This is a genomic window from Salegentibacter sp. 24, from assembly GCF_004362395.1.
GTDB lineage: Bacteria > Bacteroidota > Bacteroidia > Flavobacteriales > Flavobacteriaceae > Salegentibacter.
In genome coordinates this window covers 1-57,671 of record NZ_SNWE01000014.1, presented here as the reverse complement: position 1 = coordinate 57,671, position 57,671 = coordinate 1, and the positions used below count along the sequence as shown (strand labels likewise).

Below are 57,671 nucleotides of genomic sequence, written 5' to 3'. Positions count from 1 at the left end.
TCGATCAGTTCAAAATCAAAATGGAAATCCTGTTCACTATCCACTCCTGAATGATAGTATAACATTTCAGAAACGAACTGGATGAAATTTAAAAGCGGAACGTCAACAAGATTTGATTTTTCCATCGTTCCATCCAATTCTGTAGGCTTTGTGAAATCCCACATCATATCACACCAGATACCATCAATTTTATCTGAAAATTCTTTTATTAGAGCTGGGTGCTTCTCTCTGAAACAATTTTGGAATTTTGCTTTGAAGTTTTCGAAATCAGAGAGAACTTTCCCTCGTGCATTCATTTTTATATAAAGACTATCCGAAAGCCCGTAAGTTTCTATATTTAATTGATAGAAGGAAATCAATTCTTCATTTGCATCGATAAGCTTTTCAAAAGTTATTTTAGAAGCAAAAAATTCTCGATGTATTTCATCTAACATGACCAACATAGACTGTATAGTAGGGTCATGATTCCATGCTAAAAAGTACCAATGTTGATCTTTTATTATTTTGCTTAAATTTAAACTTTGTTTATCCTCGCTAAGTAAGAAAGCAGCCTCCAGAGTTTCAAAGGTTTTTCTATCGGTTAAATGGCTGCAAAAATCTTTAGAACTAGTTCTAGTTTGATAGGTGAATTTTTTGAAGACATGTGATTCACTTGCCCAATTGCGATCTCTGATAGATAAATAAAAATTTAAGAGATATAGAGTTGTAAGCCTTTGCTGTCCATCAAGCGGTATAAATTTACTGTTTTCCAGACTGCCGTAAATAAAATCTAATTCTATTTTCTGTGAAATTTCCCCATTCAAATAAGCCTCCGTTTTTTTTCTAATATCTTTTAAGAATGTTTTTCTTAAATTAGAAACTACTTTATTCTCCCTTCCCTGAGCATAATCTCTCTGAATCATAGGTATCTCAATACCTTTTGGATTCGCCTGATTGTTTAAAAGAGTCCAAAGGGTTTGTTTATTTTTCATTTAAAAGTTCTTTTTGAGGCAAATAAATACTTAGAGTTTTTTTAATGTTTTCAGTGTAGGCTTTTCTATCTTCCTCCGTCCAGTAAATAAGATTTTTGGGATAAGGAGTAAAATATTTCAAGAAAACATTACGAGTACCTATTGGTATATAATGTCCCATTTGTTCTCTTTTTAAAATTTTATTTCTTTTTACATCAAAAACGGAATTATTTAGAGAGGAATTAGAATCTGAATCTAAGAGAGCTAAATTGCTCAGATCATGTATTTCTGTTTCAAAGTCACCGTCAATAGTAAAAATATTGATGATCGCCTGGAAAATATCTCCGAACTTTAGATCTACATATTCATTATCCTTACCTTCTATTTTTTCTAAAAGCTCATCTATTTCTTCAATTAAAACACTATAATTATCTGAATCAAGACGCTGTAAAGCCTTTTTATGGTTTTTTAGCCATTGTTGATAGTCAGACTTCTTAATCTCCTCTGAATTTTGGGCGTGGATATGTTCTAGACTCCAATTTACGTTAGGGTCTTTAAGTTTTAAAAATGGAAATCTTATATTGGAATCTTGAATATTTAAGGTGCTGATAACGTTAAATAGAATTAAAATACGTGTGATTTTATCGTTTTGAGTTTTGCTACCATACTTTAATTCTTCCAAATTACAATCATGAATGGATTCTCTGATTTTTCTTTTGAGAAATTTATCAAAATCTGTTTTGTTAGAAGACCTATACACATCATAGATTTCAGAAACAGGCATCCAGCTGTGGATCAGATAACCAATTAGGTGATAATATGTTGGATCAGAATGCCATTCTTTTAAAGTTAAAAAACATTCTTTTATGTCCTGCCAGTAATTATCAACCACTGTTTTACCGGATTTAGCTAATTTTTCAACTTCATCTTTATTATTTTTAAGAACCTTGAGTCCATCGTAATAATATCTAAATGTAAAATAGTTATCCTGGTCATTTTGTTTTATTGCTCTCGAAGATAATTCCAGTAAATAATCAATCCGAGTTGATATAGAAAAGTCATCATTTATAAAACTCCAGAAATCGTTATCTTGTAATTTATATTCCATTCTATCCCATTCACCGGCTATTTCTAGCTGTTTGTGATAAACACTTGATGCAATCTCTGAATCATTTATAATGTCTAAATTCTCGCTACTTAGAAAAAGAGCCTTAGTTAATTCCGAGTTTGTAAGTGGAATTTTCCCCACATTAAGTCGGGTGAAAACGTCAATTGGATTCGTTTTGTCGTTGATCTGATACCAGATGACCTCAACCTTTTCCATAAGAAAAATAAAAAGTTTGGAGGTAAATTTTGCTTTTTTATGCTCTTCAAATTTATCCTTAAACCAATTCTCAATTGTTACATAAGCCTTGCTGATGTGGAAGAGGTCTATATTGGAAAAATTTAGTTCATTCTGAAGTTCATTTAAAATAAGGGTGCTCCCTTTTTTTGTTTCATATTCTATCGCAAAAGGTTCAAAATCTGGATCATTTTTTTTCAAAAATTTCGACAGAATAAAAATGGTAGTAAGTCTCTGCTGCCCATCAATGACTTCCCACCTTTCTTTTGAGTTTAACTTTACCACGATAGGCTGCAAACAGTAATTTTTTGTCCCATGGGTTTGCATAAAATCAAACAAATCATCAAGTAAATCAACCACCTGCTTATCATTCCATCTATATCCCCTTTGATATGATGGTATGCAAAATTTGTAGTGTGGCCCCATTATGTCTTCCAAAACTTTTGGACAAATATCATTTTCAATGATAACTTCTTCCGTTGGAATGGTTTGTCTGATACTACTGATTGCTTCCATTGATTGTGGTTTATTTTTAAAATTTAATTCGTTGCTTAGATATTAATTGATTGACAACTTCCAAATCCCTCTCTCTATCCCTCACAATCCTCTTCCTGCCATCGTATTCAAATTGATTATAATCTATTTCAATTAGGTGGATTCCGTTTTTGGGTAAGAGATCTCTCCTTCGCTGATCATAAATCTTACGTTGCTCACCTCTATGAACGCCACTCACGGTAATTTTATGAGGTTTGTCAAAATGAGAAACAGCTTCAGAGTGCTGACGTTCCCTGTATTCTATGGCCAGGTTTAATTTTTCATAAAATGCATCTACCGGTAATCTTCGACCGGAGTCTCCTTTTAGAAAATCAAACTTATGTTGCCGGGACGCTTTTTGTCCCAGAATTTCATCGCAAAGATCAATTACATAAGATTCATCACTGTTCTGCTTTGCAGGTTTTGAAGACTTGGTTTTGGGAATTTTCGCTGGTTTTGAAAACGACTGGCCATCTAAGCTCTTTGACGAGCGCACAAAAAACCAATTGGTATTCGTATCACCTCTTTCTGCAAAGGCAAAGGGAATGGCATTTAATTCATTATTCTTATCAAGATCTCGTAGCAATTTTCTAATAGGAAGCCCATTTCGGTGGTCTTTGGGAAAAATACCATGCTTTATAAATTCCGGCATAAGGTCTTTGGCAGGAACCTTTGTTTTCCGTGGTTTCTTTTTAAAGTAACCTCTTAACACATTATTCAGTTCAAAAATCTTTTGATCCAATTTCATTATTCTAAATTAAATAATCTATCGTTAGCATCCATATAGAAAGCGGTTCGCCCGTATTTGCTTATTTCATCCTTCCAGGCTTCCCTGATGATTGAATGATTTTCAAACCAGCTATCCATCCCTTTCTTCCAACTAACCCAAATAAGAGGGTTTATTCGACCTTTCTTATACCAGTAAAATTCTTCGGCGCATAAGTTGAAATAATCATTCAGTTTATACCTTAATAGGTCACATTCCTCATGTTCTTGCAAATACTCTAAACTTTCAAATTCAACTACCAACTCCAGCCATTCATTAAGCTTATCATAACGCTTATTAAATTCGGTAAAGAGTTCTTTTTCAAGTCTGTCATTAGAAAGATTGATTTGAGTCTGATTATATTTCCTAGTAGAAAACCAAACAAGTAAACCCAGTGCAACCGGTGCAATAATTTTCGAAATATCAATCCATAAACTTAGACTTTCATACCACATACCTACACCAACCTCGTTTTCCCGGTTAACAATTCCTGCACCATCCCCTGCTTAACCTGCTCATATTTTGCTTTTTTTGAATCCAAAGCTTCTATTTCTTTGTCCATATCATATAGGATGGTGGCAATAGCCTCCTGTTCTTCTTTTGTTGGAGGATAGGGCAATTCAGCTTTTTTAAATTCGTCCATACCAACTAAATTCTTCATAGCTCCTCCTTGGGTATCATCAATTACTTTATTTTGAATTTTAGGAGAAGTAAATTGATGAAAGAAAAAATCAAGATTATTATAATTTGCATCTAACCGAATAATCAACAACGCTTGATTGATAATTCCTTCAGGAAAATCAGAAGGAATTTTGAACATTTTTCCAATTGTTCCCGAACAACTTAAAATAAAATCATTAGCTTCTACTTTGAACCTTCTTAACTCTTTGTATTTATTATCATCAACATAATAGTCACCAAGCGTAATAGATTTATATATTGCATTTTTCTGTTCATAAACTTTATATCCATTATTTACAAAACATTCTTTTTTTAAAGCACCTCCAAAAGGACCTCTGATTAGACCGTCCTTTTTTACAATTGAGGAAATTGGCCTTTCTTCCCACTCTCCACTAAACCCCGGCAAACGTTTTCCCCCTTTGGAGGGCGGAGTCAACAACTGATGCATCACGCCTTGTTTGATGGCTTTCTTCTTGGTGATGAGTTTTTCCAGACCGGCGATCAACGTATCGGTATCGCTTAAAGCGGTGGCGATGGCTTTTTGCTCTTCAAGAGTTGGTGGAGCAGGAAAATCAAAAAAGATAAAGTCTTTTTGATATAAATGGTTAATAGTAGAACCTGCAGATAATTTTGAAAGAAAACTATGAAAAACGGAGGACCTTAATACATAATAAAAATAGTTAGGATCATAAGCATCACCTTTCGGTCTGATTACAAAAACTCCACTATTTAAAGTAGTCAGTTTCGGTACTCTATCAATGTAAGCAACTTTTCCAATAGTCCCATCTTTGGTAACTAATACATCTCCCTTCCTTAATTGGATGTACTTATCTTGATCATATCTTTCTTTTTCTACATATACACAATTATTCCAATCAATAAAACCGTTTTCGAAATCAGTACCTGTTACTAAGAAGTAATCTCCGGAATTTAAATATTCGGCCGTCGTTAATCCTTGCCAGCCAATTCTTGCTTTTAATGTTGAGCTTGATCCAAGATTTAATACAGACCAGTCCTTTGGGATTAAACCAATTGCGGTATTTTTAAATCCGGTTTTGTCTTTCTCCATTAATTCCATACCAGTCCCATCTTTTCAAAGTGAGCAGTAACTTTGGTTTCAAATTCTTCCACTTCTGTATCCAGTTCTTCTAAAGTGTTTCCATAGCGATCTGCCAGTTCTTTGATCCTGCCGGTAAGGCTTTGAGAGATGGCGTCGATTTCGATTTGAATGGTATATTGTAATGTAGCCAGCCACTTTTTATTGAGCACCAAGTCCTGTACTTCGGCTTCCTTGAGTTTCGGATATTGTTTTAAAGCCAGGTCATCTAACTGCTGCTCCTGTTCCTTAACTTCTTTTTTCAGGGCTTTAATGGCATCGTCATTGTCGAGCCAGGTATGGATCACTTTTACTTCAGGAATAAACTCTTGTTTTGAACCTTTTTTGATCCATTCATCTACCAGGATTTTAATAAATAAAGCTTCTTTTTTATGCTTCCTTACGGCTACTCCAAGAGCCTTGTATTTTTCTTCCCACTCAAACAACTGTTTGTATTCGTTTTCGTATTCATTCAACTGCTTAAGTCTTTTTGAAACTGCGGTTTTAGTAATTGCACCCTTCGCATTTGCCAGAGCTTCAAATACCGGCTTTTGTTCTAATGCTATTTTCGCTTCGGTATGTTTTTCAATATCGTTTTCAGCTTGTTTTAGCAGTTTGTATTTATCCGGAAAATGGGCTTCTGCTGCCAGGCTTAAAAATTCGGCAAGGGCATTTTCAGCTTCTTTTTTGTTACTTACCTCATTAAAAGCTCCGTCTTCTCCAGAATGTTCTTCCTGAAGAGATTTTTGTTCAGCTTCCAGTGACTCCAGTTGTGCCTCAAGTTCCTGTAATTTTGCTTTTTCTTTAGCTAAATAATTATCTACGATAAACCTTTTAGGAAGCAGGTCACAGGTCCAGCCTTTATCGACTTCCTTACCTTTCTTATTTTTTTCCAGAATGCGTTTTACTTTAGCCTGCCAACCGTCTTCAATAATGATATAAACATCATCCTTCATTGTTTCCTTCCAATAATCCATTAGGTGTTGGTAAATATCGTATGGATCTACCAATGGCTTGTCATAATAAGCCGAAAACAGTTCTTCTGAAATATGATGAATAAGTTCCTTTGGTGCAGTCTCTTTATTAATAGAAGTAAGTTCTGGATAAACCTTTTCTTTCCAGCCACTAAACACTTTATCTATTTTTTCTGAATAGGCAGTAAATTCGGAATGGATAAAAATGCGTTCTTTTATTTCTGAAGCCGGTAGCTTTAAACGACTATAGTCTTCACGAAGCGGTTCAAAAAGTTCATTTTTTAAGGAAGGATAAACCTTCCAGTATTTCTGAAGTTTTTTAATATCCCGATTCGGGATTCCTCCATTTAGATGCGCATCCAGGTCCTGAATATCTTCTTCTTCCTGGGTGTCTATATAACGGGGAATGTTTAGGTTGAATTCATTAGCTTCAATTTCTTCAAAAGGCACTAACCTGGAAAATTTATCCAGCGGCTTTTGAAAGTTGAAAATGTCTACAATTTTATGTAGGTCCTGCTCCCGCAACCTGTTTTTGTTCCCGTCTTTTATAAAACCTTTGCTGGCATCTATCATAAAGATCCCCTTCCGGTCTTCGGTTTGCTCTTTATCTATTACAATAATACAGGCAGGAATCCCTGTACCATAAAACAAGTTAGCCGGTAAACCAATAACGCCTTTAATTATTTTTCTTTCAATCAGGTTTTGTCTTATAGCTCCTTCTGCATTTCCACGGAATAAAACCCCGTGCGGCAAAATAGTTGCTCCTTTCCCGGTGCTTTTTAAGGAAGCAATAATATGAAGCAGAAAAGCATAATCACCATTCTTGTCTGGCGGAATCCCGTAGCCATCAAATCTTCTAAATTCATCACTGGAGGATGTAATACCATTACTCCAGTTTTTAATTGAAAACGGTGGATTGGCAACTACATAATCGAAACGTTTTAAAGAACCATCTTTCTCTTTAAATTGAGGGTCTGAAATGGTGTTTTTTCCTTTTATGGCCGCTTCTGGGTTTCCGTGTAGCCACATATTCATAATTGCTAATCCTTTGGTAGCAATATCTTTTTCCTGACCGTAAATGGTTAAACCATTGGGAGCTTCATCGGCTACTTTTAAAAGTAAACTTCCCGATCCGCACGTTGGATCATATACTGTATAGGAGGGAGTTTCAGCTTTATCAACATCAATGATTTTAGCTAATATTCTTGAAACTTCAGAAGGAGTGTAAAATTGGCCTTTGCTTTTACCTGATTCTGTAGCGAAATGACGCATTAAATATTCATAGGCATCTCCCAGAATATCGTCATCTTCAGCACGGTTATTTTTAAAATTCAGGGAATCGTTTTGAAAGATCTCGACAAGATTGGAAATTCGGTCGACCATTTCCTTACCGCTGCCCAGCTTGTCTTCATCATTAAAATCAACAAGTTCCATAGAACCTTCAAGACCATTTGCTGCGAACAGGGGTTTTAGAATTTTTTTATTGATCTGGTCACCGATATCAGATTTACCTTTAAGGGCAACCATATCTTTAAAAGTAGCGCCTTCCGGTACCTGGATTAGGCTATTTTTGTTATGCCCGTATTTATCGGAAACGTATTTTACAAAAAGTAGGGTAAGAACATAATCTTTATATTGGGAGGCATCCATACCTCCACGTAATTCATCACAACTTGCCCAAAGGGAGCTGTATAATTCAGATTTTTTAATTGCCATTTATAGTAAGTGGGTTATTTGGGTGTTATAATTCCGCGGGGTAGGGACTGCGGAGTTGTTTGTAAATCTAAATATTTTCTTAAAGCTTTGAAAATATTTTTAGGGAATATAAAAATAAGTGTTAGACATAAAAATCACTCGTAATTTGAAATACTGCTTTGCAGCTCTTTCTTGATCCGAGTCTGTAAAGCTTTAGGTTCTACTACTTTAATTTGGTCGCCATAAGAGAGTATTTCCATTCGAAAATCGTAGGTAGGACGAATAAAATAACTAAACCTGATCTCATCATCGTTATTCAAAATCAACTTCTGGCTATGATGTAGTGGAAGTGATTCTACATACCTGCCTTCCCTGGTTGTAAACGATAGGATAACTTTAACCGGATCTTCATCTGTGCCGTTTATTATTCCGAAGCTATCTTTGAATTCTTCGTATGCCTGGTATTCAATTGGCTTAAACTTGTCTTTGGTAATTTCCAAGTTTTTAATTCGATCGAGGGAAAAGTTTTTAATAATATCGTCCTTGGTATCTTCTGCAATTAGGTACCAACGGTTTCGAGCTTCTTTAAGTGCAATGGGTTTAACCTTGCGATTACTAATTGAAGTATCCCAAAACTTATAATATTCAAAGTTTACTTCTAAAAAATTCTGACTGGCGTGTAATAATCCCGCTAAATGATGAGTTCCAAGAGGTTTTCGCTCTTCAAAAATAAGCTGGTTACCAAAACTTTTTGAAAGCCTAATCGCATTTAATAGTTCAAAGTTCTCCCGTATTCTTTGAGAATGTGTTTCTTCAACATCATCAACAATATGATATTTATTATTGCTCCGGTTACAACTGATTTCGATATTATGAATGGATTCGATATCTTTAATATCTCGCTGAAAGGTACGCTGAGAACTCAGTAAATTTTCTTCAACAGCATCTGGATCATTAGCCATTTCATCTTGAACTTCCTCATAACTCATAGGACGTAACCTTAACAGGGAGATGATCTTATAATGGCGTTTTATAGTTTGACGTACAGACATAATTTAGTTTTGAATTATAGTAATTGGTAGCCCCCAGATAATGGAATCAATAACATAGTTTCTTGAAAAAGTCTTCTACTTGTGAAGAAAAAACATCTATAGGAATTCGATGACCTAATTCCGGTAACACTTTAATTTTCAATTCTGATTTTCCTAGATTTTTGCCTAAAAAGTTCAGAGTTTCGGCTGCATTCACAACGTCGTCACTTCCTCCCAGTAAAATCTGTTTCGGAGAAAGTCCGTGAGTAAATTTATGGCTGAATTCTATTTTTCGGTATTTAGCCAAAGGCGGATTAAACAATAATGCCGGTCTGCCGATAATTTCTGAAATGGCATAAGCATTTAACGCACCCATACTACTTCCCATAATCACATTCAATTCTGTATTTGAAAATTGCTTTAGGATATGATCGGGCTGAAAATGTTTTTCTGAATAATTTATATCAGGTGCGAAAACCTGGCCGTATTTTTCCAGTACTTCTCGTTTTTCATCACTTAATTTACTATTGAGTCCGTGTAGGTAAATTATATTCATATTACTTTGTTTTTTCTTTGTTGGTTAGATCGGTTCGGTAAGATTTACCATCTTTCCCCCAATTCCAGATATCCGAAATTTCTTTTTTCTGCGGAAACTCTTCTTCTGAAATGGCTAATCTTTCTTTTACGATTCTTCTTAATCTGCGATTGGCTTTTTGCTTTTCAGTTTTTTCCGATGAAGCCTTACAATTGGGAAGAATTGGTGTGTTTCGTTTAGATCTACTCATTTCTATAATTTAATAGGGGGATGCAGGCTATTATTAATTTTTTAAAGTTTGAATTTTCTTACTGAAACTCCATTCCACTTCTCCGAGATCGATCTTGTTGATATAATTCATCTCCAGGTAGGTATAAATATTGGGTACTCCCACGTGAAGGATGATTTCGAAACCTCCAAAAATTTCTTCTTCAAGCATTGTTCTACCACCATATTTTATCTCCTGTTGAATATGCTCATACTGTTCATCAGAAAGTGTTATTTCTAATTTTCTCATCGTTCTTATTTTATATTGCAATAATAAACTTAGTAAGCGACAAATTATGTCGTTTAAAGTAAATTATCTTTTTTGTAAATTTCACAGAGTGTTTTCAAAAGAGATAGATTCAGTATTAAAAAGACTCATCCTCCAATTCTTTTTCAGTGATTCCATTAATACTCGCCAGGTTATTCATAGAATTTTCCAGTTCATCAAATAAAGCTAATAAAGTATTGAGGTTAATATCATTGGTTCCCCGGAATTGATCGAGATCAAAATTGTACGTATCGCCGGGCTGAAAAACTGTATTTACTTCAGCAAATTCCCCGGTCATTCCAACATTGATGATTCTTTCCTGGAACTTCTGATGGGTTTTTAATAGAACGCGATAGCTTAAGATTATTTTTTCACGATATGCATACATCTTTTTGAGTTTAAAAGCCAAATTTAATTAGAGGTTGCTTCAACAAGTGACGCGAAAAGATGAACTATGGATCAGTAATTACCCCAAACCTACTTTTTTGCAAGTAAATTTCGTTACGGGTTTCCGTAATCCAGAGGAATTTGCAGGAAGTATGGAATTATATTTTGGCTGAATAAAGAGTTTTGAAATTTTAAAGTTCCCATTTTAATGAGCCATAAAACATATTTTTATAGCTCATTTTTTAGATGTATATTGAGCTATAATTTTTATTTTATAGCTCATGACCTGGAATTGGCAACTTGAAAACTGGCCTAATTTTGAATTCACTTCGGAAGTTCTATTTCCGTATGAAAAAGCATTTTTACAAAAAGCGGGTATGTTGTATGGTAGTATGAAGCATATTAGCGATGAAGGTCAGGATGAATTAAAGGTGATGCTACTTAGTGATGAAGCTTTTCAAACGTCTAAAATTGAAGGTGAGTTTCTAGATAGAGACTCATTACAATCATCAATTCGAAGGCATTTTGGTCTTCAGACCAGTAAAAAAAGAATATCCCCGGCAGAACATGGCATCTCGGAAATGATGATTGATTTGTACAAAAATTATTCATCTCCTTTAACTCACGAACAATTATTTTCATGGCATGAAATGTTGATGAATGGTCGCCGTGATCTACAGAATATCGGTAGTTATAGAACGCATTCAGATCCAATGCAAATAGTATCAGGTTCAATGGGTCGACCTATAATTCATTTTGAAGCCCCACCTTCCTCAGGGGTGAAAAAAGAAATGGATAAGTATATTTCGTGGTTTAATAATACGGGTAGTGAACTTCCCGGTCCATTGGTTAAATCTGGTATGGCGCATTTATACTTTGAAAGTATCCATCCTTTTGAAGACGGAAATGGGAGAGTTGGTCGTGCGATATCGGAGAAAGTATTGTCGCAATATCTTGAACGTCCCACTTTAATTGCTCTTTCCCATATTATAGAAAACAATAAAAAGCTTTATTATAAATCCCTACATCTAAATAGTAAGCAAATTGAAATTACCAATTGGCTGGAATATTTTTGTGAAACGATACTAGATGCTCAAGATTATACACAAAGAATGATTGATTTTCTAATTGGTAAAACAAAGTTTTTTCTAGAATTTGAGGAAAAGTTTAATGATCGCCAAAGGAAAGTGGTGAATCGAATTTTTCGAGAAGGTATAGAAGGTTTTCAGGGAGGTTTGAGTGCGGATAACTATATAAAAATAACGGGGACAACAGCTTCGACCGCTACCAGGGATTTAAAAAAAATGGTCGATTTAGGAGCATTTAAAAAAACTGGTGAAAGAAAAAGTACAAGATATCATCTGAAAATGTAAGTTTTTAAAGTTAGTTTTAAATCGCTAGGGCGAAAAATATTTTGAATATTTCACTAATTTGAGATTTTCTTTAATATTGAGTAAAAACCTTAAACTATATTTCTGATCTTAATGAAAATTTGAATTTAAACTCTCATTAAATTTATAAAGGCTCCCCATAATTTTTATTCTTACTGGTATGCAAGTTGTCCCTTTTATGGTACGGTGAATTAGACCTTAAATCTTTTTTTATTTCATCAGCTTTCAGCATCCAATTTTGAGCACAGGCCTGCCAATTTGTGATTGGATTTTTACCATTTAATTTCCAGCCTATGGATTCGTAATAATTATAAAATTTTTTAGCCTCCCGGGAACTTCTATTTTTTTCTTTGAAGTGGTCAATAACCACTTGTTCATTTTTTGGACAAGTATTTATAAAAGAGTTTATTATATGTTTACTCTTATGTTTATTATAAGATACCAATTTTTGAACAGGTACCTGTTCAGAAACTGGATAAGTCCTGTCCATTTTTTGATCAGGGTGTATATCAAATCTGGACATCTCCACAAGTGATCCCATTTGGGGACTAGTGGAGGGATGGTATTTAAGATATCCCCAGTTTGTTAGCTCCCGAAGTAATTTGTGGTAGGTCGTCTAGGAACGTATTTTGGCTAGGGCCATCACCTTTTTACTGTTAAGTATAATTGTTTTAGGAAAACGCTTTTGGTTCCATAATTCAAAAAATGCCAGGTATAAACTGCGGTGTGAGGACGAGATCTTGTCATCCTCAGCGAATTTCCGCAATACCCGGTTTAGGTGGCTAATGTAATTGACTTCGCTCATGTCCGTAAGTTTTCAGGTTTGTATATTACTCTTGCTTCTTCATATCCTTTGGAAAATTCAATTCCAGATCTTTCTCTGGAAAAGAAATATTTGATAGCATAACAGGTGATTTTAATAACCGATAGAACTTGATTTAATTCCAGTTTCGATGATTCTTTTTAATTGTTTATAGGCGAAGCCTACTTTACTAGTAGGCAGGTTTAATATGGGTAATTGCAAGCCCGCTTTTCGGATCATTTTAAAGGCAATCTTTTTCTCATTGATTCCCAGGCTTCTTAAGCCTAAAAAATATTGTTTTGGATCTTTACTCAGCATCTTTTTGGCAGCATAGCTTTCCACATAATTTCGGTTGTACTGGAACATCCTGTCAAAGGTTTTTTCTGAATTCTGAAAAAAGCGATCTCGCTCAAAACCCCGCTTGACCATTTTGCCATGCATTTCCACTTCAGAAGCTTTGTATTTACTACCCGGGGAAAGGCTATAAGTGTTAGAAGCATCTTTCCGGCTAACAATGATATGAATATGGCTTTGTAATCCTTCTTTTTTCATTCCCGGTTCTACCACCTGTCCGCGAATTTTATAAGGCGCATCCCTCACCAGCTTCTGAATCTCCTTTTCAAGTTTTCTGGTGTTTCCGGGAATTTCCCCACGTTCTACCTTCCGAAGTTCATTTTTAAGATGGGCGATCTGCTTGCTATAGGCTTTGTTTTCCCTTACCGCTACATCGTTACTCTTATACGTTCGCTCATATTCAATTTTGGCGTAATATTTAATGTCGTCAACATTGATCGGTCTGCCGTTTATCTCCCTGTTAAAGGAACCGGCATACTCCTTCATCGCGTCACGGACAAAAGCCTTTAGCTTTTCAGGATTGTTTCGAATGTGTTTTAATTCGTACTGGCTAGGGCTCATAGTGATTGAGTAATATTTGGGCTCTTTGGCTTTTAATTTCGCCGTATTCTCATCGATTCCTTTAATTACTTCGTAAGGTCGTATGTTATCATCATACTGATTAAAAAAATATTCCTTTTCCATCGGGCTTTTACCTTCATTTTCTTTTTCCAGGTAGCTCACAAAATCCCCTGCACTTTTGGAAAAAGCGGCACCAGTTTTCTGAGGAGAGATGCTGATATACATTAGTTCTTTTGTTTAATAGCTATTTTATAATGCGCAAACTCCGACCGGGGAATATTGAGCTTTAGATAATCTGGGCCAAAGGCGCTGCTCTTTATTTCCACATTTTGAATGAGGTACTCCAGATCTCTTTTGTTAGTTTTCAATAAATCCTGAAGCCTGGAGATTTCCAATTCCAATTGTGCCAGGCTTTTTTTATCAGTAACAAGAACCTTTTCTTTTTTGGCCACTTGAAGTTTTGGGCCTGAGCGGCCTTCCATTAGTAACTCCAGCATTAATAAACTTGGTTTAGTCTGGGTCTTCTCAATATTTTTAAGGATTGCAATTACGGCATCGATCCTTTTTTTAATTAGTTGTTCCAGGCTCACTTTTGAAGGCACTAAAGTTTCAAAAGGAGAGAGGTTATTTTGTTCAAAAAAGTCCAGGATCAAGTCTAAAGTTTCAGACTGGTTACTATTGTTTTTCTTTGAAAACTCCCGGAACCGCTTTGCCGTACTTGCTTTTAATTGTAGTCTTGATTTCGCCATAATGGATACTATTTTACTATTTACTGGCTACCGCCATCTTTATTTTACGGGCCTTTCCAGAGGGGTATATCCAGTAGGGTGGATATTTTATAAAATTTTAATTTTAGAAACCCTTATAAACACAGGGCTTAGCTAAAAAAGAAATCGAAAGACACCGCTTTGCGTGTCACCCTCTTGCTCTTCGATTTCGTCCCGCAGGCGGGACAAAATTTTCATACAAGTTGGTTTGCACCAACTGCTTTTTTAAAAAAGGAATCAAGAAAAATCCTATTCCTTTTCGAACCATTTTATTATTCAGCGAACCTCAAAACCGTAGAACTCCTTTAATGATATTTACCATAAAGTCAACACTTTAAAATACTATTTCCACAGCTTCATTGAAAATGAAATTTTCATTTGATTTGGTGCCGATTGATCTAAATTGATTTAAAAACCTCCAAATATCTCAAATCAGGATTTTTGAGACGGCAGATTTTTAATTACGGAGGCTAAAAACCATTTAAAATTTCCACGTTTAATTTTAAAAAAAAATCATATCCAATTTTAGAAAACTTACTCCACTCATTGAATTAATTTTTAAATGATCTACTTATTATATCTAGAACATTTTCCTTTTTTTAAATATCAACCCCAGACTTGATCTAAGCTTTTTAAGGTTTTGAGCTGAGTCCACCTCCTTCTTGTGGATTTACTTCCTTAGAGCAGGCACATTAGCCTTTCTTGATGCTTTTGCTTACAATATTCTTGTCTTATTAAAGCGTATAAGAAGAGTAGGGAAATTCGGAACGGCTTTATGCCACAGTCCTGATAAGAATGTTTTTAAGTTTTAAAAAGGGAGGGTTGTGGGAATGAAGTTTATGGAAGTACCAGTAACAACCACTATAATCTTTGGAAGATGAACAATGACTTCCCGGTAAGCCCAGCGGACTTCATCGAAAAATTTCGAACTGGAGTGGAGCGATCCGATTTTTCATCGGGTTAGTGAAATGGAAGTCGCAATTTCTTCGGTGGTGTCCAAGACCTTTAAGAGAAGCGCTTTTCCCGAAATGAAGCTTTTGCGAAATATAGTGAGAAGGGCTGAACGGGTGTTACCCTTATTACCGCAAATTGTATATGTACTTTACAGTGCCTGAAATTTTTAAAAAGATCAACTCTTAATTTCTCATGAAACCCATGGATTTCTGAGATTCTGATGAATTGCTATTCGTGGTATAGTTAAAGATTTCGGCTAAAGTCATAGGACCTGGATTATTTAATTCTATACCTTGGTTAAGAAGAAGCCGGGAAGTCTTTTCTTCCGGTAACTCTTTAAATTCATAGGAAAGTTTTAGCCGACCTTTTCGGATTAATGCCGAATCTATATTTTTCAACTCTGTATTGAATGTTGCGATAATCTGGATTCCCAGGCTTTCACCCAAGATTCCATCGGTTAAATTTAAAATCATCGAAAGGTTAGAATTCTTTTCATGATTTCTGGAGACAACCAACCCCTCTGCGTCCTCTATCACTATTATACAATTTTTATTATCCAGTAAAAGTCTTGTTATTTCAACATTATCAAGATTCCCAGCCATTTTTGGTGATATAAATATTGTCTTTTTCTTAATTGTTTTTATCAGGTAACGTAAATACGTACTTTTTCCTGTACCTGGTTTTCCGTAGAATAGAAAAAGTCCACTTTCATTTTTCCTCTTAAGTTGATTTTTCACCTCCTGATGAACAGCCAAAAAATCATCACAATAATTTTCCTGAAAATTAATTATGGGTTTTTTAAATTTTATATTTTTCGTACTAAGATATCCGCTACCTTCTGAAACAATAACGGCAATTTCTGGTTTCTTTTTTTTCTCCTTATAACAACTTAAAATTATTTTTTTTAATTCAATAACTAGATCTTCTTCGGACCCAGAGTATAATAAGTTAATATCTCCAAATTCCCAATGAATTATTACATTATCCCGAAGAATAAGATATTGGGATTTTAGCGTTTCCTTTCCATTTCTTGAAATAGACTTTTCAAAAAAATCCTTGAGAATTTTATCTGAATATTGCTTTTTGAAAAGTTCAAGAAAGATATCTGGATTTACGTCTTCAAACTTCAGACTTTTAGGAATGTCCTGGAAATAATAGAAAAATGTTTTGTCTGGTCTAATACCTTTAGCACCGGGATGAAAAATATCAGGAATTTCGGCTTCTAATTTTTTACTACTCACTTTTTCCGGAACGTTTTTATAGGATGTAGAATTCTTCATATTAATTTGGTTTTAGCGACATGCGGACATTACTAAAAATAGTTTTAGCCTAAACTATCCTGATTTTATCAATTAATCCCGATTTTCAGACTGAAAATGGGATGAATAAAAGGTAAATAAAATTTAACAAATGATGGAATTCAAGTAGATTATAAGAACTTTCCCGCATATCAGGTTTAATTTTCTTTTACGGATGTAACCGCAAGAATTTTTCAGGTATAGTTATTTGGGCATAGCTATCCAATAATGTAATTGCCTACACGCCTATGCTAAACTTAAAACTATATTTGTATAAAGGAGACGTTTTCTGTACCCGCAATGTTGTATATGCCACGAGTATATAGTGAGTGTGATTTCAACACCATCTTATAAGGTGTACAAGCCCTCAAAATTTAATTTACTATAAGTTCAATACCGGCTATACCGGTTTTCTATTTTATTTTGGTCATCTTTAATGGGGGTCTATATGTAATAACAAATTGAATTTTTATTAAATTCACCTTTATATTTTATAAATATTAACTTTGTGAAAAACTAAATACGATGAGGAATTATTTAGGACGCATGGTTTTATTGGTTAGGGACTATGAAATTGCTTCACAATTTTATGAGGAGAATTTTGGCTTTCAGGTTCTGTTCGATCAAACTACCAAAGATGGTCAGCGTTTTTTACACCTGGGAGATAAGGAGAATAATTTCGGAATTTGGTTTTTAAAGGCAGAAGGAAAAGAGCAGGAGCAGCTTGTGGGCAACCAAACCGGCGGACAGCCAGCACTTGTAATAAACACTTCGAATATTCAGGAACTATATAAAAACATGAAATCCAATGAAGTGAAAATAAAACAGGAGCTGGAATCAACTCCTGAATATACTTTTTTTCATTGTTTTGATAATGAGGGGAATGAATTGGTGGTGACCGAGCTTCAAGGTTAAGATGTCCATATTATGATAGTGTCCAAAAAAAATTACGCGAACTTTAAAATGTGTTCCTAGATATTCTAATTTACAGACCTTCCTATCCCTTTTAATAATTAGTCTCTTAGAACTGTCATACACGTTTATCCATACTTTCTTTATTAAATGCCAATAAATTAAACAATTCCCGCATTCGGCTGCGAACCCGATTTCCATAGCGCTCTTCCAGTTCTTCAGCGTTTAAATTTGTGGTGGCGTGGGTTTTAAGTTTTCCTTTCGTTTCCAGAAAAAGTTCATACCTCGATAGCAGTACCTCGCCCATAACATTTAAATCCTTGCCATAAAACCTACCGGGTGGTTCGACATCCAGGTCATCAAAACAAAAGAATTTAGTGCTACCATAGTCTTCGATAGTTTTATATCCAAGATGATTAAAACTAAAAGTGACGTTCCGGCAGGGAATCATTTCGTAAGGTCTCTGGTTAGGGACCAGATGCCGCAGTAGTTTCATCAAAGTGGTTTTTCCACATCCCACAGGGCCTGATAGTAAAATCCCCTTATCGATATCAATTCCGTACTTTTTGCAATTTTCTTTATCACGGATAAAGTACGAACACAGTTTTAGCAGGACCGCTTTATCTTCTTGGTAAATTTTAAATTTCTTTCCAAAAAGGAGTTTTCCCTTAGCGTTGAGATACACTAAGATCTTAGGAAAATCATAATGCACACAATTTCCATCGAACTTTCCCAGGGAATATTCCACGCCACCTTCGGTTATTTTAGAGGGGTTGTCCATAATCCTTATTTTTAGTGGTTCGCAAGTTGTCCCGAAACTGGGACTCCTCCTTTTGATTTAATTTCTTTTTTTGTCTCGCCAGCGATTTTTTTTCAGCCCAGTACAAAGCAAGGGCTCGCCAATCCCTGACCTCCAAGCCATCGCTGGTAAGCCAATCCCGATCCTGATAATATTCGAAGAATGTTTTTGCGTAATCCGGATCAAGATCCTTATCCTTAAAAAAATTCAAAACTACCTCCAGGCTGTTTGGTTGTTTATTATGTTTTATTAGTTTGGTATTGTTTATAGTAGATACCAATGCTTGTCCACTCACAGGACGCTGCGAGTCCATTACCTGTTCACTGACGGATCGGTGGCGGTTCGTTACAGGTTCCCGTATGGGATGGTACTGATCTGCCAGTTGTTCCAATTTGGGATCATACTGGTCCGGTTGCGATTCATCACTCGTCCCGATAATGAACATCTTGATCTTACTGCCTTTGTAAGGATTGTTAGAGGGATAATAGGAAAGGTAAGACCAGGCATTAAGATCGGTAACACACCTGTGGTAGGTAGATTTGGAACCGATCTTAGCTACTTTCATCAGATCCCTGCGGTTCACAAAAAATTCATCGGCAAACCTGCTGCTATTCCATTCCTGAAATAAAGCCATGTATAAACTAATGTGGGTTGGGTTTAAACGGTCATCAAAGTAGAACTTCTCAAAGGCGGCGTTTAATTGCTTGATATAGTTCATTTGTCTAAAAGTTTAAGTGATGTATCCGGTTCTCATCCATAACCTTTTGAATTTCCGCAGCATCATAATAAATGATGCCTCCTACCTTGGAATAGGGAAGGGTACCATTTACACGTAAATTCTGGAGTGTGCCAGGACTTATTTGCAACAGGTTCATAACTTCCTGAGATTTCAGGTACTTTTTAAGAGTTCCGGAATCCTGGTTGGTAAGAAGTTCTTTAATATCATCGAGCAATTCCATTTTAAAATCCCGAAGATCGTCGGTGGTAATAATTGATGTTGGCATAATAGATCAAATTTTATGGCTTGGAACATTTCATTTGTTTGTTCCTGACCTGGTTTATAATTGTTCTATAAAATTGAAATTGTTTCCAGAAAATAATTCCCCAGGTTTTTCGTAGTACGAAAAAATTTAACGTTTAATAGAAAATGACGAGGATTGCTATAATTTGAGGTCCAGGTAGGAGGGAAGAAGTGCGAATTCTATGTAAAATTAATGGAGAGCTGATTTTCGTAGTACGATCTACTACGAAAAATTACTTTTCATCATCCTGGCGCATTTTTGCTTCCAGGTTGCCAGCGATTTGGTATAGGTATTTGGCTCTTGGATCTTTTCTGGCTCTCATCTCACTATAAGTTTTATGATAATTATCGAGCTTAATATTAAAAAAGTCTTCAAAGGCAGAGATAAGCGTTTTAAGGTCTGCAGTTCCGTGGTTGATATCCCCTTTAAGGTATAAACTATAGATTACTTCTACTAAAGAAGTTTTGGATCCGGACCATCGTAATAAATTTGGTTGGCGTTCCCGGAAATTCCCAATGCTTCCGGGCTGTATCAATTCTAATTTCTCTCGGATATAATGGATGTACCTGTATAAAGCCTGGACTTTAGACCAAAGCATATCGTGGCTGGTCGAAAATTCAGGATTTTGATAATAGTTAATAGTTGGGCTAAAGGAGAAATCCATTTTTCCACTGCGACTGAAAAATTGTGGATCCAGGTAATTGTGGTTTTGCTCCATATAGTTGACAAAACTGTTATTTTCAGAAAAAAATCTATTGATCTTTTTAATCTCCTTTTCCAAATAACGGACTTTATGAGAATTACCGACTTTTGGGAGCTTTAATTCACAAGACCTGACTTCGGTAAAATAAATAAGATAGCTCATCGGGAAAGGTTTTATATTTTTAAAAAACTCAATTTCCGCTTGAGTATTTTCAAAATCATCCTTATCAACTTGCTTTTGTAATTTGGAAAGAATTTTAATACATAAACTAATGCCATCTTCAGCTTTCTTCAAATCAGATTTACCTGACTGAATTAGGCTTTCAACATTTTCGCTGAATATCGACATTGTTTTCTCGAACATGAGATTTGTATTTAATAAAAACAAATAATGCCTTTGCTGTGCTATTTTCAATACGGCTTTTTATAGGGTAAATATTAAAAAATATGCTTCAAAGGGGGGGGTGTTAATCTTTACGTAACCAATCTAAAGCTTCAAGACTAAAGTTGTCATCCGCTTGAACATAGGCTATTTTAGGTATTAAAGTGGCTCCCAATTTCTTTTTTTCAAAACTGGCGCTAAGGCCAAAATTAATTTTTTCGAACTTTAAAATCCCGGCCGTTTTTATTGCCAGGAATAAAAGCTGGCGATAGACATTTAATTTTTCATTATATTCATAATCCACGCCTACAAAAGCGGGTATGAAAGTTTTTCCAGATCGCGTTATAAACATCACACCTACGATCTTATCCAATGCGTCGGGATTATCTGCTTTAAGATATAATGTTAGAAAATCCCACTTCGGACTTTTAACCATTTCAGTAAATAGCTTTTTAGGAAATTTAAAAGTGTTAATTCCTAAATTGTTACTCCAAACCTCTTCAAATAACTGGTAATATTTGTCAATTTGTTCTGGGGTAGGGGAGCATACGATCCTGGTTTTAAAATAGTTCTCAAATGCCTTGATGTCCTTTTTGAAATGTTTCCTGGAGCGTTTGCTGAGTGTGGAAATATATTGTTCTTCATTTCGCCAATTGAAATTGGCAATTTCACAGGAATCGGGCATATCTATGGAAATAAAACCTTGTTTGTGAAGAAAAGTGTTCAACGTATTTGTTTTTTTAAAATCCCTTAAAATGATGAGTTTAGCCCCCGCCTTGGTCTTTATTTCATCAATTTTCTTCAGAAATAACCGCAGCGAGCGAATATGTAATGGATGATCATCGTCTAAAAACAAATGGGCTCCCTCTGAAAAAACCGAACCTAAGGATAGAACGATATCGGTCATATAATAGGGATCCTGTTCACGAATTTCTTCAATGGCTTTCGAGGTATTTACATCAGAAAGCATATCATTTTTTAAAAGCGCACTGGTAAGGGGTGCCGCCAAAATCATTTTCCCTGTTTTGTCCTTTATCGTAATGTAATGGAAGCCCCAGTTATGCTCCTGTAAATTATTATTGGTAAACACTTTCTCTAAAAAATCAAGACCATCCCAGTCAAAAGTACCTTTCCCGGAAAAGCAGGTATCCCATTCCAGTTTATTTATTTGTTGAATGGTTTCGAAGTATTCCAGGTTTAGCTCATTCATTTGAGTAGTTGGAGGATTGGTTTTTTCGGTTGTTTGAATTCCAAATGATTTGTAAATCCTGTTTAAATCAGTATGGGTTTCTTCCATTGCTATGGGAAAGTAATAGCTCATCGCATCTACCAGTGCTTTTATATCTTTCAAATCATTATGTCTGGAAATCGTCACCCTAACCCCGGTATTTTTAACCGGAACTGCCGGAAACAAACCAAGATTGACAAAAAAACCGGCCTCCATCATTTTGCTTACAAAATTATACCCTGTAGCCGGGAGCCCTGTACCAATATAAAATACCGGGGAGGTATTCTTATGTACCAGGGGTAAATTCGAAGTCTCTAATAGTTGATTGAAATAATCAATTTTAGCAGCTAAATCTGACTGTAGTTCATAGATTTCAGGGGAGAGATGAATCTCCGAAGAAGCAGTGGCAGAAGCAACTGAAGCAGGTTCCAATTGGGCTGAAAATGTAAGGGGTCCTCCGAAATTTTTAATTTTTTTATGCAATTTTTTATCAGGACATACCAGCACCGCACCACTAGCACCAAAAGTTTTACTTAAAGTGCCGAATAATAGTATATTCTGCGGAAGCTCTTTCAATTCAGACATAACATACCCCGAACCGTGCTTTCCCTTCCAACTCATTCCGTGAACATCATCAATGTAAAGATGTAACTGCGGGTACTTTTTGGATAACTCCATTAAGTCTTGTAAAGGGGCAAAATCCCCGTACATGGAATAAACCCCGTCTGCCATATACCAAATTTTATTGGCCTTATTTCTTAAGTCTTTGATATAATGTTCCAACATCTCCATATTGCTATGCCTGATCATTCTTACTGTTACCCCTTTTGATTTTAAAACCTCCGTGGCACTTTGTACACTCCAATGTACCTGGTGATCCAAGATCGCCGCATCACCAGCTCTTACAGCAGTGGGAATGACTGCTAAATGTCCAAGTGTACTATTTTTTGTAATGAGTATGGGATGCTCGTACATTTGGAAAATTTTTTCTTCTAAGGGCGCATAGAGCGGGTGCGAAATATATGTTTTGGACAAAGGAAACTGGGTTCCGTATTTTTCAATAGCATTTATTGCTGCGCTTTTTAACCTTTTATCTTGTTCAAGGCCTAAATAACCCGTTGTACCGAAGTGATAAGAAGGTTTCCCGTTGATGGTTATACGCCGTCCGTTTAATTCATTGCCTTCTGCATGGAGATGGATTACCCCGGCATTTGTTGCATTGGTGATTACTTCATCAACCGTATCCAGGAAATTATTGTGTTTAACCTTAGCCATAACTTTTGATATGAAAATTTCCATTTCAAGCTATGATAAATATCTATTATAATTTTGACCGTTATAATAAAAAGTCTTTTCAGAACAGTTATTCGGCTTTTCGTTCAAATGCCATTAAAACCTATGAGAATAACTTTATAACATAGTGCATAAAATCAAAGAAAATGTTCTGGTAAGACGTATTGAAATTTTGTTTTATATTAGTGATATCCAAATTATTACGGGATGGTTGTGGATGGTACCTATGCAAAAATGTGGATTTCCAGGGGGATCCTTTACTTTGTCTATAAAGAAATTTATGAGATCAATAGGAGTATGGCCCAACAGATCGTAAGCCAGCGGTTACAGCTGCAAAATGAAAATTCATATCCTATATTTTGTGACCTAAGGGCTGTCACCATCGCACAAAAACAAGCCAGGGATTATTTGGCTATTGAAGGTGCATATATGACAACGGCACTCGCCCTACTCGTTGAAGATGAGCACGCCATGGCAATCGCCCAGATGTATATTAAAACAAATAACCCGGCTTATCCTACCCGAGTATTTACTGATAAGGAAAAGGCGCTTGCGTTTTTGCAGGACTATAAAAAGTATCCATTAATAAAATAATAATTATGGAAAAGGAAATCAGCAACGAGGAGAAAATGAGATTCAATTCTTTGTACCAGCAAATCATCGAAATTGCCTGTGGCAATTTTATGTTTCGCCAGGAACCGTCCGGTCGTAGGGATCCGCTAGACACTATTGGTGTATTGCTAAATATGATGTCCGAAGAAATTTATAATTCCTGTTTCAAACCCCAGCAGCGGGAAGAACACCCGGAATTCCATTTTTCAATATTCCTGGATGAAAATTATCATATAACTTCCTATACTAGCGAAACTCCCAAGATCCTGAAATGGGATGAAAAGAAAATTAATAGGCCAGTTTCAGAAATTCTTTCCAGTAATTCGGTAAAAGTTTTAAAAGAGGAATTGGAATCAAATGGTGAAAAACCTTATCAGCGATTAATCCCTTTAGACTTTCTAACTGAAAATAAAAGCCTTTACAGAGCTTCTTGTACGATTCAGAAGATGACGGGCATTAATTCAGACTGTTCTTTTGCAATTACCGCTTTTCGTTTCGGAAATAAAGATGAGGAGGATGAGAAAGATAGGAATACCGCCCGGTCTTCAAAACCAGGAAAAAAGGAAAGTGCCGCAACAAAAATACTGCTAAAACAAGTGCGTCTCTATATTCTCCGGAACCTGCATACGGAGCTGCCCTCCCTTAAGGAATTGGGGCTTATTCACCGTACGAACAAAACTAAACTCAAAGAAGAATTCAAGAAAATGTATGGGACTACGATACCCCGGTTCCATATGAAAAAAAGGCTCGAAAAAGGTGCCCTTTTAATTCGAAGTACGGAATTGCCTATATCCATAATTATGCAAAAATGCGGTTTTAAGGATCATTCACATTTTTCTAAAAATTTCAAACTCCAATATGGTCAGACGCCTTCGCAATATAGAATGGAGAATGCCTGGTCAATTCAATAACAGAATAGCTTTTCGGCTTTAGCGACCATTTTTTTTGAGCTTATTTGATGAAATTTACTATTGTAAATGATAGTAGCCATAAGCTTATACTACTTTCAATTTTCAGTAATGCACTGGAATATTTACACCATAAAAGAAACGTTATAAATCTTTTTGCGCAGAAAGTAGGAGAAGCCGAAAATCCTTCAAAGAGTAGGTGTATATTAAAACTTTTTATTATGAAATATCTAAAAGTAATTTTACCGATGTTGGCAATAATTTTTGCCATAGGATTGACCTTTGCAAGCGTTAATTCTGAGCCAAAGCCAGATGTACAAACTACTGATTTTATTTATCTGGGTAATGATAATTGGCAGTCGATACCTGAGCAGGAATGCCAGGGAACCGAGGAAAACTGTCGAGTTCAGATTGGTGCAGGAGGACCTGTCTATGATGTCTATGATGAAATGGATCTTGGTACAGTAAAGTTAAGTCCTGCAGATCAGGAGCCTACTGTAATTAATCTTGATTAAAAAGTAAGGCTTGAATATTAACCCATTGGAGCACAGCTGCAATGGGTTAATTATTGATAATTTTAAAAAAATGTTATTCCATTTTTACTTCGTGCATGTATTCTGGTTTTAAATATGTTTTAGCTGTTTGAATGATTTCCTTAAAAGTTAGGTCTTTGAGATAATTTTCTATAGCTGATGATGCTATCGGAGGTTCTTCAAATCTGTAATATCGATACAACTTCCTTGCAATATAAGAAGGCTGATTGAGTGCCTGGGGTGTGTAAATAGATCTTATTCTGTTTTTTTGATTTTCAAATACTTTTTCCGAAATATCAGCCTCTTTTAAATTCTCAATTATTTTATTTGTTTTTTCTCTTATGATAGGTAATTGTTCAGGTAGACAGCTGAAACGAAACTGTACTTCAAATCGCTGTGTCCTTCTATCAAAATAGGCACCAGCACTAATTGTATATAATGAAAGTTCCTCTTTATCCCTTAAGTCATATATTAAACTATTAAGCATTTGGCCCAGTACCCTAATCTTTAGTTCTTCTTGCCAAACTTTTTTGTCTGGAGGATTATGAACAAATCTTATTCCATAAAATGAATTTTCTGTTTCATAAAGGTCTGAGGCGCTTAGCTCATAATATTTGGGGCCATCAGGTATCTCAATTGCTTTGTTTTTATCAGTACAAATTGTTCTTGAATTGGAGGGAATATTTCCTACATATTTCTGAAAAGCGGTGAGCACCGCATCACTATCAAAATCACCTGTAACAATAAAAGTGAAGTTCCCTATATTCCCAAATAGTTCTTGATAATTTCTATGTGCTACATTAAGATTTACCCTTTGAGATGCTTTTACCAAATCTGAGGCTATGGGAAGCCTTGTGGAGTCTCTCGTTACTTTCTTCAAAGCATCAATAAGGTCCTTTGAGGGGTTTATAATATATCTAGCATCCTGTAAATATCCTTTTTTCCAGTTTTCAAAAGCTGCCTGGTCTTTACGGGGTTTTGTAAAATATAAATATAAAAGCTGAAGAAATTTATCTAGTTCTTTAATAGATACTTCAGATTCAAAACCACTTTCATTACTGAAGATATAAGGATTAAAACCCAATTTTATTGATTGCGTATTTTCATAAAATTTTTTTAAATCCTTCTTTTCATAAGATCCGACTCCTGAGCTTCTTATAATTGATGTAGCAAACATTGTACTGTTGTATTCTTCTTTCGGAAAATAAGAAGCCCCAAATGGTGAAAATCCCCGAATGGTTAAAGCGTTGGAATTTGTGCTTTTCATTGGTTTTAGGATGAGTTTCGATCCATTCTTTAGTGAATAAATTTCAGTATCTAATTTGCCTGGTTTGGCGTTCAATTTTTTACCAATTGGCAGTGAATCCATTTGGTTTTGGCTCAATAATCTTTTTATTTCAGATTTAGGTTTATATGGAAGCACTTTTTTCATAGCTTTTTTTTTAATTATTTCCTGGGTCTTTTCTTTTGAGATCAAAGGAGATTCGCTGTCCTCAGGAAATATCAAGCCCATCTTGTCCGGTGAAGGTTTTATTATTTCTTTTATTAGACGATTTATTTCCTCTTTGGAAAGTTTTGATAGCCAATTAGTAATGATTTCCTTTTTATTAGTCGGTAGGGCTTGGCCGTTTACAAAATAATCTTCTATTTCGTTTACCCAATATCGGTTTTTTGAAGTATCATAAGATTCTAGGGTTTCTAAAATATTATCTTTAGCGTTTTTAAATTCTTCTTCTGTAATTCCATATTCTACGAATTGTCTTAAAATATATAAAGTATTCTCCAGCGCTACTTTTTCATATTGCAATTCAGTATTGATAGTAATAGTTAACATATCTCGAGGGATATTCCAAACAGGGGTATATGAACTATAGATAGTTGTTCTATCGTCTATCTTAGAACTTTCACTAAACCTCGTTTTAAGTATATCCGTAACAATTTCTCCTTGTATTTGTCTTTGTAGTCTGCCCAACCCTTCATCCTTTTTTTTGTCGACCTTATGCTTATAAAAAAAATACATGTTGACAGCTTTAAACTCATATGCAGAATTTCCATTTGAATTTCGCACAACGCTTGTGAAATTCTTTTCTCTCTTTGGATTACTTTGTTCCTTTCCTTTGGGTTCTACTTTATTTTCTGAAGACTTTAATTCCTGGAAAATGGATTTAATGTTTTCTTCTAGTTGTTCAGTATTTTCTATATTCCCAGCAATTATCACAGCCATTCGCTGCGGTTGATACCATTTATTATAAAATTTTTGTAAATCCTGGTGCGGAAAATTTCTATTATGTGAAGAAAAAGATTTTTTGCTATTAACTACAGAAAAGAGTGTGCTGTGCACATCATTGTACGCTGTTGTTTGAGCACGACTGGCCACACCACCTCGATATTCCTGCAGTAGTACACCTCTTTCCCTATCTATACTTTTTTTGTTAAGGTCCAGACCTGAAGCAATGTCTTTAAACCAGAGTAAACCAGTATTTATTGCCTTCTCATTTTCATAGGGAACATTATAGAAATATCGTGTAACCCCGGCGCCTGTTCTTCCGTAAATATCATACATTTTCATTCCAAACTGGCTCAATATTTTAGAATTATTTTTAAGACCATCAGGGAAATTATCGCTCGGTCTAAAGGATAGATGTTCAATATGATGAGCGAAATTTAACTCATGTTGTTGCTCATCTTGGGATCCTACTTTTACTAGAAAATTCATGGTTATTTGTTGATTAGAATTTTGCAGAGGTTTTATAAAATAAGTAAGGCCATTATCTAATACACCTGTTCTTATGCTTTTATCCAGAGTCAAACTATCCTCAGAATTATGGGAAGAAGTTTGTGCTAACACTGGTAGAATCCATAAGAATATCAAGCTCCAGACTACTAATGTTTTTAATGAATTCATAATTTAATATCCAGGATTTTGGGTTAGATTAGGGTTCTTCATTCTTTCCTCTGCAGGAATGGGATAAAGTAGGTCTGTATTTTCCCATAATGGGTCATTTTGCCACAAAATTTCATACCTGCCTGTTCTTTTAAGATCTAACCATTTATGACCCCATTCGGTAAATAATTCTTTGCTCCGTTGCTCCATTATTTCATCAAGAAGTACTTCGGTTTCGAGATTATTGGTATTAGAAAGTGGTGCCAGGCCTGCTCTGTGTCGAATGGTATTAATATCTTCTATTGCACCGGTAAAATTATCTTGCATAAGTCTAGCCTCAGCCCTTATTAAAAACTGTTCGGCTAATCGTAGCACCATAGAATACTCCGTACTTGGCTGCTCATTACTATTCCATATTTTGTATTTATAGGGGAAGTAAGCGTTAAGGCTTTCATTATAGCTGATCCAGTTTGAAAATCGAATATCATCCTCATTAAAATTTTCGATAAAATTTTCATCTAGTTGAACACTTGCCAGGAATGAAAAAACAGGATCTATAATAAAATAATTACCTTCATTGGTATGGGTCGTTGCCGCTCCTCTTCCTGCGGGAGATATTTGCCAAATAGCTTCCTGGCTGTTGGCCAGAAAAACGTCGTTCAATTCTTCTAATAAGACATAGGAGTTATTCGAAATCACCTGACTGCTCAATTCTTCAGCCATTTGCCACTGCTGGTTATAGAGATGAACCCTGGCCAACATTGCAATTGCAGTATACTTATTCACTTTTGTACGCATATTACCGTTTTCTCCTGGTAATAATTCTATTGTTTCCTCTAAATCCAGGGTAATTTGGGTATATATATCCTCCGCATGGGTTCGAAAAGCAAGTTCATTTTCTTTGTAGTTTGTTGTAAGTATGAGAGGAACATCTCCGTAAAGATTAACCAAATTGAAATAGGTAAATGCCCTTATGAATCTTGCTTCTCCCTCTAACTGATTTTTAACCTCCGATCCTATATTTTCGGATGATTGCAATCCTTCCAAAAAGGCATTCGTAATGTAAACCATATTATAGGCACTGGTCCAAAGGAACAAATTTGAGGTATTTTCAGAAGTTATTTGGTGTTGATGAAATTCCATACGAGTAAGGTTGGTTTCCCTTATATTTTTTAAGAGGTTTCCCGACAAGGCACCCAAAACTGTTACACTATATGGAGAACCATTACTAAATGATGTCCTGAATAACTCGTTATAGATTCCTGTCATAGCGCTTTTAGCCGTTTCTTCACTACTAAAAACATCATCTCTTATAATTTTATAATCGGGGGCATCAACCTCCACAAAATCTTCGCAGGCAATTGAAATGGAAGCGATAAAAACTACAATTATCTGTTTTATTATTTTTTTAATGAACATAATTTTTAATTAAAAGTTAAACTGAAGACCGGCAGTTACTGTCCGAAGGTTTCCAAATGAAGTGTTGGAATATGAAAGTTCAGGATCTAAACCTTCGTAAGGAGAAATTGTAAACAAGTTCTGCCCCGTAAGAAAAAATTTTCCATCCCTTAATCTTAATCCGGTTGATTGTAGAAGACTTTCCGGTAAATTATAGCCTAACGAAAATGTTTTTAACCGTAAGAAGGAAGCATCCTGGATAGTTAAATTTGAATTTATAGCATTGTTATAAGCTTGACTGAAGGCTGGTAACTGAGATATTCTTTGGAAATCTTCGCCTGAATTTAAAGCGTCTAAAACTACATCCCTTTGATTGGCAGGCCTACCGGCATTAAAAGAGGAAGCGATACCTTCATGTTTTACATATTGTAATAAAAACTGGAGACTAAAATTTTTAAAACTTAAATTATTATTTATTCCACCGTAATATTCTCTGGTTAAATCCTGGATTACTACCCGATCCTCATAATCAAAACTTCCATCACCATTAATATCCGCAATTTGATATAATCCCGTTTCTGGATCAATTCCTTCATATCGATATAAAAGTGATATGTTTACAGGATGTCCAATTCGATAAGTATTGGCATAGGATGATTGCTCAATACCGGGATAACTTACTAACCTATTTTTTGGGATACTAAAATTTAATGAAGTCTGCCAGTGAAAATTATCTGAGTTAAAATTTAAAGAAGATATTTCCACTTCCCAACCGCTATTTTCTACTGTGGCGGGAAGATTTGCCTGAACGGTACTGAACCCCGTAATAGCGGGCAAGGGATATCCTACCAATTGGTTGGAAGAACGGTTACGATACCAGCTTATCCCAAGATTCAGTTTATCTTTGAAAAAACCTAATTCCAGTGCGGCTTCCAACTTTTTGTTAACTTCCCAAGAAAATGAGGGGTTAGCCAGGGAAACGGGGTATAACCCTCCTGGGCCAGGGGTTGCCTCGTATGCATCCAAATAACCGTAATCGCCAATCTGATCATTTCCCGTACTACCATAACTACCCCTTAATTTTCCAAATGACAGAAATGGCAGCGCATTTGTAATTAGTTCTTCCTCGGTAAAAATCCAAGCTGCACCTATGGCTCCGAAATTCGAAAAACGGTTTTCCGGACCGAAGCGGGATGAGCCGTCACGTCGACCTGTGAAATTTATAAATACTTTTTTCTTCCAGTTTGTTCCTATTCGGGCAAAGACTGCAGCATATCTGTACTGATTTGTTTGGCTTGAAGCATTAATTACCCGCTCAGCTGCATCTAAATTTCCAATAAGTGATTCCGTTACATAACCGGATCCCTGGTATCTAACCTGGCTATTCGTATTTTCCTGAAAGGTTCCACCTATTATAGCATCTAAATTGAAATCACCGAAATTGTCATTAAAGATCAACTGAGGTTCAAGAATCCAGGATTTTCTATGGGAATTTAAATGAAAAGAATTGTTAGGTTCTCCTGCCGAAGGATTATATGACCTGCCTGGGCGTTTCATTAACTCCTGACTTTCATAATATGTATAACCAGCATTTAATCGTACCTGAAGGTTATTTAGAATTTGGTAGGATAGACCAATGTTGGACAATAAATTGTTGGTTTCCGTTCTGCCGCGATTATAGTAACCGGCCAGAGGGTTTTCTAAATCTGCTACTGCCCATTCTTCCCAATTTAAACTACCATCTTCAGTAAAAAGATCAGGTGCATTTGGAGGCAATAAAACTGTTGACGAACTTATACTATTGCTCCAGAAAAGATCATTTATATCCACCCCGTAATTCGCAGAAAAATTGAGTTTTAGTTTTTCATCTTCAGATGAATGGTCAAGGTTAAAATTACCAGTTATTTTATTGTAAGTATTATCTCCTGGATAGACCGTGCCCTGAGAAAAATAAGAGCCACCTAATCTGAAGAAAGTTTTATCGCTCCCTCCTGAGAAGGAAATATTGGCATTGGTGGTTTCAGCAGTTCCACCATAAAAGAAGTCTTGCCAGTCGGTGTAGCGATCCTGATCCCAAGTTACCAAATCATAAGCATTTTGTGCTGTAGGTTCAACCCCGTCGTTTTCAAAAGCTACTCTTCTAACTTTCAGGTATTCTTCAGTATTTAATAGATCCAGCCGATTGGGAACTGTGGCTACGCCGGTATAAAACCTGGCTTCTAGCCCTGTTCCACGTTGTTTCCCGGTTTTAGTGGTAATCAAAACAACTCCGTTAGCCCCACGCGACCCGTATATAGCAGTAGCATCGGCATCCTTTAAAACTTCAATACTTTCTATATTGGAAACATTCAGGTTATTGAGTGGGTCGATACCAGCCGTTCCTATTATTGAATTGGTTTCTACCGGTGTAGAATTTACTGGAACCCCGTCAATAATATATAAAGGGTAGTTTCCTTCTTCACGAAGGCTGTTTGTGCCCCTTATTCGGATAGTTGAAGCGGTGCCGGGATTACTGCCTCCCGCAGTTATTTCTACCCCGGCCATTCTCCCTTGTAAGGATTGTATTGGGCTCACCACCGGTTGCAGTTCTATTTCCTCTGCAGTAACTTTAGAAATATTCCCTGTTTGTTCCCTTTCAGTAGTGGTATAATATCCAGCATTAATTTTTACTTCGCCAAGTGAGGCAACATCTTTTTCCAATTGAACATTTATCTCTGCATTATTTTCTACCGGGATTTCTACTGTTCTGAAACCTATATAGGAAAAAACCAAAATGCCATTAGCAGGAGCAGTGATGTTATACTCGCCATTCAGGTTAGTTATTGTTCCTCTATTGATATTTTTAACCTTTACGGTCACGCCTGGAATAGGAAGGCCGTTTTTATCTTCTACTACACCCGAGATTTCTTTCTGAAAGGGCAGGGGAATAGTAGTTGCTGCAAATGCAGCCTTGGACAGAAAGAATAGTATCCCGCCAAGAATAATTAGCGCCACCCATTTAAGGCGCGAGTAATTATTTTTCATAATTTCGTGTGGTATTTAAATGAAACATTGTTTTATTTAAGCTTAGGCCTTCCCCACTCAGACGCCAATCTTTAGTAAGGGAAGGCTTTTTAGCTTAATACCTTTAACTAAGGCTAATTCACTTTTCTTTTCATAAACAATTTCTTTTTTTTAAAACTTAACGACCCTATTCGTTAACACCTATTAACCCAAATTAATACTCCCAGTGCCTCAAAGAGGCCCCACCCAAAGCTGTTATTAAATAATAGGGCACATAACAGCAACCCACGGGATTGTTTATAAGATTTTCTCGTTCCCGCAAACGAGAGAATTAGTGAATACAGTAATAGCTACTGCCGACCTCTTTGGCCTAATATAATGTAGGGGCAAAAAACCTGCTCCGCTTACCTACGAAATTAAACTTCGCGTTTGCACGAAGAGAAAAAACCTACTACATTTATAGCAGTGCGAATAACCATATTATTGTAGTGGCCTAAATCCCTATTGCTACCTTATTTAGTTAACTCTTGGATAGCGGGCCGGTATGATCGGGCAAAAGGCTTGGCTTTTTGCTACCGGTTACGCCACATTATTCTGGCGCACATATTATGTTCTTTAAGATAGATTGAAGGGGATGAGATTGTACCTGTTCAGGGCTACAATTGGTGATTACCGCTGATAAGGATTTGCAGTGGGGGTGCTTTGATAGATTTGCTTTACTCGTTTTCATATACCTCAATAGCTTATGATGAACAAGTTTAAAAAGCGAAAAGGCTGGAATTCTACCTCCAACCTTTGTCCAGGCGCTAGCAAGCCTACAACACGGTTTTCAGTAGAAACCAGCCTAAAGAATTGTGCAAAGTTACACAATATCTTTAGACGTGGGTTTAATTCTACCGCCTCGTGTTGTGTCGAAATGCTAGCTTCGGACGCTGAGGCTCATTAAACTCACAATCTATATATAATAGATGTAGTAATCAAGTTAAACAGCACAACAAGTGCTTAGTAATAACTATGCTAATTTAAAAAGTTAGTTCGTACTAAGCAAATGTTTTTGAATATTTTTTCAAAATGGCAAAAAAAATTGCTCCAAAATCAAAAATAGAATTGAAAATAGTTAAGCTCGTGAAGGCGAGGAGAAGCAAATTAAATCGGAGCCAGTCAGATATTGCAAAACTATTTGGGGTTACCCGAGGCTACATTGGACAAATTGAAATGGAAAGCTACTCCAGCATGTATTCTTTTGATCAATTAAACGAACTGGCAAAATACCTTGAATGTAGTATAAAAGATTTTATGCCTGAAAATCCACTATAAACAGCTTATTATGGGTATTTAATTTTCCTTTTTATGGTTCTCCATATTTTTCCTTCTTAAAATGCTAGTATTTTTATAGAAAACAACTAATATCCTGTAGATTATTTGGTCGAATATGTATATTATGAAACCCTTTATTATCGCAAAGAATAATTTGTTAGATGACCAGATTTAGAGATATCCCATTTCCGAGATCATATAGATATAGTTCAGATTCAGAACATATTCCATTAGAGTTTTATGAAGAAGCTTTTCCTAAAGCTAAGCAAATTGATTTGTTACTTGGATATTTTAGTTCTAATGCTATTAGAGTTCTTTCTAAAAGCTTTGCTGAATTTCTCCTTAATGATGGTAAAATAAGAATAATTACAAATCACATATATAGTTTAAAAGATCATCAGGAACTTTTAAATTCCAGTCTTTTAAAGGAGGAGGATAAAATAATCGAAATTTTTTCTGATTTAGAGCATTTGGAGAACGTCTTAAGCTCTCACTCCCAGCATTTTTTTGATTGTTTAAGGTTCTTGCTCAAGAATAATAAACTTGAAATTATGCCGGTTAAATTTAATAATGTAGACCTCGCACATTGTAAACGAATGATTCTTTTCGATGGAGAGGAATACATATCAACAGAAGGCAGTATAAATTTTACTCTTCCTGCGTTACTAAAGAACTCTGAAAGCTTTCAAGTTGAAACACCTTGGAATGGAAATGTTAGCCGTGAGAGAATTGAAGATGAAAGAGAGAATTTTAATAAAATCATTAATAAGGTACATCCGAATTATAAATATATTTCACCTGATAAAATTGAAGTAGTAATTAATGCATTGGGAAGAGAAAAAGAAATAAGAGATCTTTTAGATGACTCAATGAATCTGAATAATGAAGTTTATAGTAAAAAAGTTCAGGAAATTCTTAAAAAGAAGAAGTTAAGATTTGAAGAGAAAATTCAAGAAATAAGTCAAACACCTAAATTCCCTTATTTTGAAGGACCTAGAGAGTATCAAAAAGATGCTTTTAAGGCTTGGGTGAAAAATAATTATTCTGGAGTCTTTGCTATGGCTACTGGTACAGGAAAAACAATAACATCTTTGAATTGTCTATTAAATATTTATAAAAAGGAACAAACTTACAAAGCTATTATATTAGTTCCTTCCATTGCTTTATTAAATCAGTGGGAAGGGGAAGTCAAATCCTTTAATTTTAATAATATTCTTAAAGTTGGAGGAGGTAATAAATGGGAAAAAGGTTTAGCAAATTTTGTTAGCAATCTTTCATGGGGTGTTTCGAAAGATCTAATTATCATAACTACATATGGGAGTTTTGTGACTGATAAGTTTCAAAAATATTTTAAGAAAATACAGGATAGTTTTATGTTAATTGCTGATGAAGCTCATAATATGGGGGCAAATCAAATTAAAAAAGGATTAGAAAATATTAAAGTAAAGAAAAAAATAGGACTATCAGCAACACCTAAAAGAATTTACGATCCCAAAGGCACCGATGCAATAGATTATTTTTTTGGAGATAAACCACCATATACATATTCATTCACGATGGAGCGAGCTCTAAATGAAGAGCGTCTGACAGAATATAAGTATTATCCAAAAATAGTAGAATTACAAAATGAAGAACTTGATCGTTATATAGAAATATCCCAAAAACTTTTAAGATATTTTGACTTTAAGAAAGGAGAATTTAAAAAGGATCCTATGGTTGAAAAGTGTAAGCTTCCCCTAATTAGAACTGCTTGATTGTCCAAAAATATCATTTTTCATTCTCCTGGCGGTACCGCCAGGAGAATGAGTTTTTGCGTATGCTACGGGGGCCATTTTTCCCAGTGCATTATGTGGCCTTACATTGTTGTAATCTTCCATCCAGGTCTCGGTTTGTTCCCTTACCTGATTGAGATTTTCAAAAAGGTACTTATTGAGAACGCCCCTTCGATAGGTTCCATTGAATCGTTCTATAAAAGCATTCTGAGTTGGTTTCCCGGGTTGAATATACTGAAAGTCGATTTCTTGCATCTGGCTCCATTCTGAAGCGATCTTAGCAACAAATTCAGGTCCATTATCCATTCTTATTTTTTGAGGTTTTCCTCTGCGATTAATTAAATGGTTTAGTACCCAGACCACACGTTTGCTGGGCAGTGAAAAATCAATTTCTATATGCAATGCTTCCCGGTTGTAATCATCGATTACGGTTAAACCACGGAAGCGCCTTTTATTTTCCAGAACATCGGTTACAAAATCAATACTCCAGCTACGATTAGGAGCTATGGGAGCCTCCAGGGGTTCTTTAACTCTGGCAGGTAACCGCTTTTTTACCTTTCGTCTCAAACTTAGGCCAAGCTTTTTATAGACCCGGTATACCCGTTTATGGTTCCAGGGCTTGCCTTCATTTCTTAGACGATCGTAAGCCATCCAAAAGCCTTCTTCGCTATGTTCTTTAGCTTTTTGTTGTAAGGCCGCTTCAATAGCAGTATCGTCCTTTGGAATCGGCCTGTAATAAAAAACGCTTTTACTCATATTTAAAACACGGCACGCCCTGCTAATACCGTAATGCGTAAGTTCTTTGGCAATGGTTCTTTTACGGCAGGGCTTTAAAGCTTTTTTTCAATGATTTCTTTGGCCATTTGATGATCCAGAGATAGATTGGCATACATCTGCTTCAGCCTTCGGTTTTCCTCCTCAAGGTCCTTCAGGCGCTTCAGCTCTTTGCCGTTCATTCCGCCATAACGTTCCCGCCACTTGTAGAATGCAGCTGTACTAATGCCATATTCACGGCTGATTTCTGCGGCCGTTTTTCCGTTATCAAATTCCTTTAAAATCTTTGCGATTTGCTGTGGTGTATATCTACTCTTCTTCATAATTACGGTTTAAAGTTATAAAATATATTATACTTTTAAACAGTTCGTTTTTAAGGGAAGCTTACAAAAGCTACTTCTTTGGAGAAAAAATATTATACATAAGGCTCATAATAAAGTTGAAAGCTTCAAGGAAATAGTAAAAGAACTTACTGAATCCAAAAAGCTAAAATATGTATTTACATATGTACCTGAAGGATATATTTATGATGAATACGGAGAAGAAGAAAGATTGCTTAATGATTTTATGAGAGCAGCTGTAGAAGTAAATCAAAACCTAAAGATAAATTCATATACAGCTAAAGATGAAGATCTAAAAGGTATATTGAGAGGTTTTTCAGATGGTAAAATAGAGATGCTCTTTGCAATGAAAATGCTTGATGAAGGGGTTGATGTACCTAGAGCGGAAGTTGGTATTTTTGCAAGTAGTACAGGCAATCCAAGACAATTTATCCAAAGAAGAGGTAGATTGCTTCGTAAGCATAAAGATAAAACGAATGCTCTAATATATGATATGGTTGTTGTACCACCCTTAAACGATCCTAATACCGAATATTATAGAATGGAAAGGGATCAAGTGAAAAATGAATTGCGTCGTGTTGCTTATTTTTCTAGTCTTTCTATGAACTTTTATGATACCAAAAATAGTTTACAAGATATATGTCAAAAATATGACTTGAACATTGATGAAATAATCCAGGAATTATGAGTAAGAGAAATGAAATCTTAAGAGAAATTTTAAATGATGAAGAGGTTATTAAAAAATATAATCTTAGCGAAACCGAGGTAAAAAACCTTACCACATCCGGCCCATATCATAATAAGATTATAGAGATATTAGCTACAATAATTAATGAAAATGATAATAATCGTTCAGCTAGACAGATATATCCTATTATCAAAAACATTCATAAAATTTAAAAAATGGCATCAATAATAAATAGCATATCTTTTAAAAACTTCTTCAACTATTATGGTGAATTTGAAGATAATAGATACGAGCTTGATGAAGGTATAAATATTATAGTTGCTGATAATGGCGCCGGTAAATCAAAATTTTTTAATGCCTTTCTATGGTTATTTTATGATCAAATATTGGATTCTGATACTAAGAAGAAAATAAATATTAAAAATGCCGGTGTAAAAGTAGTTTCAGATAAGGCTAAAAGTGAAACTTCAATTAATAATTATGTTGAATGTGGAGTTATGTTAGAATACACTAGTGGCACCAGATATAAATACCAGATAATTAAATCATTTTCAGCAACCCGGATCGACGAACAAATTACTGATGAAAAAAGTTGGCAATTTGTAATGAATGATATAGAAGTAAACAAGACCGAACTTGTGTTGCATAGATATAAACCCGTCTATGATGAAGATGAGAAAACCAGGATCATTAATGGTCTAATAATGAAAGCATTCAGGAAATATTCTTTTCTACAAGGAGAAGAAGTTGATGACATTATAGACTTTAGTAAAAAAGAAAGTATTGAGGAAGCGGTTGAAAACTTAACTGATATAAAAAAGTATGAACAAATCCATGAACTATTAGAAGAATTTAAAGGAAGGGCATTTAAAGATCTTCAAAAACAACTTAAAGCAAATAATGCACAAAATGAAAGGTTTGATAGTGCTGTATCAGAGAAAGAGAACATTGAAAACCAATTAGATCAAGAAAAAAACAAGTTAGAACAATGGAATGAAACTCTTCAAGCTGCCCAAGATGAAAAAAATGAATTGGATAAATTATATGCTAATGCAGAAAAAAGAAAAGAATTAGACGATAAACTTAAGCCGTTAAGGAAGAGACTTAGAGAAAAACAAGAAGAGTTTGAAACATTTCTCGATAGAATCAACAACCGTTTTTTTGATGGTAATTTTGCGTGGATAGCTCTGGGCTTTGAAAATGAAATTGAAAAATTTAGGGAACTTAATGATAAATATATCGAAAGCAGATATGAAAAAAAAGCTTTGAAAGAGGTTGAAGACAATCCAAACGAATATTTCCATTTTCTTCCTGAAAACTCGCCAGATTCTGTCTCTCTCCAAAATATGATTGATGACGAACATTGCTATGTATGTAACAGGGAAGCTAAAAAAGGAACACCTGAATATAAAAATATAATTAAGCTTAAAAACAGACCTAAGGATAAGCAATCGGAAAAGCCATTTGTGAAAAATGATTTGAAGAATTTTTTTGGAGAACTTCAAATTAATGCCCAGCCTTTTTATAATAAATTTGATGGCATAAGAGACTCCATTATTAAGACAAAAGAGAAAGAGAATGAATTAATAGAAAATATAGAGAAATTAAAAAGCCGAATTAAATCAATCGATGATGATAGAAATTCTATTTTGATAACTGGACATGATGCTGAGCAATCTGCACGCGATATAATTAATAACTATACCGGAGCTGTTCGAAGAATGGAAAATGCCAACAGTAAAATTAATGATATCATTATCCCAAAAACAAATAAACTTAAAAAAGATTTGAAAGCCATCAATGATGAAATAAAAAGTATTAATAAATCAAATGATATTCCGAATGGCTTTAATGAAAATTATGAGGTACTTAGTGATCTAGAAGAAGCCTCAAATAAGGCAAAAGAAAGGGTTTTTGATGGTATGATAGATTTACTTGAAAAACATGCTAATGTTCATTTTAAAAATTTAATCAAGAATAATGACCTATCTGGGGGAATTTTGAAGTTTGAGAAAAATCCAAATGGTTTGATAAATTTTAATTATTTAGATAGCAATGGGAATTCTGTTTATGGAAGTTCAGAAGGTTTTCAACGTATGAAAAAATTTTCAGTAGTAATGGCTATTATCTCAGCTAATAATGCAGAGTATAATTATCCATTATTGGCAGATGCACCTATTTCTGCTTTCGGTGAAGGTTTTACCGAAGGTTTCTTTGAAGCTATTGGAGATGTTTTCCCCCAAAGTATTGTGTTGGTAAAAGAACTCTATAAAAGAGAGGAGGACATAAAAATTAATGAATTAGGCAAGAAATTATTGAAAGATCCTAAAGTAAAAACAATGTATGTAAATCACGTTCCAGAAAATGCAGAACAAATTGATTTAGTAACAACACAAACCAAATTAAAATGACAGCACAAGAGTTTAGAAACGCCATTTTACTCAAGCGGCCAAGATACGCAAAAAGTAAAATTCCAGTTATAGAAGCTTTTGCAAATAAAGGCCAATCCAAATCTGAATATAGCCAATTTGGGCCTATCTATGAGCTTTATATTTATGCTTTTAGACTTGGGTTAAAAAAAGGTTTAAAACTGCCATTGCCACCACGGAACTCAACACAAGACTTTATTGAAATAGGAAAATGGAAGAGGGACTCTAGCCTAGTTGATTTTCTGTTGATGATAATTTTCAGCCATTGTGATGACATCGGTTTTAACTGGAATGAATTAGAAGATATGGACGAAAAAGAACTCAATCAAGTTGTGGGTAATATCATAGATTTTATTGAAAGTTATGCTAATGGTGGCTTACAATACATTCAAGAAGAATGGGAAAATGATAATTTGATTAATTCGAGTTATTTGTTTGTTGACTTATATAAGTAATTCAATTCAGACAGAGTTTATTTTACGCCCCTTTAAATCAGAGAGTTTTTCTTTATTTTCCATGCATTACGTTAAATAACCAAGTTTAAATGTTTGATCAGTCTAATTTCAAAGATACGCAAGAACATAGTTCTGATTTAGCATTAATTATTGTCCAATTGGGTTACAAGGGAGTATATGATTGGTTAATGATTGCATCCGGTATTTCAAACGTTGAATTTAGTTGGAATCGGTTTGATAAAACCGGAGCTAAGGAATGGTGTCGGCCGGCTTATGAATATGATAAAGAACGCGGTGATATTAACCAAAAGTATATAACAGAATTAACCACATTTAACTATATATGGGGGGCTTTCGAAAATTTAATATCCGAAATTTTCACACAGACCCAAATTAACAAAAAAGGAAAAATTAATTTAAGTTTGAAAGCTATGGATTTTAATGATCCCCCTGTATATGGATATGAGTATATAAAAAGTGAGTTTTCATCTTGTTTTAGAGAGGCAGTTAATGAACATTTGTATATCTATCCCGAGAAACATTTTAGTAATGAGGAATTAAAAATAATTTATCAGTTACGCAATAAATTTGCTCATGGGGATTTAAGATTTCCTGAATCAATGAAATCTAATTCTGATTCACCTCCAATAATTATTGAACTTGTCAAAGCTAGCTCACGAATAATATTATGTTATATTCAAGGCTTAATTCTATTAAATGAGAAAGGAGGCGTGGTTTATTCCTTCATTGATAATTTATTTAATAACCCCAAATGGGAGGAGTTAGATGATGACTATCTAAACAGCAGTTATATCCTTAGTCGGTTACATTTAAAAAAGGTGCCAGAAGATGATTTTGGTCTAACTCTTTTTTATGATTACTATTACAATTTACCAATCTAAAGATTATTGAGGCTACTGAATTTAAGTCTTTACAAGTTCTAGCTTTCACAATTTTAGGTAATATGTTCAATAACTTTTTTTAAAATATGATTAGAATATTGATTTGCAAAATGCCAATCAGAACTCCCTAAATATCTAGGTGCCGTTTTAGAGGTATCCGAGATTATTTTAAAAGATTCAAATTCGGGTTCATAATTGGTATAGTATGAATTTAATAAAAGTGAAGGAGACTTCTTCAATAAAATATGCAAGGAATGTTCAACAGCTTGAGTTAATGTTTTCCACTTAATATCTGGATATAATTCCCTTATCTCCAAAAGTTCAATTGATATTAAATTTACCTTTTCAAAGTAATTATAATTATTTTCAATTGATTTAATTTTTCTTGAAAAAGTACCACTTTTATTGAAATGTTGTACCCATCGTGAAAAACTAATTTTTTGGGTCTCGCCTACATAGATAACATCTTTTGAAAATATAAAATATACAAATGACCCATTAAGTTCGGGCTTGGTTGAAGTCCTAATCTTCGCCTTCATATAAATCTTGGTTGTTGTTTACCCAATTATCTAATTGGTTGGAAGAAGATCTATTAAATTTATTAAAAACTTCTATGGCAAGGTCCGCATTCACATCCATGAATTTCTGTATTGTTTGATTTTCTCCAACTGCCAAAGAAAAAATTAATGCTTCGAGAGATTGCCTTTGAGAAGATCCTTTTTCAAATTTTGATATAACTAGATCGTAAAATGGGTGATTAGTGTTAATTAGAACATAAGTTCCTTCTACTCGATCCATAGCTCTTTCGTACAAATTTCTACCCCTATTCCAATAGCGCACTCTTCTAAAAATTTGTTCATCCCCATCTTCCTGATAATCTGGATTATCCTCATTCTCATATTTTTCAGAATCTTGCTCTAATTTTGCTTTTCTATCTAGAACCTCTTGAGCAGATATTTCTCCAGTCTCATCCTCTTCCTCTTCCAGAGTTGAGTTTTTACTATTAAATTCTTCACCTTCGGTACCTTTGTTTTTGTAGTCTCGAAACTTTTCATCACATAGTCTAAATAATTCTTGAGATTGTCCTCTAGGAACTTTAGTCATCAAATCTATTGTTTGCTCAACTTCATCGGACACAGTTAAATGTTGCTTAGAAACATCTACCCCGAAAAGTTCATCATGCTCGGTAGAAAAAGAAATTTTAGCACGGAAACCGTATAGTCGGCTTTTAAAAAGTTTCTCCCCCCACTTTATTAACCTTCCATTTCTATAAAAATAGAAACCACTATTTTTTGCACCGACTTGATACTTTTTAATGTTATTCTGTTCTTCTGGAGTAAAAGCTGGATAGGTTTTCATTGAATCCTTAGGGAAAATTGTCGCTTGAATTTTTATTTTTTCCCCTTCGGGGTTTAGAGGGTTTTCAAACTCATCATCCAGGACTTTGCAGGGTTTTTTACAATCATAACTTTCTTTTACAAATGACTCTAAAGATTCCTGCCAAAAAAGCATGTCTTTGGATTTAACACTTTTCTTTTTAAGGATTTCATTACTATCCTCTCGAAGGACATGAATATCAAATTGAGCATTTTTTTTATTTAAATAATCACAATAGCTCACTCCTGATCTTTCGGCAACTTTTTCCATTATTTTGCCAGCAGAAACTTTACTAGTGTAAGTCAGCTTTCGAAATGTTACCACAGTGCCCGATTGGAATTCTTTCAACATTTCAACTTGCTCAGTTGAAGGCTCCTCTATTTCATATCCAAATTCATCTTTATCTCTAATCACGTCCCTATCTAAGAAAAACTTTTTACTAAGATTCTCATTAGTTTTGCTAACGACTTCAATTCTTCTTCCTAAAGAAAACCCAGCTGATTTTAGTCCTAATCCGTATTTAGATAGGCTATGGTCTTTATATTCCACATCAGAGCCTAATTGCAATGCTTTCTTAATTCCTGAATTATCCATTCCATTGCCATTATCTACTATCTGAATTTTCTCAATATTTTGAGCATTATTTAGACTTTTACCTTTTTTCATAAAAAGTCTAATAGTAATATTACTTGCTTCTGCAACTACTGAGTTGTCAACAATATCCATAATAGCTGAACTTGGACGGTAGCCAATTTTTGAGATTGCTTCACAAATCCTATCTGCATTAATTGAAAGTTTTTCGAAATTACTCATATTTTCACGCTATTTGTTTTCTAGTATTAAATCTAAGGCATTCGTATATATAGGTAATAGTTCCTTTTCTACACCATACTCTTTTTCAATCATGATGTTTATTATTTCCGGACCATCAATTAATACGATTGGTACGGAACCTGGATACATAGATTGATCTTTAGCTTCTTTAGTAAACCTTGAAGTGGTAAAAAATATACCTTGCTGATACTTACCCTGAATATCACCTTTAAATTGACTGAGTTTGGGCCGACTAACCGGTTTTGACCAGCGTTTACATTCAAAAGCAACAGGCATAGCAGTTAATCCCATTTTTAGATTACCGTAACCATCAATTCCACCATCTTTAGAATAACTGGTGATATTTACATTTTTAAAACCATAGGCTTTTAATAGCCCTTTACAAAAGTTTTCAAATACTTTAGGATCTATGGAAGACAATTGTTTTAAAATATCATTCCTGAAATCTGAAAGATAGCTTTTATGTAACTTAATTATTTGGCGAGAATTAGATTCTACTTCAACCTTTTTTTCTTCGAATTTATTACTCTTTTCTAACGGTGAATTTTTTAGCCAAAAGGTTCCATCCTCTAAAAAAACAAAATACTTTTTTTTATGTGAAGATGGGAAATCTATATTTTGACTTTGCCTGCGTAAAAGCGTTCTGACTATATGTTCGGGATTATCAGTATTAAAGCTATACAGATTATCTTCCTTGATTTTTTGGTAAATCTCTTTTATTCTTAGTGGTTTACTCTCTCCCTTAAGTACTTTAATAATGACATTTCTAAGTAACTCCTTTTTTGCCATTATAAATCTGTTAATCCTTTATTGATTAGATCTGTCAAAAAATCAAACCCGTCAATATTATCTTTTTCCTGGAAATCGGAATTAATTAAACGTAAGCCATCATCTAAATGGAGTTTTACATACCTGGCAAGGTCTTTATTGGAAATGTGAATGCTATAATGAAGGGCAATCATACCTGTATAATAATCTATATACTCCCCAAACAAAACTTCTTTTGCATATTCCTTACCTTGTGAGTCACTCAATTCTTCCAGCGATAGTTTACGATCTTTTGAAAGTGAATAGCTAATGGCAATACGCGCAATAGTATTTTCTGCCCCGAGATTAAATTTCCGGGTCAGTTTTGAAACGACCTCTTTATTCTCTTTACTGGTTTTAATATGCTTGAGCACTTGTTTCTTTTTTGAATTCTAAGAATAACTGATCTGCAGCTACAGGTTCTATCCGTGAGCCTTGTTTTGAATTTTGAATTAAAAAAGCCTGGTTTAAGTGGGGCGTAATTAATTTAAACTCAGCTTCCGATAATTCTTTTTCCAGTAAAGGGAAAAGCACAACCTGTTCAGAAATGGTAGGGTAAAACTCCTGAATTATATTTTCAGCGTGAAATTTATCAAATTTTTGCAAAGGACTATCAATAAAAACAGGAAAATTTATCCCAGATTCATCAACTAAAGCTTTTAATAGGGCTGTAGCATATAATTGTTGCTCACCTTTAGATAATGCATCCTTATTTATAATATTACCAGTATTACTAATTAAATCAATATCCATTACTTCCTCCCGGATTGATACCCCTACTTTTTCAATAAAGTTATTTTTATGCATAAGGCGTTTTAGCCCCATTAAAATAGCCTTTTGAAGCGAGTATCGTTTTTCTTCCTTAATCCGAGTGATTATTGTATTTATCTTTACGAGCAAGGTTTCGGTTACCTTATATTTCTTTTCGTCAGTTTGCTGAAGCTTAAAATTCTTTTCAAATTCCGAGGCCTTCATCTTTAGGGAATTGATTTCTTGGGTTTGGGCACCGAATTCGGCAATTAGATTTTCCTTTTTAACTAAAAGTTCGTGAATTTCATTTTCAACATCCTTTTTTTCTTCCCTTATTTTCTTGGCTAAGTGGTTGTTCTTACGAACTTCACCTTGTTTGATCTTTTTTAAGGCTCGGTTTAATAGGATTTTATTCGTTTTTTCTTCCTGTACTATTTTATTGAAATCTTCTTGGAAAGAAGTTTGAATATAATCTAATAAGGTTTGGAATTTTCGCAATTTTTCCTCTGAAAAATCAAGTAAAATCTCTGTGTTACCAGGTTCAGCTTTTGATTCCGTCATTGTACTCGTTCTAAAAGTTTCATTTAAAGATTGATTAATCTTTTCCTGAATCTCTTTATCTAAATCAAGACTATTAAGGCTAGTCACAAATTTTTCAGAAAAATTCTTTAACTCCTTTTCCAGAATTTTGGGATCTAGTTTGTTAGATTTTAATTTAGCTTCAAGTTTTAGTTGTTTATCAAGCCTTACTAAATGTTTTCCGGAAATAACCAAAGGAGCTATATCTAAATGTTTTTTAAGTTTTCTTTTTAGATAATCTGAATTTTCTTTAAGGTTGTCACGTTTTAATTTTAATTCGTTTAAATCTTCTAGACTCAATGAATTACCCTCCCTAATTAGTTTTTCTTGTAGGCTATCATTCCGAGATTTTAATTCATTTACTTTTTGATCAACCTTATCTTGTTGCTCCTGATTATAAGTTATTAACTTAGTTTTTTCAGCTATTTTAGCATCAAATTCATCCAGTTGAACTTTCTGTAATCCATCGACTCCACTTCTTCTAAGTTTAGATAAAAGTGATTCTAGATTTTTACGAAGTTCTTCATATTTCTTTATTCCCAGAACTTCGGAATAAGCTCGGCTTAAATTTCTTAGTTCGTTCTTTGAGCGGGCTTCAGCAAGGGAAACTATCTTTTCTGCATCAAAAAAGAAAAATTTGGCTATTTCTCTAGGTAGAATAAAATCATTGATAAAAATTTCATAACCAACTTCTTTTGTTAGCTCATTTTCAGCACCGTCTATTAACACTTCCAGGTTTTCCTCGCCGCTTTTAATGTTATATGATCGAGTGATAGTAACCCGTTCACAAGGTATTGACGGAATGCTAACGTCAGTGAGTTCTATTTTTACATAGCAAAGGTTATCCTCTAAATTACTATCATCCCCAAGATTAATCTTTGCTTGATGATTAAAAAGATCATTTAGATAATTTTCATAACCGCCAGCACTTTTAATATCTTTTCGATATTTTTCCTCTACCTGCGCCATCAACCTTCCGTAAAATGCCCACACCAGGGAAGTCAGTAAGGTAGTTTTTCCATAACCATTTTTACCGGCAATAATGCTTAGGTTTCTTTTATCCTTACTGCTAAAACTAATAGAATTATGCCCGTGATAAATACGGAAATTATGCAGACTAATTTGAGCTATTTTCATGAATCGGAAGCATTAACAAAATTCTCTATTCTTCGCTCTACATCGTTATGTAAACCATATTTAGAAAGCATAAGACTTTTAGTTTCCTGGATACTGAGCAAATTATCGATTAACTGATAATAATTAGAATCCTCTTCACATACTTCTCTTAAGATTCTTTGTTCGGTATCATCTAAAGAATTAAAATGGTTAGTGCTTATGTCTTTATTATAGACTCTTCTATAAATATCACCTACATTATGCTCAAAAATCATATCTCTATTCCAGGTTACCTGTATAGCAATTAGTTCTTGATTTGAAATCAAGGTTACATGCGGCTTATCATTCTGCACCTTTTTTTGCACCCTTAATAACTCCTCTAACAAATGAGCTCTATACCATGGATAATATGGACCATACTTTCGACCATCCTCAGTTATAGCAACTTTTCCATTCCTATTTTTATCTGAACGTTTATCCTGATCATTTCTTTCCCGCTGCATTTTATCCCTAAAATCTAGTAGAGGCCTCATCCATTCCTGGCCATTGTCAATAAGGGCCGACATAGATTTATCTTTTTTAACGACCGTACAGGTCCAACAACCAAAACGGCTTTGGCCACAGGAGGCATGCTCTTTGTTAGTCACCACAGTGGGACACTCGTAGTCATCGGCACTGGCATCCGCATAAATTTTAAAAAGTATAGAGTTATCAAATCCCCAGGGAGACTTAACAGCGTTTATAATGTACCATATTTCTTCTAACATTAATTCTTTAATGGGAGCGTACACATAAGTATTTGCTGTAGAGTTGTGCTTGGAAAGCCTTTTACCCCGAACTTCATGTTTCCTCATGGAGCGTTCCCGGGTCTTACTTTCTTCATAGCGAGTTCCTAGTAAAACAATAGCTTCTCCTTTTTCATCTATCTGTTCTAGAAGGAAATCTGAAGTTGGGCTTATTTTTAGTTTAGTGGTACACCATCTAAAAGTGTTGTTTGGAACTGGATATCCTTTTCCAAGTACATTAATCCAGTAAGATTCTTCCAGTTTAGGCGTTGTCTTTTTGACAAAAATAGGTAAATTTTGTTCCCTTGCTTCTTTATCTATTTTCGCAAGCACATCGTCCGTATACGAAGAAATAATGGGATTTTCTACCATAGTATCATTACAAACCACATAAACCGGGCGGCGTAATTGAAAAGGGTATGGTTGATTTTCTCTTATTCTCTGAAGGGCGATCCATACCAGGGTAAGTAATACCGTGGAGTCTTTGCCGCCACTAAAGCCTATAATCCAAGGTCTTTCAGAAGTATCAGCAAAGGCGTATTGATCTATAATCTCGTCGATTATTCCTTCTATTTTTGAGCTTTTTATTTTTTGCATGAATGATATCTTTCAACTATAAAAATATGGAAAAAGTCCTCTTTAAAACGACTTTTAAGTTCCGTTTGTTAACAAATTGCCACCTGATAGTGTTGATATATTTAATTTAAATAGAATAAAAAAAGGGGGAAAATCCCCTGTTTGTTTTCATTTAAAAAAAATAATTTTAATCTATAAATTTTAAGCGATGTCAAGTTTAAAAGAATTAAAACCGTCATTTTTTAATTTCGATATATTCTGAAACCGCTGGAAATTTTTTTAAACAATAAACTATTCAGAATATGCATAAAAAAATTCTTTTAATAATCGGTCTGTGTGTATTTCTAAATACCGGTTGTTCCTCTGTTCAGTATACGAATCCAAGTGGTGAAAAAACAGCTGGAATTTTAACTTACCCTCCTAAACCATACATATTAGTAGAAAGAGGGTATACTGAAACCGAAGGTGATTCCGAAACTAGTGTTAAAGGTGAAATAAAAGTTTCTTTAATTTCATTACCGGACACTGAAAAACCTTTATATCTAAAGCAAAAGAGTGGATTAGGCTCAACTGAGTTAAATCTGACACTGGAGAACGGAATGATCAAAACATACGGCTCGAAAGCAGATACCAAAATTCCTGAGACAATAACTTCCGTTGCTGGTTTAATTTCTAGTATCTCAGGAATTGGTACTCCTCAGTCAGAAGCAGACAAAGAGGGGAAGAGTCCAACTTTTGAGCTCTATGAAATAAATATGGAAGATTCGAAGTTGGTTCTTACCAAAGTTGAAATCCAATAAGTAGAATCATTTTTTCATATTATTCATACTTGCAATGTTCATTTGTCTTTTAAAATGGACATGGTAATTTTTCGTATTTTATAAAACAATGAGATGGAAACTAAATAAATATCGAGTTCACCTTAGAATGTTAGAAAGGTGGAAATTTGGATGACTTACTTTTTCCTAAGTCAAGTAACTATGGATAAATTTCAGGACAGGATAAACTATAGAGAATTAGGAATTTTCCATGTTGAAGTCCTTGCGCTAATTGCTTCAATCGTATTGGTTGTTTTTTATGCAGGAAACTTGATACCGGCAATCCTGGTTCCTTTCTTCTGTCGGTGGGCTAGTTCTACAATGTTTCAAATTCGACTGGTTTTTTCTGAAAAAATATAAGCCAAAAATCCTGATGATAAAGATGAATTTTTTATAAAGCTTAAATTGAATTTATGGACAACAAAGTCTGAAATTAAAGTTTCTGGTATTCATGTCTTAACTATCCTCTATCCTGCTAGAGTTTAACATTCACTATCTCTTACGGTTTTCCGTAATCTCCTTTATTTTATTGGTTTATATTTAGGAAACTGTATTTATCCCAGGGGGTTTATTTAAAAATCTATATTAAGCTGTATAAAACGAGTTGTAGTAAATTTTTTAGAATGGCACATTTAACAAATTACACATATTTCAAATTATGTAGAAAACTTGAAATTAAGCAAGAGGTTGACCTACAGCTATTTTTGGATTTCGTTTACAATGATCCTCATGTATATTACATTCTGAATAAGTTTGAGGTAAATTATCTATTCAATTATAAAGCGTTATTGGAAGATGAAAATAAATTTTATGCAGAATACTACCAAAAAGTTCCAGAACGAATCGATTCTAAAACATATGTGTTCGAGAGTGGAGGGAAACTAAAATATCACTTAACAAACGAATGTAAATTATTAGCCAAAGATTTTATTGATTTTAATATCCCACCTGAAATTAAAGAATTAGGAGAAAAAGTCGTTGAGGAATATAGAGATTGGTTCAAAGAAAAAAGATTTGCTGATCTTTATTATCAGAATAAACTGGAAAAATCTTTAGTGGTATTTCAATACAATATGAAATTTCCACCTAAATATAAAGTTCCTGTTCTTAATGAGAATTATGAATTAATAAAAAAAATTCCCAATTCAAATAATTTGAATTGTGACTACTCATTTGATAAGGATGATTTCTTAAAAAAGATGGATATATTAATAAAACAGTTTTACAATATATTTTCTTGTAAGACAACAAGAATAATTTCAAAATTCGATTATCTACGGAATAAAAGTGATGCAGAGGTAAAAGAAAAAATGAATGAAGTATTCTCATCAGGTTTTGTAGATAATTACGGAATTAAAAACCTTAAGGAAAAGTTTAAATATTCAAGAAAAATTAAGCTTGAAATAATTTCTAATCTATTGGAATTTTTTAGGTGGAACTTCAATTTAAAAGAAAAGGATTTTCAAAGATTAACATTGGAAAATTTTGGTCTGGAGTGCTGTAATAGCTGCAGCAAAGAAAAACTTGGAACAACATCGGTTCATGGCAAATAACGGGTTTGATCGAAAAAGTGTAATTTTAGAAAACCAAGGAAGAAACAATTAATCCGACAAGTTCGCGTACCTACTCCCGAAACTTGCGATAACCGCAAACCGTTGGTAAGAATATTTAAATAATTTTATGATTTTTAAAGAACTATCAATCAAAAACGAATCTAATCGTTTTCACGAACATCTCTCTTACCAAGAAAATGAAAGAATTATTTTATCGGGCATTTTTGGACTAGGAAAAACATATTTTATCACTAAATTTTTCCAAAATAATCAAGAAAAATTTATATCAATAAAGCTCAATCCAGTTAATTATTCTGTGTCCGGCAATCAGGATATATTTGAATTAATAAAATTTGATATTGGTTTTCAACTTCTTAGCTTGGATCCAGAATTCGAAAAGATAGAAATGGATACTTTTCTTTCAGCGCAATATTATCTAATTGAAAATTATCATGAGATTATAAAAAACCTAGTTAAAAACTTATCCAAGTTAGATCAAAGATTAAATACAATTGTAAATCCGGCAATAGAACTAGGTAAAAAAATTGATCAGTTCAGACAAGATAAAAGCATTGATGATGAGAAAGAATTGAAAAGTTTTTTAGATTATTTTAAACTAAAGAAAGGTACTTATAGAGAAGAGGATAGTATTACAGAATTAATTAATTATTTAGTCCAAACCGTAAAGTCTAATAATCCTAATAAAAAAATTGTTCTCACAATTGATGATTTAGATCGTATAGATCCAGAACATATTTTTAGGATTTTAAACGTTTTCTCCAGTCATTTTGATTTTTATGATTATGAAGGAGAAAATAAATTTGGTTTTGACAAAGTAATTCTGATATGTGATATAGCTAATATTAGAGAGATTTTTCGCAGTCGATATGGGAGTAATATCGATTTCTCCGGATATATCGATAAATTCTACTCAACAGAAATTTTTCATTATAGTTTTTCATCTATAATTGTAGAGAATTTAAACAAATTCTTTAAAAGTATAAAAACTAATCACTCCATTGTACAAGATTATTTCCAATCTGGTCACGAAAATATATATACTAATGAATTAGAATTTATTTTAAACCATTTTGTAAATGCTAATTGTTTAAGTACACGAGCCTTGGTTAATTTTTTGAACAAAGAATATAAATTCCCAAATTACACTTTAGATACAGATGATACAGCTAAAATATATTCTACCGAGACACCAATTTTAGGGGTTTTAGATTTACTGGAAAATTTAATGGGAGGTAAGGAAGACCTTTTAAAAGCTCTAGACAAAACAATTGAAAGATATCCTCGTAAAGAATTCTCTCCTTATCAAAGTTTCTGGGACGCTAGAATTGGAAATTTAATTATGCTCATCGATAATGAGGAAAATAATTTCGACTTATCCGGGGAAACTAGAATCTATCAAAGCGAAAAATACAAAATTAGAGTTGCATACAAAGTTCAACCCTCAAGTAGTCATTATGGAGCTTATGCTAGAGCAATGAGAATTGGACACTATAATGATGAATTCTCTGGAGAAGAAACTTTTGATTTTCATCAAAGTATTACCAAACGTAAACTACCCTATTTTCAACTATTAAAAGAGGCTTATTTGAGTAAGCTAAGTTTTATTATTAATCTTCGATAAAATACTTTTGCTCTCACCGCTTCCTCGCAAATAATGGGTTTTATCGAAAAAGTGTAATTTTAGAAAGCAGGAAAGAAAATGGTTAAATCGACATGCCCGCGTCCTTACTCCCGCAGCTTGCGGTAACCGTAACCGTTGGCTGCCATAGAATTAAAAGGTGTAAATTCCTTATTGAAACTACAAATCTTGGTTTAGCTAAAATTTCTGATAAGATAGGATTTGGGGCTTATCCGCATTTTTCGAAAAGCTTTAAAGAAAAGACCAAGGTCTCCCCCAAACATTATCAGAAGATCACCCGAAATGCATAACCAGTGAGGTTATTAATTTTATCAGTGGGAGAAAATTTTATGTCCCACGTTCAAAAGTGTGCCTTTCCTTCGCTACTAGGAAAAAACGTGCAATTTAAAATTTAGGAAAGGAGTTTTTATTCTCCGAAGCTTATAATTTATAAATGTTTTAAGGCTGCTGCCCACATAAATGATCGATAAATTTTAAGCATGGAAATTTTCTTGTTTTATTTACACCTAACCCGAATAATTTCATCAATTCTGCTGGTGTAACGGTTTGAAAGTCTTTCCTGTTTCATTTTCCAGGTACGACCAAGATCCATTCCAGCAAATTTTACTTTCCCGTTTTCTGTTTGGTTCAGGCGGTCTATGGTTTTCATAAGGATATGGTGCCTGGGATCCTCTTCAGAAAAAAGGGAAAGCTGCCGCTCAGAAGCTGGCGTAATTCCCATAATAATTACTCCAGCTTTTTTATATTGATAACCGGGTTTGAAAATCTTTTTAAGCCCATATAAAGCAGCTTTTGTTAATACCATAGTGGAATTGGTTGGCGTGGAAAGTTTTACCACCATATTGGCGCGATACTGCTTAAGGTCGGTTCTAAAAGGATTAGTAATCAGAAATACATAGAGCAGCGTGCAATTTGAATCCTGTTTGCGGAGTTTTGTTGCGGCTTTTGCTGCATAAGTAGCTACCCGCTCCCGAAGATCGTCGAATTCACTATACATTTTCTCGAAGCTTCGGGTAACCGCGATGTTTTTTTTATTCTTTACTTCCTCAAAATCCAGCGTACTTTCACCTGAGAGATCCCGTTTTAATCTTAAACCCACTACACTCATTTTTTTCAGGGCATATTCATTGGGTAACTGAATAAAATCCCAGGCGTTCTTTACATTAATGCTTATTAATCTTTTTTCGTGTTGTCGGCCAATACCCCACACATCACCAATTTTCGTCCATCGCAATGCTTTTTCTTTCTTTTCTTCCGAATCAATGGCATAAACACTCCCGGTACGGTCGGCAAATTTCTTAGCGATCTTATTAGCAATTTTTGCCAGGGCCTTGGTGGGAGCGAGTCCAACACTTATAGGAATTCCGGTTTGTCTGGCCACCCTTTCCACCATCTCCTTGCCAATTCGTTCCAGATCGTATAATTCAAAACCGGTAAACTTAAGAAAGGATTCATCAATAGAATAAATTTCAATATCCGGAGTGAATTGAGAGAGGATATTCATTACCCGACTGCTCATATCTCCATAAAGCGAATAATTACTGGAGAAAACGGAAATTCCTTTAGCTTCAAAATCCTTTTCAAATTGAAAGGCAGGGGCTCCCATAGGAATTCCCATGGCCTTAGCTTCATTACTTCGCGCAATTACACAGCCATCGTTGTTGCTAAGTACAACCACCGGTTTGTTTCGGAGGGAGGGGTCAAAAACCCGTTCACAGCTCGCATAGAAATTATTGCAATCTACCAGGGCAAACATTTTAAAGATCCTTTATACAATGAGTCACGATACCCCATATCACAAAATCATTTTCGCTGGTGACTTTAATTGGCTGATACTTTTCATTTTCAGCTACAAGCCAGATGATATCCTTTTCGATTTTAATCCGTTTCACGGTAAATTCTCCGTCTAAAAAACATACCGCAATATTATCATTCTTTGGTCTTAGACTTTTATCGATGACCAACAGGTCGCCGTTACCAATCCCGGCACCAATCATACTATCTCCTTCAGCGCGACCAAAGAATGTGGCTTCTTTATTTTTGATCAGTTGATGGTTAAGGTCAATAATATCTTCTAAGTGGTCATCTGCAGGAGATGGGAAGCCCGCAGAGATACCATTGGTAGAAAGCGGCATTATAAGGTTATGTAAAGAATATTTTTTGTAAATTTTCATAAGCAAACATTGGAAAACAAAACTAGGTAAAAATCCATTTAAATGGATATAATCCAAATTTAAAATTATGTGTTACGAAACCAGCCTGTCCAAGAAATTAAAATCAATTGAGAAATATACCGGTGCAGTTATGCGATACCCGGAAGTTTATGAACCCTGGTATCATTTTTCGGGGTTTTCTCATCCTAATATGTTTTGCATTCCTATGGACGAACCTGATACTATTTTACCGATGGAGTGGGGGCTTCTTGCGCCCTGGGCAGACGACATTATGAAATTCCGAAAAAAATATAACACCCTTAATGCGAAAGCAGAAACACTTTTAACCAGTAATATGTATAAAGAAGCTGTTAGGGAACGTCGCTGTTTAATACTTGCAGATGGTTTTTTTGAACCTCACTATGAAAAAATGAGTGGTCCGGCTACGCCATATTATTGTTATCTGGAAGACCGTAAACTCTTTAGCTTTGCAGGAATCTATAATACTTATGATGAGGGCTATTGGACAGTGAGTTTAATTACTAGGGAGGCGAATGATTTCTTTGCTGAAATCCATAATAAGAAGAAAAGAATGCCATTGGCCGTAGATCGTAATTTTGAAGGAGAATGGCTTGATCCCGATTTAAACGACAAAGGAATTGAGGAAGTGCTGGCTACGAGTTTTATGCGAGAGCCTTTTAAAGCACATCCGGTAACCAGGGATCTATATAAACGAGGTATAAATACTAATACTCCTGAAATATTAGAAAAAGTAGAGGAAAACCCTAACCTTTTTAATGAGTGATTTATTTTGGTTTAATAAAACAAAACACTAGTAAAACCAACCGATTAGTTTCATATTCTGGTGGGTTTTTTTTATACGCAATAATTTTTTTTGGCCTTAATTCTATTTTAAGAGTACCCTATTTACGCACTTATTATTAATTGGGTAAGGCTACACTCCAATCATAGAATTAAGTTTTAACTGATTTACTTATTATATCCCGCGCATTTTCCCTTTTATTGAATTTTGACCAAAAAATCGATCTAAACTTTTTAAGGTTTTGAACTGCGACTACCGCTTCTTTTTAGATTTACTTCCTATAGTGCCTTCACATTACCTTTTTTCGATGCATTTATTTTACAACATTCTGGCCTGGTAAAGCGTATAAAGAGAGTAGGCGAAGCCGAAGCGGTTTTATGCCGCTGTCCAGGAAAGGATTTTGTTCTTTGCATCTTAAAAAGGTGAGGGGGCTTAAGGATGACGTTTGCATATGGATTAGGAAATACCACTATTTTTTTGAGAAAGAAGGACTATGATGGGAAGTTCAACCAAGCGGACTTCATTGAAAATTTCGAACTGGAGTGGAGCGTTCCGATTTTTTATCGGGTTAGCGTAATGGAAGTCGCAATTTCTTCGATGGTGTCCAAGACCATTAAAGAGAAGCGCTTTTCCCGGAATGAAGCTTTTCCGGAATGTAGTGGGAATGGGCTGAACGGGAATACTTCTATTACTAGTTACTGATGAAAATCTATCTAAGTAATAGTTTCGTTTCTCATATTGATCAAAAAATAGAAGAGCAAAATACAACCTTAACCACTTAAACGAAATTGCAGTAATACTTGAATGCTCTTCTAAAGATTTTTGGCTAGATAAACCACTGTAGTAACGTATATTTCCAATTTTTTCCCTCCTAACCAATCTCTATCCTCTTTCCTTTACTGTTTTGCGTATTTTTCTTTTCTTTTATTGTTTTATATTTAGCGAAACCTGCGTTTATCCCGTTATATCTATTATTAAAAAGATAAATCATGTGAGATATAACGAGTTATTTGGCATTAAATCAAAATTCCAAAAAGAAAAAATGATTAAGAGCTTTACAGATTTTTGGATAAATATAGAAAAACGTAGAACGAAAAGAAATTTAAAAAAAGCTCTTAAAAAAGCTGATATTTCCACCGATCAGGACATTGATTCGTTATCGGATATTTGGAAAAAACTCCAAGCAGCCAAAATTTACAATTATGATGAGTTTTACAATGTTTGTTTATTCTCAGCAATCGTAGGTAGAGATATTAGAATTCTTTGGAACAACTATCATCTCACAAATAATGAAAATGAAAAAAATTTATTTGGTAGAATTTTAAGTATGACAATTATTGAGTTCTTAGATGAAATAAATGGTATGTTAGGTAAAAGTTTAAGGCAAGAGTTGCAGAAGAACGGAATGGAAAAATATGAAAACGAATTAAATAGAATAAATAAAAAATTCGCTCAAATTAAAAAACAGCATAATACTGAATTAAGAAAAATTAGAAATAATGCCGCAGCTCATAAAACAAAAAAAGCAAAAGATCTAATTGATTTCAAGAAAAAACATTTTGAAAATTTATTCGAGATATCTACAGATGTATCAAGAAACAATATCGAATTGACAAATTTGACAACACAAATTATTTATGAGATTATAGATCATATAAAAAACAGAAAGAAGTTTAATACTGGAGCTTAACGCCACATAACATCGGTTCACCGCAAATAACGGGTTTTATAGAAAAAGTGTAATTTTAGAGACCAGGAAAGAAAACCTATAAGCCGACAAGTCCGCATCCCTACTCCCGAAACTTGCGGTAGTGTGCCGAGCAAACAATGACCGGCAATAAATAGTCATTGTGAACTATAATTAAGATGGTAGAACCGACCTACCAATGTCGTCTTATAGGAGAAGGCATTAAACCACCCAAAGGTGCTTTGGTAAAGAGCCAGGGTATTGAGCGTTTGGGAAACGGCCAGTTAAGAATTGGTCAGGTATGATTAAGAGAGATGAACAAAAGTGAACCCCTTCAGAGGTGTCGAGAAGTTGCTACACCCTGTCAAAAGCCACGAAGTATCGCGCGGGGTTAAAGAGTATAGCGATCACCTATTTATTGGCTATACGGCAGGCGTCATTCAGGGGGCATGACTCTTATTCAGGCTTAGTTATGGAACTCGGGAACCTGATAACAGATGCTAAGGGAAATACACAATAGGCTCAACCTAGAGGTAGAATACCAATATTGTTTTCAGGGACGGACTAACCCGTAGTAGCAATGAAGTTTCTGTAATGGAAATGGAGCAAAGGGGTTAGGTTATACAGTTACGTTACATTTAACAACTCAGTTTTTGAGGATGACTTTATGCAATGAAACAAAATCAATACCTATAAGCAAAGCTATGATATGGCAAGCTTATAAAAGAGTGCGCGCCAACAAAGGAAGTGCAGGGATCGATGCAGTAAACATTGAGCAATTCGATGAGAACTTATCCAAGAACCTGTACAAACTTTGGAACCGTATGGCATCGGGGAGTTATTTCCCGCCTGCGGTCAAAGAAGTGGAAATCCCGAAAAAGGATGGTAAAGTCCGTAAGTAAGGGATTCCCACGATAAGTGACCGTATAGGGCAGATGGTGGTAAAAATGTACCTAGAACCCCGTTTAGAAAATGTATTCAATACAAACTCTTACGGATATAGACCAAATAAAAGTGCCCATCAGGCACTTGAACAGGTCAGGAAAAACTGTTTGTTTATTTCAACTGAAAAGTATACCACTATTTCATTTCAAAAGTATACCATTTTAAATTAATTAACAACGGTATCCCTGTTCCCTGGGGGTA

At 34.6% G+C, this 57,671-nt stretch carries 54 protein-coding genes (1 of these 54 running past the window's edge); 21 read left to right on the top strand and 33 right to left on the bottom strand.

The features are described 5' to 3' along the window. From DET49_RS11350 to DET49_RS11300, 11 genes are all read right to left on the bottom strand, one after another. Positions 1-971, bottom strand: the 5' portion of a protein-coding gene (locus DET49_RS11350) for a DUF262 domain-containing protein (RefSeq protein ID WP_133548223.1). The gene continues 1,339 nt to the left of window position 1, outside the view; only the first 971 of its 2,310 coding nucleotides appear in the window; its start codon is at positions 969-971; its stop codon lies beyond the left edge, outside the window. Next, positions 961-2,808: a DUF262 domain-containing protein gene (locus tag DET49_RS11345; RefSeq protein WP_133548222.1), complete on the bottom strand. Its 1,848-nt coding sequence runs from the start codon at positions 2,806-2,808 to the stop codon at positions 961-963. The genes DET49_RS11350 and DET49_RS11345 overlap by 11 nt, the downstream gene beginning before the upstream one ends. Positions 2,809-2,824: 16 nt before the next feature. Then, positions 2,825-3,574, bottom strand: a complete 750-nt coding sequence (locus tag DET49_RS18580) for a hypothetical protein (RefSeq protein ID WP_208109641.1) — start codon at positions 3,572-3,574, stop codon at positions 2,825-2,827. Then, on the bottom strand, positions 3,574-4,047 hold the full coding sequence (locus DET49_RS11335) for a hypothetical protein (protein ID WP_133548221.1): 474 nt from the start codon (positions 4,045-4,047) through the stop codon (positions 3,574-3,576). Before DET49_RS11335 ends, DET49_RS18580 begins: the two co-directional genes overlap by 1 nt. 2 nt (positions 4,048-4,049) lie before the next feature. Then, a complete protein-coding gene (locus DET49_RS11330; RefSeq protein WP_133548220.1) occupies positions 4,050-5,351 on the bottom strand; it encodes a restriction endonuclease subunit S in 1,302 nt (433 codons plus the stop codon). Continuing rightward, entirely contained in the window at positions 5,342-8,059 is a 2,718-nt protein-coding gene (locus DET49_RS11325) for a type I restriction-modification system subunit M (RefSeq protein WP_133548219.1), read from the bottom strand. Before DET49_RS11325 ends, DET49_RS11330 begins: the two co-directional genes overlap by 10 nt. A 134-nt stretch (positions 8,060-8,193) precedes the next feature. Next, positions 8,194-9,090: a helix-turn-helix transcriptional regulator gene (locus DET49_RS11320; RefSeq protein ID WP_133548218.1), complete on the bottom strand. Its 897-nt coding sequence runs from the start codon at positions 9,088-9,090 to the stop codon at positions 8,194-8,196. Positions 9,091-9,136: 46 nt separating this feature from the next. Continuing rightward, positions 9,137-9,625: a YqiA/YcfP family alpha/beta fold hydrolase gene (locus DET49_RS11315; RefSeq protein ID WP_133548217.1), complete on the bottom strand. Its 489-nt coding sequence runs from the start codon at positions 9,623-9,625 to the stop codon at positions 9,137-9,139. 1 nt (position 9,626) lies between these two features. Beyond that, the gene (locus DET49_RS11310; RefSeq protein WP_133548216.1) at positions 9,627-9,854 is read right to left on the bottom strand and encodes a hypothetical protein; all 228 of its coding nucleotides are present in this window, start codon (positions 9,852-9,854) and stop codon (positions 9,627-9,629) included. 33 nt (positions 9,855-9,887) lie between these two features. Further along, positions 9,888-10,121 carry a hypothetical protein gene (locus DET49_RS11305; RefSeq protein ID WP_133548215.1) on the bottom strand — a complete coding sequence of 78 codons (234 nt, stop codon included), beginning with the start codon at positions 10,119-10,121 and terminating at the stop codon, positions 9,888-9,890. A 115-nt stretch (positions 10,122-10,236) separates the two neighbouring features. After that, positions 10,237-10,527 carry a hypothetical protein gene (locus tag DET49_RS11300; RefSeq protein ID WP_133548214.1) on the bottom strand — a complete coding sequence of 97 codons (291 nt, stop codon included), beginning with the start codon at positions 10,525-10,527 and terminating at the stop codon, positions 10,237-10,239. A 280-nt stretch (positions 10,528-10,807) separates the two neighbouring features. Here DET49_RS11300 and DET49_RS11295 point away from each other — a divergent pair, with 280 nt between their 5' ends. Next, complete coding sequence (locus tag DET49_RS11295) at positions 10,808-11,899, top strand: Fic family protein (protein WP_133548213.1); 1,092 nt, start codon at positions 10,808-10,810, stop codon at positions 11,897-11,899. A gap of 142 nt (positions 11,900-12,041) precedes the next feature. Here DET49_RS11295 and DET49_RS11290 read toward each other — a convergent pair whose 3' ends face one another. The 5 genes from DET49_RS11290 to DET49_RS11270 form a co-directional block, all read right to left on the bottom strand. Then, on the bottom strand, positions 12,042-12,407 hold the full coding sequence (locus DET49_RS11290) for a hypothetical protein (RefSeq protein ID WP_133548212.1): 366 nt from the start codon (positions 12,405-12,407) through the stop codon (positions 12,042-12,044). Positions 12,408-12,533: 126 nt separating this feature from the next. Then, the gene (locus DET49_RS11285; protein WP_133548211.1) at positions 12,534-12,722 is read right to left on the bottom strand and encodes a hypothetical protein; all 189 of its coding nucleotides are present in this window, start codon (positions 12,720-12,722) and stop codon (positions 12,534-12,536) included. A 111-nt stretch (positions 12,723-12,833) separates the two neighbouring features. Then, positions 12,834-13,859 carry a MobB family relaxase gene (mobB, locus tag DET49_RS11280; RefSeq protein ID WP_133548210.1) on the bottom strand — a complete coding sequence of 342 codons (1,026 nt, stop codon included), beginning with the start codon at positions 13,857-13,859 and terminating at the stop codon, positions 12,834-12,836. Next, positions 13,859-14,383, bottom strand: a complete 525-nt coding sequence (locus DET49_RS11275; RefSeq protein ID WP_133548209.1) for a BfmA/BtgA family mobilization protein — start codon at positions 14,381-14,383, stop codon at positions 13,859-13,861. Before DET49_RS11275 ends, mobB begins: the two co-directional genes overlap by 1 nt. Positions 14,384-15,537: 1,154 nt before the next feature. Further along, positions 15,538-16,635, bottom strand: coding sequence for an AAA family ATPase (locus tag DET49_RS11270; protein ID WP_133548208.1), 1,098 nt, complete (start codon positions 16,633-16,635; stop codon positions 15,538-15,540). A 543-nt stretch (positions 16,636-17,178) separates the two neighbouring features. Between DET49_RS11270 and DET49_RS11265 the strand changes: the two genes are divergently transcribed. Then, entirely contained in the window at positions 17,179-17,568 is a 390-nt protein-coding gene (locus DET49_RS11265) for a VOC family protein (protein WP_133548207.1), read from the top strand. Positions 17,569-17,683: 115 nt separating this feature from the next. Here DET49_RS11265 and DET49_RS11260 read toward each other — a convergent pair whose 3' ends face one another. From DET49_RS11260 to DET49_RS11240, 5 genes are all read right to left on the bottom strand, one after another. Further along, the gene (locus DET49_RS11260; RefSeq protein ID WP_133548206.1) at positions 17,684-18,346 is read right to left on the bottom strand and encodes an AAA family ATPase; all 663 of its coding nucleotides are present in this window, start codon (positions 18,344-18,346) and stop codon (positions 17,684-17,686) included. Continuing rightward, the gene (locus DET49_RS11255) at positions 18,330-19,082 is read right to left on the bottom strand and encodes a hypothetical protein (RefSeq protein ID WP_133548205.1); all 753 of its coding nucleotides are present in this window, start codon (positions 19,080-19,082) and stop codon (positions 18,330-18,332) included. Before DET49_RS11255 ends, DET49_RS11260 begins: the two co-directional genes overlap by 17 nt. Before the next feature lie 4 nt (positions 19,083-19,086). Continuing rightward, entirely contained in the window at positions 19,087-19,368 is a 282-nt protein-coding gene (locus tag DET49_RS11250; RefSeq protein ID WP_133548204.1) for a helix-turn-helix domain-containing protein, read from the bottom strand. Positions 19,369-19,618: 250 nt separating this feature from the next. Beyond that, positions 19,619-20,452: an RteC domain-containing protein gene (locus tag DET49_RS11245; RefSeq protein ID WP_133548203.1), complete on the bottom strand. Its 834-nt coding sequence runs from the start codon at positions 20,450-20,452 to the stop codon at positions 19,619-19,621. Between the two features lie 103 nt (positions 20,453-20,555). Continuing rightward, positions 20,556-22,973 carry a bifunctional aminotransferase class I/II-fold pyridoxal phosphate-dependent enzyme/GNAT family N-acetyltransferase gene (locus tag DET49_RS11240; RefSeq protein WP_133548202.1) on the bottom strand — a complete coding sequence of 806 codons (2,418 nt, stop codon included), beginning with the start codon at positions 22,971-22,973 and terminating at the stop codon, positions 20,556-20,558. Between the two features lie 225 nt (positions 22,974-23,198). On the opposite strand from DET49_RS11240, the gene DET49_RS11235 reads away from it, so the two are divergent. From DET49_RS11235 to DET49_RS11225, 3 genes are all read left to right on the top strand, one after another. Continuing rightward, a complete protein-coding gene (locus DET49_RS11235; RefSeq protein ID WP_133548201.1) occupies positions 23,199-23,585 on the top strand; it encodes a hypothetical protein in 387 nt (128 codons plus the stop codon). A 5-nt stretch (positions 23,586-23,590) separates the two neighbouring features. Next, positions 23,591-24,514 carry a helix-turn-helix domain-containing protein gene (locus tag DET49_RS11230; protein WP_133548200.1) on the top strand — a complete coding sequence of 308 codons (924 nt, stop codon included), beginning with the start codon at positions 23,591-23,593 and terminating at the stop codon, positions 24,512-24,514. 218 nt (positions 24,515-24,732) lie between these two features. Then, positions 24,733-25,026 (top strand): DUF6520 family protein, encoded by a 294-nt coding sequence (locus DET49_RS11225; RefSeq protein ID WP_079712321.1) that lies wholly within the window; start codon positions 24,733-24,735, stop codon positions 25,024-25,026. 73 nt (positions 25,027-25,099) lie between these two features. Here the strand turns inward: DET49_RS11225 and DET49_RS11220 are convergent, their stop codons facing one another. From DET49_RS11220 to DET49_RS11210, 3 genes are read right to left on the bottom strand one after another with little or no spacing between them, the layout of a single operon-like run. Further along, positions 25,100-27,949 carry a M16 family metallopeptidase gene (locus tag DET49_RS11220; protein ID WP_133548199.1) on the bottom strand — a complete coding sequence of 950 codons (2,850 nt, stop codon included), beginning with the start codon at positions 27,947-27,949 and terminating at the stop codon, positions 25,100-25,102. A 3-nt stretch (positions 27,950-27,952) separates the two neighbouring features. Next, positions 27,953-29,347: a RagB/SusD family nutrient uptake outer membrane protein gene (locus DET49_RS11215; RefSeq protein ID WP_133548198.1), complete on the bottom strand. Its 1,395-nt coding sequence runs from the start codon at positions 29,345-29,347 to the stop codon at positions 27,953-27,955. 9 nt (positions 29,348-29,356) lie between these two features. Then, positions 29,357-32,350 carry a SusC/RagA family TonB-linked outer membrane protein gene (locus DET49_RS11210; RefSeq protein WP_133548197.1) on the bottom strand — a complete coding sequence of 998 codons (2,994 nt, stop codon included), beginning with the start codon at positions 32,348-32,350 and terminating at the stop codon, positions 29,357-29,359. A 1,050-nt stretch (positions 32,351-33,400) separates the two neighbouring features. On the opposite strand from DET49_RS11210, the gene DET49_RS11205 reads away from it, so the two are divergent. After that, a complete protein-coding gene (locus DET49_RS11205) occupies positions 33,401-33,646 on the top strand; it encodes a helix-turn-helix domain-containing protein (RefSeq protein WP_133548196.1) in 246 nt (81 codons plus the stop codon). 161 nt (positions 33,647-33,807) lie between these two features. Next, positions 33,808-35,400: a DEAD/DEAH box helicase family protein gene (locus DET49_RS11200; RefSeq protein WP_133548195.1), complete on the top strand. Its 1,593-nt coding sequence runs from the start codon at positions 33,808-33,810 to the stop codon at positions 35,398-35,400. Here DET49_RS11200 and DET49_RS11195 read toward each other — a convergent pair. Next, positions 35,383-36,515, bottom strand: a protein-coding gene (locus tag DET49_RS11195) for an IS3 family transposase (RefSeq protein ID WP_133548194.1) whose coding sequence is annotated in 2 segments (ribosomal slippage) — positions 35,383-36,254 and positions 36,254-36,515 — 1,134 coding nt in all. Because the reading frame shifts where the segments join, the coding sequence is not laid out codon by codon here. The two genes, DET49_RS11200 and DET49_RS11195, sit on opposite strands and share 18 nt — an antisense overlap. A gap of 244 nt (positions 36,516-36,759) precedes the next feature. Between DET49_RS11195 and DET49_RS11190 the strand changes: the two genes are divergently transcribed. The 5 genes from DET49_RS11190 to DET49_RS11170 all read left to right on the top strand — a co-directional run bounded on the left by DET49_RS11190 (position 36,760) and on the right by DET49_RS11170 (position 41,007). Then, on the top strand, positions 36,760-37,221 hold the full coding sequence (locus DET49_RS11190) for a DEAD/DEAH box helicase (RefSeq protein WP_133548193.1): 462 nt from the start codon (positions 36,760-36,762) through the stop codon (positions 37,219-37,221). Then, positions 37,218-37,433, top strand: a complete 216-nt coding sequence (locus DET49_RS11185) for a hypothetical protein (RefSeq protein ID WP_133548192.1) — start codon at positions 37,218-37,220, stop codon at positions 37,431-37,433. Before DET49_RS11190 ends, DET49_RS11185 begins: the two co-directional genes overlap by 4 nt. A 3-nt stretch (positions 37,434-37,436) precedes the next feature. Next, positions 37,437-39,632: an AAA family ATPase gene (locus DET49_RS11180; RefSeq protein WP_133548191.1), complete on the top strand. Its 2,196-nt coding sequence runs from the start codon at positions 37,437-37,439 to the stop codon at positions 39,630-39,632. Next, on the top strand, positions 39,629-40,105 hold the full coding sequence (locus DET49_RS11175; protein ID WP_133548190.1) for a hypothetical protein: 477 nt from the start codon (positions 39,629-39,631) through the stop codon (positions 40,103-40,105). Before DET49_RS11180 ends, DET49_RS11175 begins: the two co-directional genes overlap by 4 nt. An 89-nt stretch (positions 40,106-40,194) precedes the next feature. Continuing rightward, positions 40,195-41,007, top strand: coding sequence for a hypothetical protein (locus DET49_RS11170; RefSeq protein WP_133548189.1), 813 nt, complete (start codon positions 40,195-40,197; stop codon positions 41,005-41,007). Positions 41,008-41,060: 53 nt separating this feature from the next. On the opposite strand, the gene DET49_RS11165 is transcribed toward DET49_RS11170, so the two are convergent. Genes DET49_RS11165 through dndC form a run of 6 tightly spaced genes read right to left on the bottom strand, consistent with a single transcriptional unit; the run spans position 41,061 to position 47,852 of the window. Further along, positions 41,061-41,546, bottom strand: a complete 486-nt coding sequence (locus DET49_RS11165) for a hypothetical protein (RefSeq protein ID WP_133548188.1) — start codon at positions 41,544-41,546, stop codon at positions 41,061-41,063. Further along, positions 41,530-43,197 carry an ATP-binding protein gene (locus DET49_RS11160; protein ID WP_133548187.1) on the bottom strand — a complete coding sequence of 556 codons (1,668 nt, stop codon included), beginning with the start codon at positions 43,195-43,197 and terminating at the stop codon, positions 41,530-41,532. The genes DET49_RS11165 and DET49_RS11160 overlap by 17 nt, the downstream gene beginning before the upstream one ends. A gap of 9 nt (positions 43,198-43,206) precedes the next feature. After that, positions 43,207-44,007, bottom strand: coding sequence for a restriction endonuclease (locus DET49_RS11155; RefSeq protein WP_133548186.1), 801 nt, complete (start codon positions 44,005-44,007; stop codon positions 43,207-43,209). Continuing rightward, a complete protein-coding gene (locus DET49_RS11150) occupies positions 44,007-44,399 on the bottom strand; it encodes a DndE family protein (RefSeq protein WP_133548185.1) in 393 nt (130 codons plus the stop codon). Before DET49_RS11150 ends, DET49_RS11155 begins: the two co-directional genes overlap by 1 nt. After that, positions 44,383-46,491 (bottom strand): DNA sulfur modification protein DndD, encoded by a 2,109-nt coding sequence (gene dndD, locus DET49_RS11145; protein WP_133548184.1) that lies wholly within the window; start codon positions 46,489-46,491, stop codon positions 44,383-44,385. The genes DET49_RS11150 and dndD overlap by 17 nt, the downstream gene beginning before the upstream one ends. Continuing rightward, entirely contained in the window at positions 46,488-47,852 is a 1,365-nt protein-coding gene (gene dndC / locus DET49_RS11140; RefSeq protein ID WP_208109640.1) for a DNA phosphorothioation system sulfurtransferase DndC, read from the bottom strand. Before dndC ends, dndD begins: the two co-directional genes overlap by 4 nt. 281 nt (positions 47,853-48,133) lie before the next feature. Here dndC and DET49_RS11135 point away from each other — a divergent pair, with 281 nt between their 5' ends. The 4 genes from DET49_RS11135 to DET49_RS11120 all read left to right on the top strand — a co-directional run bounded on the left by DET49_RS11135 (position 48,134) and on the right by DET49_RS11120 (position 52,152). Beyond that, a complete protein-coding gene (locus tag DET49_RS11135) occupies positions 48,134-48,631 on the top strand; it encodes a hypothetical protein (protein WP_133548183.1) in 498 nt (165 codons plus the stop codon). A 641-nt stretch (positions 48,632-49,272) separates the two neighbouring features. Beyond that, positions 49,273-50,202, top strand: a complete 930-nt coding sequence (locus DET49_RS11130) for a hypothetical protein (RefSeq protein ID WP_133548182.1) — start codon at positions 49,273-49,275, stop codon at positions 50,200-50,202. Between the two features lie 127 nt (positions 50,203-50,329). Continuing rightward, positions 50,330-51,844: a P-loop NTPase fold protein gene (locus tag DET49_RS11125; RefSeq protein ID WP_133548181.1), complete on the top strand. Its 1,515-nt coding sequence runs from the start codon at positions 50,330-50,332 to the stop codon at positions 51,842-51,844. A 92-nt stretch (positions 51,845-51,936) separates the two neighbouring features. Further along, the gene (locus DET49_RS11120; protein ID WP_133548180.1) at positions 51,937-52,152 is read left to right on the top strand and encodes a helix-turn-helix domain-containing protein; all 216 of its coding nucleotides are present in this window, start codon (positions 51,937-51,939) and stop codon (positions 52,150-52,152) included. Between the two features lie 206 nt (positions 52,153-52,358). Here the strand turns inward: DET49_RS11120 and DET49_RS11115 are convergent, their stop codons facing one another. Both DET49_RS11115 and DET49_RS11110 read right to left on the bottom strand, forming a co-directional pair. Further along, positions 52,359-53,618 (bottom strand): Y-family DNA polymerase, encoded by a 1,260-nt coding sequence (locus DET49_RS11115; RefSeq protein ID WP_133548179.1) that lies wholly within the window; start codon positions 53,616-53,618, stop codon positions 52,359-52,361. Position 53,619: 1 nt separating this feature from the next. After that, the gene (locus DET49_RS11110) at positions 53,620-54,036 is read right to left on the bottom strand and encodes a LexA family protein (protein ID WP_133548178.1); all 417 of its coding nucleotides are present in this window, start codon (positions 54,034-54,036) and stop codon (positions 53,620-53,622) included. A 67-nt stretch (positions 54,037-54,103) separates the two neighbouring features. Between DET49_RS11110 and DET49_RS11105 the strand changes: the two genes are divergently transcribed. The 5 genes from DET49_RS11105 (at position 54,104) to DET49_RS18715 (ending at position 57,427) form a co-directional block, all read left to right on the top strand. Next, positions 54,104-54,820: an SOS response-associated peptidase gene (locus tag DET49_RS11105; protein ID WP_133548177.1), complete on the top strand. Its 717-nt coding sequence runs from the start codon at positions 54,104-54,106 to the stop codon at positions 54,818-54,820. 495 nt (positions 54,821-55,315) lie between these two features. After that, the gene (locus DET49_RS11100; protein WP_133548176.1) at positions 55,316-55,540 is read left to right on the top strand and encodes a hypothetical protein; all 225 of its coding nucleotides are present in this window, start codon (positions 55,316-55,318) and stop codon (positions 55,538-55,540) included. Between the two features lie 289 nt (positions 55,541-55,829). Further along, complete coding sequence (locus DET49_RS11095; RefSeq protein WP_133548175.1) at positions 55,830-56,528, top strand: hypothetical protein; 699 nt, start codon at positions 55,830-55,832, stop codon at positions 56,526-56,528. 176 nt (positions 56,529-56,704) lie between these two features. Next, positions 56,705-56,830 carry a hypothetical protein gene (locus tag DET49_RS18835; RefSeq protein WP_262707990.1) on the top strand — a complete coding sequence of 42 codons (126 nt, stop codon included), beginning with the start codon at positions 56,705-56,707 and terminating at the stop codon, positions 56,828-56,830. 348 nt (positions 56,831-57,178) lie between these two features. After that, positions 57,179-57,427 carry a hypothetical protein gene (locus DET49_RS18715; RefSeq protein ID WP_243729617.1) on the top strand — a complete coding sequence of 83 codons (249 nt, stop codon included), beginning with the start codon at positions 57,179-57,181 and terminating at the stop codon, positions 57,425-57,427. Positions 57,428-57,671: the final 244 nt, after the last annotated feature.

Bases quoted from the DNA above. Each gene is read 5' to 3' on its own strand.
- DET49_RS11290 (WP_133548212.1), bottom strand. From the start codon at position 12,407: ATGGACAGGACTTATCCAGTTTCTGAACAGGTACCTGTTCAAAAATTG.
- DET49_RS18835 (WP_262707990.1), top strand. From the start codon at position 56,705: ATGGTAGAACCGACCTACCAATGTCGTCTTATAGGAGAAGGCATTAAA.
- DET49_RS11335 (WP_133548221.1), bottom strand. From the start codon at position 4,047: ATGTGGTATGAAAGTCTAAGTTTATGGATTGATATTTCGAAAATTATT.
- mobB (WP_133548210.1), bottom strand. From the start codon at position 13,859: ATGTATATCAGCATCTCTCCTCAGAAAACTGGTGCCGCTTTTTCCAAA.
- DET49_RS11180 (WP_133548191.1), top strand. From the start codon at position 37,437: ATGGCATCAATAATAAATAGCATATCTTTTAAAAACTTCTTCAACTAT.
- DET49_RS11215 (WP_133548198.1), bottom strand. From the start codon at position 29,347: ATGTTCATTAAAAAAATAATAAAACAGATAATTGTAGTTTTTATCGCT.
- DET49_RS11250 (WP_133548204.1), bottom strand. From the start codon at position 19,368: ATGCCAACATCAATTATTACCACCGACGATCTTCGGGATTTTAAAATG.
- DET49_RS11105 (WP_133548177.1), top strand. From the start codon at position 54,104: ATGTGTTACGAAACCAGCCTGTCCAAGAAATTAAAATCAATTGAGAAA.
- DET49_RS11125 (WP_133548181.1), top strand. From the start codon at position 50,330: ATGATTTTTAAAGAACTATCAATCAAAAACGAATCTAATCGTTTTCAC.
- DET49_RS11265 (WP_133548207.1), top strand. From the start codon at position 17,179: ATGAGGAATTATTTAGGACGCATGGTTTTATTGGTTAGGGACTATGAA.
- dndC (WP_208109640.1), bottom strand. From the start codon at position 47,852: ATGCAAAAAATAAAAAGCTCAAAAATAGAAGGAATAATCGACGAGATT.
- DET49_RS11160 (WP_133548187.1), bottom strand. From the start codon at position 43,197: ATGAGTAATTTCGAAAAACTTTCAATTAATGCAGATAGGATTTGTGAA.
- DET49_RS11310 (WP_133548216.1), bottom strand. From the start codon at position 9,854: ATGAGTAGATCTAAACGAAACACACCAATTCTTCCCAATTGTAAGGCT.
- DET49_RS11330 (WP_133548220.1), bottom strand. From the start codon at position 5,351: ATGGAATTAATGGAGAAAGACAAAACCGGATTTAAAAATACCGCAATT.
- DET49_RS11300 (WP_133548214.1), bottom strand. From the start codon at position 10,527: ATGTATGCATATCGTGAAAAAATAATCTTAAGCTATCGCGTTCTATTA.
- DET49_RS11315 (WP_133548217.1), bottom strand. From the start codon at position 9,625: ATGAATATAATTTACCTACACGGACTCAATAGTAAATTAAGTGATGAA.
- DET49_RS11275 (WP_133548209.1), bottom strand. From the start codon at position 14,383: ATGGCGAAATCAAGACTACAATTAAAAGCAAGTACGGCAAAGCGGTTC.
- DET49_RS11225 (WP_079712321.1), top strand. From the start codon at position 24,733: ATGAAATATCTAAAAGTAATTTTACCGATGTTGGCAATAATTTTTGCC.
- DET49_RS11165 (WP_133548188.1), bottom strand. From the start codon at position 41,546: ATGAAGGCGAAGATTAGGACTTCAACCAAGCCCGAACTTAATGGGTCA.
- DET49_RS11220 (WP_133548199.1), bottom strand. From the start codon at position 27,949: ATGAATTCATTAAAAACATTAGTAGTCTGGAGCTTGATATTCTTATGG.
- DET49_RS18580 (WP_208109641.1), bottom strand. From the start codon at position 3,574: ATGAAATTGGATCAAAAGATTTTTGAACTGAATAATGTGTTAAGAGGT.
- DET49_RS11295 (WP_133548213.1), top strand. From the start codon at position 10,808: ATGACCTGGAATTGGCAACTTGAAAACTGGCCTAATTTTGAATTCACT.
- DET49_RS11230 (WP_133548200.1), top strand. From the start codon at position 23,591: ATGGAAAAGGAAATCAGCAACGAGGAGAAAATGAGATTCAATTCTTTG.
- DET49_RS11135 (WP_133548183.1), top strand. From the start codon at position 48,134: ATGCATAAAAAAATTCTTTTAATAATCGGTCTGTGTGTATTTCTAAAT.
- DET49_RS11240 (WP_133548202.1), bottom strand. From the start codon at position 22,973: ATGGCTAAGGTTAAACACAATAATTTCCTGGATACGGTTGATGAAGTA.
- DET49_RS11155 (WP_133548186.1), bottom strand. From the start codon at position 44,007: ATGGCAAAAAAGGAGTTACTTAGAAATGTCATTATTAAAGTACTTAAG.
- DET49_RS11200 (WP_133548195.1), top strand. From the start codon at position 33,808: ATGACCAGATTTAGAGATATCCCATTTCCGAGATCATATAGATATAGT.
- DET49_RS11325 (WP_133548219.1), bottom strand. From the start codon at position 8,059: ATGGCAATTAAAAAATCTGAATTATACAGCTCCCTTTGGGCAAGTTGT.
- DET49_RS11175 (WP_133548190.1), top strand. From the start codon at position 39,629: ATGACAGCACAAGAGTTTAGAAACGCCATTTTACTCAAGCGGCCAAGA.
- DET49_RS11260 (WP_133548206.1), bottom strand. From the start codon at position 18,346: ATGGACAACCCCTCTAAAATAACCGAAGGTGGCGTGGAATATTCCCTG.
- DET49_RS11120 (WP_133548180.1), top strand. From the start codon at position 51,937: ATGCCCGCGTCCTTACTCCCGCAGCTTGCGGTAACCGTAACCGTTGGC.
- DET49_RS11235 (WP_133548201.1), top strand. From the start codon at position 23,199: ATGGTTGTGGATGGTACCTATGCAAAAATGTGGATTTCCAGGGGGATC.
- DET49_RS11255 (WP_133548205.1), bottom strand. From the start codon at position 19,082: ATGAACTATATCAAGCAATTAAACGCCGCCTTTGAGAAGTTCTACTTT.
- DET49_RS11245 (WP_133548203.1), bottom strand. From the start codon at position 20,452: ATGTTCGAGAAAACAATGTCGATATTCAGCGAAAATGTTGAAAGCCTA.
- DET49_RS11305 (WP_133548215.1), bottom strand. From the start codon at position 10,121: ATGAGAAAATTAGAAATAACACTTTCTGATGAACAGTATGAGCATATT.
- DET49_RS11170 (WP_133548189.1), top strand. From the start codon at position 40,195: ATGTTTGATCAGTCTAATTTCAAAGATACGCAAGAACATAGTTCTGAT.
- DET49_RS11270 (WP_133548208.1), bottom strand. From the start codon at position 16,635: ATGAAGAATTCTACATCCTATAAAAACGTTCCGGAAAAAGTGAGTAGT.
- dndD (WP_133548184.1), bottom strand. From the start codon at position 46,491: ATGAAAATAGCTCAAATTAGTCTGCATAATTTCCGTATTTATCACGGG.
- DET49_RS11320 (WP_133548218.1), bottom strand. From the start codon at position 9,090: ATGTCTGTACGTCAAACTATAAAACGCCATTATAAGATCATCTCCCTG.
- DET49_RS11115 (WP_133548179.1), bottom strand. From the start codon at position 53,618: ATGTTTGCCCTGGTAGATTGCAATAATTTCTATGCGAGCTGTGAACGG.
- DET49_RS11185 (WP_133548192.1), top strand. From the start codon at position 37,218: ATGAGTAAGAGAAATGAAATCTTAAGAGAAATTTTAAATGATGAAGAG.
- DET49_RS11190 (WP_133548193.1), top strand. From the start codon at position 36,760: ATGAGAGCAGCTGTAGAAGTAAATCAAAACCTAAAGATAAATTCATAT.
- DET49_RS11110 (WP_133548178.1), bottom strand. From the start codon at position 54,036: ATGAAAATTTACAAAAAATATTCTTTACATAACCTTATAATGCCGCTT.
- DET49_RS11285 (WP_133548211.1), bottom strand. From the start codon at position 12,722: ATGAGCGAAGTCAATTACATTAGCCACCTAAACCGGGTATTGCGGAAA.
- DET49_RS11345 (WP_133548222.1), bottom strand. From the start codon at position 2,808: ATGGAAGCAATCAGTAGTATCAGACAAACCATTCCAACGGAAGAAGTT.
- DET49_RS11210 (WP_133548197.1), bottom strand. From the start codon at position 32,350: ATGAAAAATAATTACTCGCGCCTTAAATGGGTGGCGCTAATTATTCTT.
- DET49_RS11130 (WP_133548182.1), top strand. From the start codon at position 49,273: ATGGCACATTTAACAAATTACACATATTTCAAATTATGTAGAAAACTT.
- DET49_RS11205 (WP_133548196.1), top strand. From the start codon at position 33,401: ATGGCAAAAAAAATTGCTCCAAAATCAAAAATAGAATTGAAAATAGTT.